Annotated in this window: 56 protein-coding genes and 3 tRNA genes (1 of these 59 cut by a window edge); 26 read left to right on the plus strand and 33 right to left on the minus strand. The window is 69.0% G+C overall.

Annotation, left to right across the window (positions count from 1 at the left end; all coding sequences use genetic code 11):
- Positions 1-224: 224 nt before the first annotated feature.
- Positions 225-1325 carry a VIT1/CCC1 transporter family protein gene (locus M3195_RS04285; RefSeq protein WP_251585335.1) on the minus strand — a complete coding sequence of 367 codons (1101 nt, stop codon included), beginning with the start codon at positions 1323-1325 and terminating at the stop codon, positions 225-227.
- A gap of 127 nt (positions 1326-1452) precedes the next feature.
- On the minus strand, positions 1453-3195 hold the full coding sequence (locus M3195_RS04290) for a DEAD/DEAH box helicase (protein WP_251585336.1): 1743 nt from the start codon (positions 3193-3195) through the stop codon (positions 1453-1455).
- A gap of 125 nt (positions 3196-3320) precedes the next feature.
- Between M3195_RS04290 and M3195_RS04295 the strand changes: the two genes are divergently transcribed.
- On the plus strand, positions 3321-4151 hold the full coding sequence (locus tag M3195_RS04295) for an SGNH/GDSL hydrolase family protein (protein WP_251585337.1): 831 nt from the start codon (positions 3321-3323) through the stop codon (positions 4149-4151).
- 38 nt (positions 4152-4189) lie between these two features.
- Here the strand turns inward: M3195_RS04295 and M3195_RS04300 are convergent, their stop codons facing one another.
- Positions 4190-4993: a TrmH family RNA methyltransferase gene (locus M3195_RS04300; RefSeq protein ID WP_251585338.1), complete on the minus strand. Its 804-nt coding sequence runs from the start codon at positions 4991-4993 to the stop codon at positions 4190-4192.
- Positions 4994-5058: 65 nt separating this feature from the next.
- Here M3195_RS04300 and M3195_RS04305 point away from each other — a divergent pair, with 65 nt between their 5' ends.
- Positions 5059-5898: a Sir2 family NAD-dependent protein deacetylase gene (locus M3195_RS04305; protein WP_251585339.1), complete on the plus strand. Its 840-nt coding sequence runs from the start codon at positions 5059-5061 to the stop codon at positions 5896-5898.
- Positions 5895-6482, plus strand: coding sequence for a histidine phosphatase family protein (locus tag M3195_RS04310; RefSeq protein WP_251585340.1), 588 nt, complete (start codon positions 5895-5897; stop codon positions 6480-6482). The genes M3195_RS04305 and M3195_RS04310 overlap by 4 nt, the downstream gene beginning before the upstream one ends.
- A gap of 34 nt (positions 6483-6516) precedes the next feature.
- On the opposite strand, the gene M3195_RS04315 is transcribed toward M3195_RS04310, so the two are convergent.
- Genes M3195_RS04315 through M3195_RS04335 form a run of 5 tightly spaced genes read right to left on the minus strand, consistent with a single transcriptional unit; the run spans position 6517 to position 12426 of the window.
- Positions 6517-7323, minus strand: coding sequence for an HpcH/HpaI aldolase/citrate lyase family protein (locus tag M3195_RS04315; RefSeq protein ID WP_251585341.1), 807 nt, complete (start codon positions 7321-7323; stop codon positions 6517-6519).
- Positions 7320-7808: a MaoC family dehydratase gene (locus M3195_RS04320; RefSeq protein WP_251585342.1), complete on the minus strand. Its 489-nt coding sequence runs from the start codon at positions 7806-7808 to the stop codon at positions 7320-7322. Before M3195_RS04320 ends, M3195_RS04315 begins: the two co-directional genes overlap by 4 nt.
- Before the next feature lie 9 nt (positions 7809-7817).
- Positions 7818-8966 carry an acyl-CoA dehydrogenase family protein gene (locus tag M3195_RS04325; protein ID WP_251586401.1) on the minus strand — a complete coding sequence of 383 codons (1149 nt, stop codon included), beginning with the start codon at positions 8964-8966 and terminating at the stop codon, positions 7818-7820.
- Complete coding sequence (locus tag M3195_RS04330) at positions 8966-10867, minus strand: acetyl/propionyl/methylcrotonyl-CoA carboxylase subunit alpha (RefSeq protein ID WP_251585343.1); 1902 nt, start codon at positions 10865-10867, stop codon at positions 8966-8968. Before M3195_RS04330 ends, M3195_RS04325 begins: the two co-directional genes overlap by 1 nt.
- A gap of 5 nt (positions 10868-10872) precedes the next feature.
- The gene (locus M3195_RS04335; RefSeq protein WP_251585344.1) at positions 10873-12426 is read right to left on the minus strand and encodes a carboxyl transferase domain-containing protein; all 1554 of its coding nucleotides are present in this window, start codon (positions 12424-12426) and stop codon (positions 10873-10875) included.
- A gap of 112 nt (positions 12427-12538) precedes the next feature.
- On the opposite strand from M3195_RS04335, the gene M3195_RS04340 reads away from it, so the two are divergent.
- Positions 12539-13132 carry a TetR/AcrR family transcriptional regulator gene (locus M3195_RS04340; RefSeq protein ID WP_251585345.1) on the plus strand — a complete coding sequence of 198 codons (594 nt, stop codon included), beginning with the start codon at positions 12539-12541 and terminating at the stop codon, positions 13130-13132.
- On the opposite strand, the gene M3195_RS04345 is transcribed toward M3195_RS04340, so the two are convergent.
- From M3195_RS04345 to pdhA, 3 genes are read right to left on the minus strand one after another with little or no spacing between them, the layout of a single operon-like run.
- The gene (locus M3195_RS04345) at positions 13125-14489 is read right to left on the minus strand and encodes a dihydrolipoamide acetyltransferase family protein (protein ID WP_251585346.1); all 1365 of its coding nucleotides are present in this window, start codon (positions 14487-14489) and stop codon (positions 13125-13127) included. The genes M3195_RS04340 and M3195_RS04345 overlap by 8 nt on opposite strands.
- Complete coding sequence (locus tag M3195_RS04350; protein WP_251585347.1) at positions 14486-15496, minus strand: alpha-ketoacid dehydrogenase subunit beta; 1011 nt, start codon at positions 15494-15496, stop codon at positions 14486-14488. The genes M3195_RS04345 and M3195_RS04350 overlap by 4 nt, the downstream gene beginning before the upstream one ends.
- 2 nt (positions 15497-15498) lie before the next feature.
- The gene (gene pdhA / locus M3195_RS04355; protein ID WP_251586403.1) at positions 15499-16614 is read right to left on the minus strand and encodes a pyruvate dehydrogenase (acetyl-transferring) E1 component subunit alpha; all 1116 of its coding nucleotides are present in this window, start codon (positions 16612-16614) and stop codon (positions 15499-15501) included.
- Positions 16615-16782: 168 nt separating this feature from the next.
- Between pdhA and M3195_RS04360 the strand changes: the two genes are divergently transcribed.
- Positions 16783-17256, plus strand: coding sequence for an Lrp/AsnC family transcriptional regulator (locus tag M3195_RS04360; RefSeq protein WP_251585348.1), 474 nt, complete (start codon positions 16783-16785; stop codon positions 17254-17256).
- Here M3195_RS04360 and M3195_RS04365 read toward each other — a convergent pair.
- On the minus strand, positions 17228-18127 hold the full coding sequence (locus tag M3195_RS04365; RefSeq protein ID WP_251585349.1) for an alpha/beta fold hydrolase: 900 nt from the start codon (positions 18125-18127) through the stop codon (positions 17228-17230). The genes M3195_RS04360 and M3195_RS04365 overlap by 29 nt on opposite strands.
- A gap of 78 nt (positions 18128-18205) precedes the next feature.
- Between M3195_RS04365 and M3195_RS04370 the strand changes: the two genes are divergently transcribed.
- From M3195_RS04370 to M3195_RS04380, 3 genes are all read left to right on the plus strand, one after another.
- Positions 18206-18961, plus strand: coding sequence for a 3'-5' exonuclease (locus tag M3195_RS04370; protein ID WP_251585350.1), 756 nt, complete (start codon positions 18206-18208; stop codon positions 18959-18961).
- On the plus strand, positions 18942-19871 hold the full coding sequence (locus tag M3195_RS04375) for a helix-turn-helix transcriptional regulator (protein WP_251585351.1): 930 nt from the start codon (positions 18942-18944) through the stop codon (positions 19869-19871). The genes M3195_RS04370 and M3195_RS04375 overlap by 20 nt, the downstream gene beginning before the upstream one ends.
- Positions 19872-19957: 86 nt before the next feature.
- On the plus strand, positions 19958-20308 hold the full coding sequence (locus M3195_RS04380; RefSeq protein WP_251585352.1) for a DUF7882 family protein: 351 nt from the start codon (positions 19958-19960) through the stop codon (positions 20306-20308).
- Positions 20309-20315: 7 nt separating this feature from the next.
- Here the strand turns inward: M3195_RS04380 and M3195_RS04385 are convergent, their stop codons facing one another.
- The 3 genes from M3195_RS04385 to M3195_RS04395 form a co-directional block, all read right to left on the minus strand.
- Complete coding sequence (locus M3195_RS04385; RefSeq protein WP_096716029.1) at positions 20316-20519, minus strand: DUF6458 family protein; 204 nt, start codon at positions 20517-20519, stop codon at positions 20316-20318.
- 122 nt (positions 20520-20641) lie between these two features.
- A tRNA-Ile gene (locus M3195_RS04390) sits at positions 20642-20715 on the minus strand.
- A gap of 28 nt (positions 20716-20743) precedes the next feature.
- On the minus strand, positions 20744-21280 hold the full coding sequence (locus M3195_RS04395) for a gamma carbonic anhydrase family protein (protein WP_251585353.1): 537 nt from the start codon (positions 21278-21280) through the stop codon (positions 20744-20746).
- A gap of 139 nt (positions 21281-21419) precedes the next feature.
- Here M3195_RS04395 and M3195_RS04400 point away from each other — a divergent pair, with 139 nt between their 5' ends.
- Positions 21420-21905, plus strand: a complete 486-nt coding sequence (locus M3195_RS04400) for a Dps family protein (RefSeq protein ID WP_096716027.1) — start codon at positions 21420-21422, stop codon at positions 21903-21905.
- A gap of 77 nt (positions 21906-21982) precedes the next feature.
- Here M3195_RS04400 and M3195_RS04405 read toward each other — a convergent pair whose 3' ends face one another.
- From M3195_RS04405 to M3195_RS04425, 5 genes are read right to left on the minus strand one after another with little or no spacing between them, the layout of a single operon-like run.
- Positions 21983-23479, minus strand: coding sequence for an amidohydrolase (locus M3195_RS04405; RefSeq protein WP_251585354.1), 1497 nt, complete (start codon positions 23477-23479; stop codon positions 21983-21985).
- A complete protein-coding gene (locus M3195_RS04410) occupies positions 23476-24117 on the minus strand; it encodes an FMN-binding negative transcriptional regulator (protein ID WP_251585355.1) in 642 nt (213 codons plus the stop codon). The genes M3195_RS04405 and M3195_RS04410 overlap by 4 nt, the downstream gene beginning before the upstream one ends.
- Positions 24118-24140: 23 nt before the next feature.
- Positions 24141-25151, minus strand: a complete 1011-nt coding sequence (locus M3195_RS04415) for an Fpg/Nei family DNA glycosylase (protein WP_251585356.1) — start codon at positions 25149-25151, stop codon at positions 24141-24143.
- A 1-nt stretch (position 25152) separates the two neighbouring features.
- The gene (locus M3195_RS04420) at positions 25153-25638 is read right to left on the minus strand and encodes a ribose-5-phosphate isomerase (RefSeq protein WP_251585357.1); all 486 of its coding nucleotides are present in this window, start codon (positions 25636-25638) and stop codon (positions 25153-25155) included.
- 36 nt (positions 25639-25674) lie between these two features.
- A complete protein-coding gene (locus M3195_RS04425; protein ID WP_251585358.1) occupies positions 25675-26859 on the minus strand; it encodes a ferrochelatase in 1185 nt (394 codons plus the stop codon).
- A gap of 124 nt (positions 26860-26983) precedes the next feature.
- Between M3195_RS04425 and pepN the strand changes: the two genes are divergently transcribed.
- The 4 genes from pepN to M3195_RS04445 all read left to right on the plus strand — a co-directional run bounded on the left by pepN (position 26984) and on the right by M3195_RS04445 (position 32790).
- Positions 26984-29536, plus strand: a complete 2553-nt coding sequence (gene pepN / locus M3195_RS04430; protein ID WP_251585359.1) for an aminopeptidase N — start codon at positions 26984-26986, stop codon at positions 29534-29536.
- Positions 29537-29609: 73 nt separating this feature from the next.
- The gene (locus M3195_RS04435; RefSeq protein ID WP_374209303.1) at positions 29610-30689 is read left to right on the plus strand and encodes a mechanosensitive ion channel family protein; all 1080 of its coding nucleotides are present in this window, start codon (positions 29610-29612) and stop codon (positions 30687-30689) included.
- The gene (locus tag M3195_RS04440) at positions 30686-31135 is read left to right on the plus strand and encodes a globin (protein ID WP_251585360.1); all 450 of its coding nucleotides are present in this window, start codon (positions 30686-30688) and stop codon (positions 31133-31135) included. The genes M3195_RS04435 and M3195_RS04440 overlap by 4 nt, the downstream gene beginning before the upstream one ends.
- Complete coding sequence (locus M3195_RS04445; protein WP_251585361.1) at positions 31132-32790, plus strand: FAD-binding dehydrogenase; 1659 nt, start codon at positions 31132-31134, stop codon at positions 32788-32790. Before M3195_RS04440 ends, M3195_RS04445 begins: the two co-directional genes overlap by 4 nt.
- 19 nt (positions 32791-32809) lie before the next feature.
- Here the strand turns inward: M3195_RS04445 and M3195_RS04450 are convergent, their stop codons facing one another.
- The gene (locus tag M3195_RS04450; protein WP_251585362.1) at positions 32810-33475 is read right to left on the minus strand and encodes a hypothetical protein; all 666 of its coding nucleotides are present in this window, start codon (positions 33473-33475) and stop codon (positions 32810-32812) included.
- Between the two features lie 53 nt (positions 33476-33528).
- Between M3195_RS04450 and M3195_RS04455 the strand changes: the two genes are divergently transcribed.
- Entirely contained in the window at positions 33529-34416 is an 888-nt protein-coding gene (locus tag M3195_RS04455) for an acyl-CoA thioesterase (RefSeq protein WP_251585363.1), read from the plus strand.
- Positions 34417-34449: 33 nt separating this feature from the next.
- On the opposite strand, the gene M3195_RS04460 is transcribed toward M3195_RS04455, so the two are convergent.
- From M3195_RS04460 to M3195_RS04475, 4 genes are all read right to left on the minus strand, one after another.
- Entirely contained in the window at positions 34450-34938 is a 489-nt protein-coding gene (locus M3195_RS04460; protein ID WP_251585364.1) for an acyl-CoA thioesterase, read from the minus strand.
- A gap of 4 nt (positions 34939-34942) precedes the next feature.
- Positions 34943-36622 (minus strand): energy-dependent translational throttle protein EttA, encoded by a 1680-nt coding sequence (gene ettA / locus M3195_RS04465; RefSeq protein WP_251585365.1) that lies wholly within the window; start codon positions 36620-36622, stop codon positions 34943-34945.
- Positions 36623-36751: 129 nt separating this feature from the next.
- Positions 36752-37243, minus strand: coding sequence for a DUF6993 domain-containing protein (locus tag M3195_RS04470; RefSeq protein WP_308211570.1), 492 nt, complete (start codon positions 37241-37243; stop codon positions 36752-36754).
- Positions 37244-37297: 54 nt separating this feature from the next.
- The gene (locus tag M3195_RS04475) at positions 37298-37849 is read right to left on the minus strand and encodes a single-stranded DNA-binding protein (protein WP_251585366.1); all 552 of its coding nucleotides are present in this window, start codon (positions 37847-37849) and stop codon (positions 37298-37300) included.
- A 218-nt stretch (positions 37850-38067) separates the two neighbouring features.
- Here M3195_RS04475 and M3195_RS04480 point away from each other — a divergent pair, with 218 nt between their 5' ends.
- The 9 genes from M3195_RS04480 to M3195_RS04520 all read left to right on the plus strand — a co-directional run bounded on the left by M3195_RS04480 (position 38068) and on the right by M3195_RS04520 (position 43619).
- Positions 38068-38337: a hypothetical protein gene (locus tag M3195_RS04480; protein WP_251585367.1), complete on the plus strand. Its 270-nt coding sequence runs from the start codon at positions 38068-38070 to the stop codon at positions 38335-38337.
- Between the two features lie 414 nt (positions 38338-38751).
- Positions 38752-38827 (plus strand) — tRNA-Arg (locus M3195_RS04485).
- A 36-nt stretch (positions 38828-38863) separates the two neighbouring features.
- On the plus strand, positions 38864-39490 hold the full coding sequence (orn, locus tag M3195_RS04490) for an oligoribonuclease (RefSeq protein WP_251585368.1): 627 nt from the start codon (positions 38864-38866) through the stop codon (positions 39488-39490).
- 36 nt (positions 39491-39526) lie between these two features.
- A tRNA-His gene (locus tag M3195_RS04495) sits at positions 39527-39602 on the plus strand.
- 100 nt (positions 39603-39702) lie between these two features.
- Positions 39703-41817, plus strand: coding sequence for a heavy metal translocating P-type ATPase (locus tag M3195_RS04500; RefSeq protein ID WP_374209304.1), 2115 nt, complete (start codon positions 39703-39705; stop codon positions 41815-41817).
- A 9-nt stretch (positions 41818-41826) separates the two neighbouring features.
- Complete coding sequence (locus M3195_RS04505) at positions 41827-42456, plus strand: LysE family transporter (RefSeq protein ID WP_251585369.1); 630 nt, start codon at positions 41827-41829, stop codon at positions 42454-42456.
- 34 nt (positions 42457-42490) lie between these two features.
- Positions 42491-42838, plus strand: a complete 348-nt coding sequence (locus M3195_RS04510) for a metallopeptidase family protein (protein WP_096716008.1) — start codon at positions 42491-42493, stop codon at positions 42836-42838.
- Entirely contained in the window at positions 42835-43128 is a 294-nt protein-coding gene (clpS, locus tag M3195_RS04515) for an ATP-dependent Clp protease adapter ClpS (RefSeq protein WP_251585370.1), read from the plus strand. Before M3195_RS04510 ends, clpS begins: the two co-directional genes overlap by 4 nt.
- The gene (locus M3195_RS04520; protein ID WP_445241968.1) at positions 43125-43619 is read left to right on the plus strand and encodes a DUF2017 family protein; all 495 of its coding nucleotides are present in this window, start codon (positions 43125-43127) and stop codon (positions 43617-43619) included. The genes clpS and M3195_RS04520 overlap by 4 nt, the downstream gene beginning before the upstream one ends.
- Positions 43620-43622: 3 nt before the next feature.
- Here M3195_RS04520 and M3195_RS04525 read toward each other — a convergent pair whose 3' ends face one another.
- The 6 genes from M3195_RS04525 to gatC all read right to left on the minus strand — a co-directional run bounded on the left by M3195_RS04525 (position 43623) and on the right by gatC (position 49200).
- Entirely contained in the window at positions 43623-44204 is a 582-nt protein-coding gene (locus tag M3195_RS04525) for a hypothetical protein (RefSeq protein ID WP_251585372.1), read from the minus strand.
- Complete coding sequence (locus M3195_RS04530; protein WP_251585373.1) at positions 44188-44505, minus strand: hypothetical protein; 318 nt, start codon at positions 44503-44505, stop codon at positions 44188-44190. The genes M3195_RS04525 and M3195_RS04530 overlap by 17 nt, the downstream gene beginning before the upstream one ends.
- 38 nt (positions 44506-44543) lie before the next feature.
- Positions 44544-45800, minus strand: coding sequence for a DNA polymerase IV (locus tag M3195_RS04535; protein WP_251585374.1), 1257 nt, complete (start codon positions 45798-45800; stop codon positions 44544-44546).
- Between the two features lie 72 nt (positions 45801-45872).
- Complete coding sequence (gatB, locus tag M3195_RS04540) at positions 45873-47387, minus strand: Asp-tRNA(Asn)/Glu-tRNA(Gln) amidotransferase subunit GatB (RefSeq protein WP_251585375.1); 1515 nt, start codon at positions 47385-47387, stop codon at positions 45873-45875.
- Complete coding sequence (gene gatA / locus M3195_RS04545; protein ID WP_251585376.1) at positions 47387-48904, minus strand: Asp-tRNA(Asn)/Glu-tRNA(Gln) amidotransferase subunit GatA; 1518 nt, start codon at positions 48902-48904, stop codon at positions 47387-47389. Before gatA ends, gatB begins: the two co-directional genes overlap by 1 nt.
- Positions 48901-49200, minus strand: a complete 300-nt coding sequence (gatC, locus tag M3195_RS04550; protein WP_096716001.1) for an Asp-tRNA(Asn)/Glu-tRNA(Gln) amidotransferase subunit GatC — start codon at positions 49198-49200, stop codon at positions 48901-48903. Before gatC ends, gatA begins: the two co-directional genes overlap by 4 nt.
- Positions 49201-49268: 68 nt before the next feature.
- On the opposite strand from gatC, the gene M3195_RS04555 reads away from it, so the two are divergent.
- From M3195_RS04555 to M3195_RS04565, 3 genes are read left to right on the plus strand one after another with little or no spacing between them, the layout of a single operon-like run.
- Positions 49269-50969: a long-chain-fatty-acid--CoA ligase gene (locus tag M3195_RS04555; protein WP_251585377.1), complete on the plus strand. Its 1701-nt coding sequence runs from the start codon at positions 49269-49271 to the stop codon at positions 50967-50969.
- A gap of 47 nt (positions 50970-51016) precedes the next feature.
- Positions 51017-52846: a DEAD/DEAH box helicase gene (locus M3195_RS04560; protein ID WP_251585378.1), complete on the plus strand. Its 1830-nt coding sequence runs from the start codon at positions 51017-51019 to the stop codon at positions 52844-52846.
- A 36-nt stretch (positions 52847-52882) separates the two neighbouring features.
- Complete coding sequence (locus tag M3195_RS04565) at positions 52883-53440, plus strand: GNAT family N-acetyltransferase (RefSeq protein WP_251585379.1); 558 nt, start codon at positions 52883-52885, stop codon at positions 53438-53440.
- Positions 53441-53455: 15 nt separating this feature from the next.
- Here M3195_RS04565 and ligA read toward each other — a convergent pair whose 3' ends face one another.
- A complete protein-coding gene (gene ligA / locus M3195_RS04570) occupies positions 53456-55771 on the minus strand; it encodes an NAD-dependent DNA ligase LigA (protein WP_251585380.1) in 2316 nt (771 codons plus the stop codon).
- A 39-nt stretch (positions 55772-55810) separates the two neighbouring features.
- A protein-coding gene (mnmA, locus tag M3195_RS04575) for a tRNA 2-thiouridine(34) synthase MnmA (protein ID WP_251585381.1) crosses the window boundary here: on the minus strand, positions 55811-56188 show its final stretch. It continues 720 nt past the right edge of the window; 378 of the gene's 1098 nt are visible here — the last part of the coding sequence; the start codon falls outside the window, past its right edge; the stop codon is at positions 55811-55813.

Here is a 56188-nt window from a genome sequence, read left to right on the forward strand (position 1 = left end):
TCACGGCTTTGATCAGGATCTCGTACTTGGCCACCGTTCACGATGTCCTGAGACATCCCCGCGACACCAGATGAACTGTTCACGATGTCCCGAGACACCCGTTCACGATGTCCTGAAACCAGACACCCCTCCGCGCACAGACAAGGCCCCGGAGATGATCGATCTCCGGGGCCTTCTTCGCACCCGGCGTCCGGCCGGTGCGAGGCATCGGCCGGACGCCGAGGTCACACCGCCCCGACGCCGAAGACGAGTCCGAGGACATACGTGACAGCAGCGGCTCCGAAGCCGATCGCCAGCTGGCGCAGCGCACGGCGCAGCGGCGGCCCGCCGGACAGGATGCCGACCATTGCGCCCGTCGACAGCAGCGCGACGCCGACGAGAACGAGCGCGACGACGACCGCCGTCGTGCCCTGAAGTCCGAAGATCCACGGGAGCACGGGGATGATGGCTCCGGAGGAGAACAGCAGGAACGACGAGAGGGCGGCCGTCCAGTCGCTGCCGACGATGTCGTGGTCGTCACCGCCGTGAACGTGCACCGGACCGGTGGTGGCGGTGCGCTCGACGCCGGCTCGGGCTGCGGCGACGATGCGGCCGGCCCGTTCGAGCGCTTCCTCCGGACCGACTCCCCTCGCGCGGTAGACGAGGGCCAGCTCGTTCTCATCGATGTCGAGGTCGGCGGCGGTGGCCGCTGCGTCGTCGTTCGCCTCGGTCGCCGCGAGCAACTCGCGCTGGGACCTCACCGAGACGAATTCCCCGGCGCCCATCGACAGCGCGCCCGCGAGGAGCCCGGCTATGCCGCTGAAGAGCACGAACCCCGAGCTGACGCCGGTCGCGCCGATGCCGAGCACGAGCGCGAGGTTGCTGACGAGACCGTCGTTCGCGCCGAACACCGCGGCTCGGAAGGAGCCGGACAGGCGGCGCCTCCCCCGTGCGGCGAGTCCGCGGACGACCTCGTAGTGCACCTTCTCGTCGGCGCGCATCGCCGGCGTCGCGTACTGCTCCTCGTCGTACGGCGATCGCGCCTCGGCGCTCTGCGCGAGGGCGAGTACGAAGATCGAGCCGAAGCGTCCGGCCATCCGTCCGAGCAGACGAGAACGGACACCCGCTCTGGGCAGGCGCGCCGGCTCGCCGCCGAGAAGGTCGAGCCAGTGCTGCTCGTGGCGTCGCTCGGCCTCGGCCAGTCCGAGCAGGATCTCGCGCTCCTCCCCCGAGCGGCGGTGAGCGAGCCGCTGGTAGACGAGACCCTCTGCCCGCTCCTCGACGAGGTAGCGGGCCCATCGACGTCGATCGGCGTCGGTCGCGGGGGCGGGCGCAGGGGTGGTCATGACGTCTCCTCGGTACTGCTGCGGGGGCGATTCCACGCTAATCGGCGCAGCACGGCGAGCACGCCGGAAACCCGTGATTGCCAGCTTTTCGGGGTGGCGAAGGAAGGAGTGCGGCGAGGGTCGTCGATCAAGAGCGGACGCGCTTGCGCAGCACGTCGATCCTCGCCTGCAGCTGGGTGACCGTGGCCTGGGCGACAGCCGGACCTCCGCAGATGCGCCGCAGCTCGGCGTGCACTGCTCCGTGCGGCTCGCCCTTCTGCCGGGCGTAGAGGCCGACCAGGCTGTTCAGCAGCTGTCGCTGCTCCTTGAGCGTGCGGTGGAGGGGCGCGGGGAGCGTGGTCGTCTCGGTGGGCCCGGCTGCGGCCTCTCGTGCTTCGCGAAGTCGGGACTGCCGCGCCTGACGCTGCATGAGGAGCTCGTGCACGTGCTCCGGTTCGAGCAGACCGGGGAACCCGATGAACTCCTCCTCCTCGGGGGTGCCCGGCTCGGCGAGCTGCCCGAACTCCTGCCCCTCGAACACGAGCCGGTCGAAGTGCGCGATCGACGACAGTGCCTGGTAGCTGAACTCCTGCGTCAGCGCGTCGGAGGCGTCGTCCTCGCGGTTCGCGCTGTCGAGGAGCGAGTCCTCGAGCCCGTCGTCGTCCTTCGACTGCCGGTCCAACGCGTGGTCGCGCTGCTTGTCCATCTCGTTCGCGAGCCCCATGAGCACGGGCACCTGAGGAAGGAACACGCTCGCCGCCTCGCCTCGGCGGCGGGCGCGCACGAAACGGCCGATGGCCTGGGCGAAGAAGAGCGGCGTCGACGACGAGGTGGCGTACACGCCGACCGCGAGCCGCGGTACATCGACGCCCTCCGACACCATGCGCACCGCGACCATCCAGCGGTCGTCGCTGGCGCTGAACTTCTCGATCCGCTCCGACGCCGTCGCATCGTCGGAGAGCACGATCGTCGGCTGCTGGCGCGTGATGCTGTGGAGGATCTTGGCGTAGGCCCGCGCCACCGTCTGGTCGGTCGCCAGGACGAGTCCGCCGGCGTCGGGGATGTGATGGCGGATCTCGGTGAGGCGCCGATCGGCGGCAGAGAGAACCGCCGGCATCCATTCGCCCTCCGGGTCGAGAGCCGTGCGCCAGGCCTGCGACGTGACGTCTTTCGTGTTGTCCTGGCCCAGATGCGTCTCGAGCTCATCGCCGGAACTCGTGCGCCACCGCATCTTGCCTGCGTACATGTGGAAGAGCACCGGCCGCACGACGCCGTCGGCGAGGGCTCGCCCGTACCCGTAGTTGTAGTCGGTCCGCGAGATCCGCGCGCCGGACTCGTCGGGGTGGTACTCCACGAACGGGATCGGCGCCGTGTCGCTGCGGAACGGCGTTCCGGAGAGGAGCAGACGCCTCTTGGCCGGGCTGTAGGCGTCGCGGATCGCGTCGCCCCAGCTCAGCGCGTCTCCGCCGTGGTGCACCTCGTCGAGGATCACGAGCGTGTTCGCGTCCTCCGTGAGGTGACGGTGCACCGAGGACTTCGCCGCCACCTGCGCGTAGGTCACGACAGCGCCGTGATAGTGCCGGGCCGGCGCCCAGTGGCTGTTCTTGAAGTGCGGGTCGAGTCGGATGTGCACGCGGGCGGCGGCATCGGCCCACTGCGTCTTGAGGTGCTCGGTCGGTGCGACGACGATGATCCGGTTCACCTCGCCGCTGCGCATGAGCTCGACGGCGAGGGTGAGGGCGAACGTGGTCTTGCCTGCCCCGGGTGTCGCGGCGACGAGGAAGTCGCGCTGATCCGCCTCGAAGTACTGCTCGAGAGCCTCCTGCTGCCAGGCACGCAGCTTGTTGGCGGTTCCCCACGGGGCACGCTGGGGAAAGGACGGAGAAAGCATCGAGACAACGATAATCGGTGCCGCCGACACCGGATCGCACCGGCACGGATGCCGACCGGCGGAGTAGGCTCGGTCACTGCGCCGCCGCCGTCGATGCGCGGCGCACGTTCGCGAAGGAGAGCTGGATGACCGACCAGGATTCGACTCGGACCCCGTACGTGGCCAACGACACGCCCCACCCGTGGCGCCGTTTCGTGGCCGTGGGCGACTCGTTCACCGAGGGGATCGGCGACCCCGATCCCGCGGCTCCCGGCGGTCATCGCGGCTGGGCGGATCGTGTCGCCGAGGTCCTGTCACAGCAGGTCGACGACTTCGCCTACGCGAACCTCGCGGTGCGGGGCAAGCTCATCGCGCAGATCGTCCAGGACCAGATCGAACCGGCCGTCGCGCTGCGCCCCGATCTCGTGTCGATCTGCGCCGGTGGCAACGACGTGATCCGCCCGGGCACCGATCCCGACGCGATCGCCGCACAGCTCGAGGATGCCGTCGCCCGCCTCTCCTCGACGGGTGCGGCCGTGCTGCTGTTCACCGGCATCGACACGGGATTCACGCCCGTGTTCCGCCCGTTCCGCGGCAAGGTCGCGATCTACAACGAGAACGTGCGAGCGATCGCCGATCGCCACGACTGCATCGTCGCCGATCAGTGGACGCTGAAGGTCGTGCAGGACATGCGGTTCTTCGACGACGACCGTCTGCACTACAACGCGCTCGGGCACCACGAGGTCGCGCGCATGGTGCTGCGGGCGCTCAACGTGCCCAACGACCTGGAGTCGATGCAACCGGAGTCCCTCCCCGTTCGCACCTGGCGGGAGGCGCGAGCCGAAGACCTCGGCTGGGCACGCGAGCACCTCGTCCCGTGGGTGCTGCGTCGGCTGCGCCATCAGTCCTCCGGCGACCATGTCGCGGCGAAGCGTCCCGAGGCGGCGCCGTTCCTGCGGCTGCCCGAGAACCGCTGACCTCGGCGCCCCGCCGGAGCGTCGGTTTCCGCGATGCGTCAGTGATCGGCGAGCGCCCACAGGGCGACGGCGGCTGCCGAGGCGACGTTGAGCGAGTCCACTCCCCCGCTCATCGGGATCGTCACGACGTGATCGGCCAGCATCAGCGCCTCGGCCGACAGCCCGTCGCCCTCGGATCCCATCATCAGCGCGACGCGCTCCGGGCGCTCGCGAACGAACTCGCGCAACGGCACAGCGCGTTCGTCGAGAGCGAGAGCCGCGGTCGCGATCTGCGCATCGCGGAGCGCATCGACGGTGCTGCTCCAGTCCGGCATGCGTGTCCACGGCACCTGGAACACGGTGCCCATGCTGACCCGCACGCTGCGCCGGTAGAGCGGGTCGGCGCAGCCGGGTGACACCAGCACCGCGTCCGCGCCGAGTCCCGCTGCCGCGCGGAACGCGGCGCCGATGTTCGCGTGGTCGCCGATGTCGGCGAGGATCAGGACGAGCCGTGCATCCGCCGCGACCGAGGCGACGCTCGGCAGCTCGGGGCGGTGCATGGAGGCGAGGGCGCCGCGGTGGACGGCGAACCCCGCGACCGCTTCGGCGACGGTATCGGGAACCACGTAGACAGGGACGTCGAGCGCCTGCATCGTCGAGCGGATGCCGTCGACCCACCGCCGCTGCACCATCACCGAGCGGGGCCGGTGCCCGGCAGCGACGGCGCGCTCGATCACCTTCGCCGACTCCGCGATGTACAGGCCGCCCTCCGGTTCCGCGACCCGGCGCAGCGCCGTGTCGGTGAGGCCGCGGTAGTCGTCGAGTCGGGAGTCGTCGGCATCCGTCAGTTCCAGCAGTTCCACCGGTCCACTCTCCCATCTGCGACCCGGTGTCGGCGTCACGCCGTAGACTCGCTGCAGGAGGTCCCGTGAGCGATTCGAGTCCGGCCGAGCTGTCGGCCGTCGTCGCTCGCACCGCCGAACTCCTCGCCGGACGCCGCGTCGCCCTCCTCACCGGTGCGGGCATCTCGACCGACTCCGGCATCCCCGCCTATCGCGGCGAGGGCGCGCGAACGCGCTCAGACCCCATGACCATCCAGCGCTACCTCGGCGACGAGGCGGCGCGGCGCCGGTACTGGGTCGGCGGTCACCTGGGCTGGCGTGCGTTCGCCCGCGCGGAACCCAATCCCGGACACGTCGCGCTCGCGGAGATGGAGAGTGCGGGTCGCGTCAGCGGCGTCATCACCCAGAACGTCGACGGTCTGCACCTGCGCGCCGGAAGCTCGCACGTGATCGAGGTCCACGGCACCATGCGCCGCGTGGTGTGCCTGCGCTGCGGACAGGTCTTCGACCGTCGCGACATCGCCACCCAGATCGAGGATCGCAATCCCTGGATCACGGTGCCCGAGAACGTGAAGCTCGCTCCCGACGGCGACGTGCTGCCGGAGAGCACCGAGGGATTCATCGTGCCGTCGTGCACGGTCTGCGACGGGATGCTGAAGCCGGACGTCGTGTTCTTCGGCGAGTACGTCCCGCTCGACCGTTTCAAGGCTGCCGAGTCGCTGCTGCGGTCGAGCGACGCGATGATCGTCGCCGGATCCTCCCTCGTCGTGAACTCCGGAGTCCGCCTCGTCGAGCGGGCGCGACGTCGGAGCATCCCGCTCGTCATCATCAACCGCGAACCGACGCGCGCGGACGCCTGGGCCGATGTCACCATCGCCGCCGGCACGAGCGACGTCCTGCCCGCCCTCCAGGAGCTTCTCGCATGACCCTCATCACCCTCGTGCGCCACGGCCAGACCGACTGGAACCTCGCCCGTCGCATCCAGGGGTCGACCGACATCCCCCTGAACGAGACGGGGCGAGCGGATGCTCGCACCGCGGCCGCGCTGCTCGCCGACACGATGCACCACGCGATCTACGCCAGCCCGCTCGTGCGCGCTCGGGAGACCGCCGAGATCATCGCGGCGGAGCTCGGACTCGACTCGCCCACCCTCGTACCGGACATGCGCGAACGCGAGTTCGGCGATGGCGAGGGCAAGCTCGTCTCCGAGTACCTCGAGCTGTACGGCGACTGGATCGCCCCGGTGCCGGGCGCGGAGACTCTGGAGGGCGTCGCCGACCGCGCGCTGCGCGCACTGCACGGCATCGCGCGCGACTCGCGGCGACGCTCGACCCCCGTGGCCGAATCGGTGATCGTCGTCACGCACGGCGGAGTGATCCGGTCACTGATCGATCACGTGTCCGGGGGCACGCTTCCCCGGGTGGGCGAGGTGCTCGCCAACGGGTCGGTGCACCGCTTCGAAGCGTCGCCGGGATCCCTGCGACTGCTCGAGCCGGCGATCCTGCTCTGACCGACCATCCGCTTCCAAGTCAGCCGACTTGCGCTCAGCGCGCCCGGGCGAGGATCGATCGCGCGTGGCGCAACACCGGCTCGTCGACCATTCGCCCGCGGAACCGGAAGACGCCCCGCTCCGACTCCGCCGCGCTCACCACGGCACCGGCCCATTCGACCGTCTCGGCGTCGGGCGCGTACGCGGCGCGGATGATCGCGACCTGACTCGGGTGGATGCACGCGGTCGCAGCGAAGCCCGACGCCGCGGCATCCCTGGCCTCGGACTCGAGCCCCGCGACGTCGTCGATGTCGATGTGCACGGCGTCGATCGCCACTTTGCCCTGAGCGCCGGCTTCGAGCAGCACTCGCGACCGCGCGTAGCGGGCGATGTCACGGTAGCCCCCGGCATCCGTCCGACTCGAGGTTCCGCCCAGCGAGGCGACGAGATCCTCCGCGCCCCACATCATCGCCGCGACACGGGGATGAGCGGCGATGCGATCCGCGGCCTGCACCCCGCGGGCCGTCTCGCACAGCGCGATCAGCTCGAAGCGCTCGTCGAAAGCCGACAGCGCCTCCGGGTCCTCGGTCTTCGCCACCATCACGCGGCGGAAGTCCGTCTGGTTCAGCGTCGCGAGATCCGAAACGAACTCCGCCGACTCGGGCGAGTTCACCCGCACGATCACGCGGTCGGGATCGATGTGCGCGTCGACGAGGTGTCCCCTGGCCGCGACCTTGGCGTCCGGCAGCACCGCGTCCTCGAGGTCGAGGATCACCGCATCCGCCTTCCGGAGCGCGCCCTCAAAACGCTCCGGGCGATCGGCGGGACAGAACAGCAGAGCGGGTCCGAGCTCGAACGTCATCGGCTCTCCTCCTCCGGACGGCAGCGCACGAGGACCGACCGTGTGGCGGTCGCGACGACGACGTCGTCCTGATTGCGACCCGTGTGAGCGATCGACACGATGCCCTGACCGGGACGCGAGCCGGACAGCCGCTTCTCGGAGACCACGCTCTCGGTGTAGAGAGTGTCCCCGGCGAAGAGCGGATGCGGGAACGTGATCTCACCGAACCCGAGCTGCGCCACGAGGGTTCCCTGCGTCAGCTGCGCGACGGACGACCCGACCATCGTCGACAGCGTCCACATCGAGTTCATGAGGCGCGCGTGGAAGGGGTCCCGCGCGTCGGCGAACGCCGCATCGAGATGCAGTGCCTGCGTGTTCATGGTGAGCGTGGTGAACAGCACGTTGTCGGCCTCGGTCGCGGTGCGCCCCGGGCGGTGCAGGTATCGGGCATCGACCTCGAACTCCTCGAAGTACAGCCCGCGCTGAACGATGTCGTGCGTGGTCATGCCGCCACGCTACCCGGCGAGCCCGAGGGCGCGCGCGATCACGAGCAGCTGCACCTCGGTCGTCCCCTCGCCGATCTCGAGGATCTTCGAGTCCCGGTAGTGCCTCGCGACCGGGAACTCGTTCATGAAGCCGTTCCCGCCGAAGATCTGCGTCGCGTCACGCGCGTTGTCCATCGCCGCCTCGCCGGCGACGAGCTTCGCGATAGCGGCCTGCTCGGCGAACGGACGCCCGGCGTCGCGCAGACGGGCAGCGTGGTGCCAGGCCAGGCGAGCGGTGTGCACGCGGGCGCGCATGCGGGCGAGCGTAAACTGCGCGTTCTGCCGGGTGCTGAGCGCGCTGCCGAAGATCGTGCGGCTCTTCGCGTAGTCGACGGCGGCCTCGAGGCATCCCTCCGCGGCGCCCGTCGACAGGGCGGCGATCGCGATCCGCCCCTCGTCGAGGATGCTGAGGAAGTTGCGGAAGCCGCTCCCCCGCTCGCCCACCAGATTCGCCGCCGGCACGCGGACGCCGTCGAAGGTGAGCGGATGGGTGTCCGACGCGTTCCAGCCGACCTTGTCGTAGGGGGCCTCGACCGTGAATCCGGGGGTGCCGTTGGGCACGATGATCGTCGAGATCTCCTTGCGCCCGTCGGCCTGACCGGTGACGGCGGTCACCGTGACGAAACGGGTGATCGGCGTCCCGGAATTCGTGATGAACTGCTTGGAGCCGTCGATCACCCACTCCTCGCCCTCGAGGCGGGCCATGGTGCGCGTGGCTCCGGCATCGCTGCCGGCCTCGGGCTCAGTGAGGCCGAAGCCGGCCAGGGCGCGTCCGGCCAGGAGGTCGGGAAGGAGCTCCTGCTTCTGCTCCTCGGTGCCGAAGCGGAAGATCGGCATGGCGCCGAGACTCACGCCGGCTTCCAGCGTGATGGCGATCGACTGGTCGACGCGGCCGAGCGCCTCGATGGCGATGCCGAGCGCCATATAGTCGCCACCCTGTCCGCCGTACTCCTCGGGGAACGGGAGTCCGAACAGGCCGAGATCGCCCATCGATGCGACGACATCCATCGACAGGGTGTGCGTGCGGTCCGCCTCATACGACTGGGGCGCGACGACGGTGTCGGCGAACTCCCGCACCATCGCGGCGAGCTCGTGCTCCTCCTCGGTCAGCTGATCCATCATTCGTTCTCCTCCGTCACTCGCGCCACCGGCTGATCGCGTCGAACCTGGTCCCCCACGGCGACGAGCACCTGCACGCTGCCGTCCTGCGGGGCGAGCACCGGGTGCTCCATCTTCATCGCCTCGATGGAGACGAGCGGGTCGCCCGCCTTCACCGTCGCTCCGTCGACGACGTGCACGGCCACGACGCTGCCCGGCATCGGCGCACGGCCCTCGGGCCCCGCGCCCGCGGCGCCCTCGTCGCGCGTCCGCAGACGCCTCATGGTCGTGGCCCGTCGGTCGAGCGGCGTGAGTCGGGCGGATCGCCCGGCCTCGCTCACCCACACCGTGCCATCGGCATCGATCGCGGTCGAGACCCCGGGGCCGTTCGCCCCCTCGACGCCGTCGATCACCTGGCCGTCGTCTGTGAGGAAGGCGAGAGCGCGCCGCCGCGGATCGGACAGAGCCGCCCACACGCCGCCGGCGCGCCCCGCGCGGTCGGCCTTCTCGTCGCGGGCCGCCAGCACGGCCTCCCGCGCTGCGGCGAGCATGGCCGGTGAGGGCGGCTCGGCCACGACGGGCAGGAGCGTCTCGATGATGCCGGTGTCGAGGTCTCCCTCGACGACTCGCGGATCGCGGCAGAGCTGGCGGAGGAACTCGATGTTCGTCTCCACGCCGAGCACCACGGTCGCGGCAAGCGCCTCGTCGAGCCGGCGCAGCGCGGTCTGCCTGTCGTCGGCCACGGCGATGATCTTCGCGATCATCGGATCGTAGAAGCCCGACACCTCGGAGTCGGACTCCACCGCGGCATCCACCCGCACACCGGCGGGCGGCCCGAACATCAGGATCCGTCCCGTCGACGGGAGGAACCCGCGGTGCGGAGACTCGGCGTAGACCCGCGCCTCGACCGCGTGACCGGTCAGCTTCGGAGCCGGATCCAGCCTGCCGCCCGCGGCGACGCGCAGCTGCAGCTCCACCAGGTCGAGGCCCGTGACCTCCTCCGTGACGGGGTGCTCCACCTGCAGCCGCGTGTTCATCTCGATGAAGAACACGTCGTCCGGTGCGTCGGCGTCGACGAGGAACTCCACGGTGCCGGCGCCCACGTACGAGACGCTCTCCCCGGCCTGCACGGCGGCTTCGAGAAGGGTCTGTCTCGTGGACTCCGGGATTCCCGCAGACGGCGCCTCCTCGATCACCTTCTGGTGTCGGCGCTGAAGAGTGCACTCGCGCTCGCCGAGCGCGATGACCGTTCCGTCTGCGTCCCCGACGACCTGCACCTCGATGTGCCGGGGCCTGCGGATCAGCCGCTCGAGAATGAGCGAATCTTCGCCGAATGCTGCCTTCGCGACACGCCGCGCCGAAGCGAGGGCGGGTGCGAGGCCGGCGGCATCAGCGACGACCTCCATGCCCTTGCCTCCGCCGCCCGCGCTGGGCTTGACGAGGAGAGGAAAGCCCACGGATCCCGCTTCGTCGGCGATCTCCTGGTCCGACAGGCCGCGCGCGTCGAAGCCCGGCACCACGGGAACGCCCGAGCGCATGACGTGGTCGCGCGCTCGTGCCTTGTCGCCCATGATCTGCAGAGCCTCGACACCGGGGCCGATGAAGACGATGCCGCTCTCCGCACAGGCCTCGGCGAGACCAACGCTCTCCGACAGGAAGCCATAACCGGGGTGTATGGCTTGGGCGTCGGTGGTCCGTGCGGCCGAGATCACGGCATCGATGTCGAGATAGGACTCAGCGGCTGGTGGGGGGCCGATCCGCACCGCGTCATCCGCTTCGCGCACGTGCGGCGCGTTCGCGTCGGCATCGCTGTACACGGCGATGCTGCGGATGCCGAGGGTCCGCAGAGTGCGGATGACGCGGCGGGCGATCTCGCCGCGGTTCGCGACGAGGACGGTCTGGAAGTACGGGGTCGTCGACATGGCGGTCACATCCTGAAGAGGCCGAAACGGGGCTCGGGCAGGGGCGTGCGGGCGACCACGTCCAGCGCGAGCCCGAGGAGGTCGCGGGTCTGCGCGGGATCGATGATGCCGTCGTCCCAGAGCCGTGCCGTCGCGTAGTACGGCTCGCCCTGCGTCTCGTACTGCTGGCGGATCGGCTGCTGAAAAGCGGAACGGTCATCGGCGCTCCACGACTCGCCTCGCGCGGCGAGCTGGTCCTCCTTCACCGTGGCGAGAACGGACGCCGCCTGGGCGCCGCCCATGACGGAGATCCGACTGGCCGGCCAGGTCCACAGGAACCGGGGCGAGTAGGCGCGTCCGCACATGGAGTAGTTGCCGGCGCCGAATGAGCCGCCGACGATCACGGTGAGCTTCGGCACCCTCGTGCTCGCGACGGCCGTCACCATCTTCGCGCCGTCTTTCGCGATACCCCCGGCCTCGGCATCCGATCCGACCATGAAGCCGGTGATGTTCTGCAGGAAGAGCAGGGGGATGCCGCGCTGGTCGCAGAGCTCGATGAAGTGGGCGCCCTTGAGCGCCGACTCGCTGAAGAGCACGCCGTTGTTGGCGACGATGCCCACCGGGTGGCCGTGCAGCCGGGCGAAACCGGTGACGAGCGTGGTGCCGTACTCGGCCTTGAACTCGCGGAAGCTGTCTCCGTCGACGAGGCGGTCGATGACCACGTGCACGTCGTACGCCTCGTTCACGTCGACCGGCACGACGTCGTACAGCGCGCCGAGTTCGGAAGGGAGCCTGCTCTCGTGCACCTCCCACGCCGGCGCGGCAGGAGCGGGGAGCGTGGCGACGATGTCGCGCAGGATCTCGAGTGCGTGCTCGTCGTCATCGGCGAGGTGGTCGACGACGCCGCTTCGTCGGGCGTGCAGTTCGCCGCCGCCGAGCTCCTCTGCTGTGACGACCTCCCCGATCGCGGCTTTCACGAGCGGGGGCCCGCCGAGGAAGATCGTCCCCTGGTTGCGAACGATGACGGTCTCGTCGCTCATCGCCGGCACGTATGCGCCGCCCGCGGTGCAGGAGCCGAGCACGGCGGCGAGCTGCGGGATCCGTTCCGCCGACATGCGCGCCTGGTTGTAGAAGATGCGGCCGAAGTGCTCGCGGTCCGGGAACACCTCGTCCTGCTTCGGAAGGAACGCACCACCGGAATCGACGAGATAGAGGCACGGCAGCCGGTTCTCGAGCGCGATCTCCTGCGCGCGCAGGTGCTTCTTCACGGTGAGGGGCAGATAGGTACCGCCCTTGACCGTGGCGTCGTTGCAGACGACCATGACGTGCCGCCCGTGCACGAGACCAATACCGGCGATGACTCCGGCTCCCGGCGCTTCACCGTCGTACAGTCCGTCGGCGGCGAGGGGTGCGATCTCCACGAAAGGACTGCCCTCGTCCAGCAACCGGGTCACCCGGTCGCGCGGGAGCAGCTTCCCGCGGGACAGGTGCCTCTGACGCGAGGCCTCCGATCCGCCGAGAGCGGCGGTCGCGAGGCGCTCGCGCAGCTCCGCGGCCAGGGTCTCCTGGGATACCGGCATCGTGTTGTCCTCCTCGACCCACATCGCGCCTCTGTAACGATCGGCGCGCTCGATGCGCTTTTCGGTTAGTGTTCACTAACCGATTGCATCAGGTTAGCGAGGATTAACTGAGATGACAACCCCTGTGACGGCTCGAGATCGCGCCAAGGCCGAGCGCTCCGACGCCATCCTCCGCGAGGCTGCGCGACTCTTCGCCGAGCGCGGTTACAACGGCGTCAGCCTGGAGGACATCGGCGCGGCGGTCGGGGTCTCGGGCCCCGCGGTGTACCGCCACTTCGCCGGCAAGCAGGCGCTGCTGGGCGCCGTGCTGGTGCAGGTCAGCGAGGACCTCGTCTCCGGCGGCACGGACGTCGCGGCGCAGGCCGCGGACGATGCGGAGAGGATGCGGGCGCTGATCGCGTTCCATGTGGAATTCGCGCTCGGTCACGCCGACGTGATCCGCGTGCACGATCGAGACGTCGTGCAGCTCGCCGCAAGCGACCACGCCGAGGTGCGGCGACTGCAGCGGGCATACGTCGAACTGTGGATCCGCACGCTGGCGCCCCTGGTCGAGGCGGACCCCGACGAACTGCGCCTGCGCGTGCAGGCCTGCTTCGGCCTCATCAATTCCACGCCGCACAGCACGCGTTCCGCGGCACGGCGCCGCTCCACCACCGCCGCGGTGCTCGGCGCGATGGCTGAGGCGGCGCTGCGCGCACCTAGCTGAACAGCATCGCCCGCCCCGGCTCCTCCAGCACGTCGGCGACGTCCCTGAGGAACCGCGCACCCTCGGCACCGTCGACCAGTCGATGGTCGAACGAGAGGCTCAACGTCATCAGCTGCCGCAGCGCGATCTCGCCGCGGTACTCCCACGGCTGTCGCCGGACAGCACCGACGGCGAGGATGCCCGATTGCCCGGGCGGCAGGATCGGCGTGCCGGCGTCGACACCGAACACGCCGATGTTCGAGATCGAGAAGGTGCCGCCGGCGAGCTCAGCCGGCGACGTCTTGCCCGACCGCGCGGTGCTCGCCAACCCGGCGATCGCGTCCGCCAACTGTGTGAGCGTGAGCGACTGAGCCTCCCTGATGTTCGGGACGATGAGACCTCGATCGGTCGCTGCGGCGATGCCGAGGTCGACGTACCCGTGCTCGACGATCTCGCCCGCCTGCTCGTCCCAGCGGGAGTTGAGGCCCGGCGTGCGCGGCAGCGCCATGCACACGGCCTTTGCGACCACGGCGAGCGGCCCGATCCGATGCTCGGCCAGAGGCCGATCCGCACGCAGAGTGGCGACCAGATCCATGGTCGCGGTCACGTCGACCGTGTGGAAGACCGTGACGTGTGGTGCCGTGAACGCGCTCTGCACCATGGCCGCCGCGGTGTGCTTGCGCACCCCTCGGATCGGGATGCGCGTCTCGCGGTTCCCGGACGCAAGGGCGGCCGGGCCGTCGGGCACCGTCGTGGTCGCTGTCGGCGCGGCTGTGATCGACGCCGCTCCGACGCGAGCCGCATAGGCGTCGACGTCGGCACGCGTGATGAGCCGGTTCCCGACCTCCGCTGCGATCAGCACCAGGTCGACACCCAGGCGTTTCGCGTGGGCGCGCACCGGCGGCGTGGAGCGCGGTCGCTCCACAACCGTCTCCGACGATGCAGATGGCGTGGCGTCGTGCGGTGCCGCCTCGAGTACGGCGGTATCGGCTTGCGGCACCGCTCCCCCACGTCGTGCCCGACGAGCCGGGCGACCCGAGGCCGTGGGCGCCGCGCCGTAGCCGACCAGGTTGGGCTGGGTCTTCTCCTCGGCGTCCGCGGTCGCGGGCTGTTCGGCGGCGGAGACCGCCGCATCCGCGCCTTCCACCTCGAACGCGATGAGAGGCGCGCCCACGGCCACGGTCTCGCCCGCCTCGGCGTGCAGAGTCGAGACGGTGCCCTCGTACGGCGAGGGCAGCTCCACGACGGCCTTCGCCGTCTCGACCTCCGCGAGAGTCTGATTCAGTGCGACGGGATCGCCGGGCGAGACGAGCCACTGCACGACCTCGGCCTCCGTGAGGCCTTCACCCAGGTCGGGAAGGCGGAATTCGGCGATCACAGGTCGACCCCCGTCAGGCTGTTCGGCCGATCCATCGCCCGGTCGACCGCGTCGAGCAGCCGGTCGAGGTCCGGGAGGTGGTGCTTCTCGAGCTTCGCCGGCGGATAGGGGATGTCGTGGCCCGTCACCCGCAGCGGCGCGGACTCGAGGTATTCGAAGCAGCGCTCGGTGATGCTCGCGATGACCTCGGCGGCCACACCCGCCTCGCGGGAGGCCTCGTGGGCCACCACCACACGGCCCGTCTTGCGCACCGACGCTGCCACGGAGTCGTAGTCGACGGGCGACAGCGACCGGAGGTCGATGACCTCGAGCGACACACCCTCGTCCTCCGCGGCGTCGGCCGCCTGCAGCGCGGTGGTGACCATCGCCCCATAGGTGATGAGAGTGGCATCCGAGCCGGACCGAACGACGCGCGCGAGGCCCATCGGGGCGGCATCCGCGAGGGGCGCGTCGAGGTCGACATCGCCCTTGTGGTGGTACAGGCGCTTGGGCTCGAAGAAGATCACCGGATCGTCGCTCGCGATCGCCTGCCGCAGGCTCCGATAGGCGTCCGCGGGATTCGACACCGCGATCACGCGCAGTCCGGCCGTGTGGACGAAGTACGCCTCCGGAGACTCCGAGTGATGCTCGGCGGCACCGATGCCGCCGGCCCACGGGATGCGGATCGTGATCGGCATCCTCACTCGCCCCTGGGTGCGATAGTGCAGCTTCGCCACCTGCGCGACGATCTGGTCGAACGCCGGGTACACGAAGCCGTCGAACTGTATCTCGACGACCGGACGGTAGCCGCGGAAGGCGAGTCCGACCGCCATCCCGACGATGCCGGACTCCGCCAGCGGGGTGTCGATCACGCGCGCGGATCCGAACTCGTCGAGGAGCCCATCGGTGATGCGGAAGACGCCGCCGAGCTTGCCGATGTCCTCGCCGAGCAGAACGACCCTGTCGTCGTCGCGCATCGCTTGACGCAGTCCGGCCCCGAGAGCCTTCCCGAGAGTGAGTTCCGTCATGATCAGACCTCGCTCTCGAACGTCGCGAGGTAGGCCGCGTACTCGTCGCGCTGGCGGTCGAGTCCCGCGTGCGGCTCGGCGTAGACACCGTCGAAGACCGCGAGGGGTTCACGGGTGACCATGCCGAGGCACTCCGCCCGCATCTCCTTCGCCACGGCATCAGCCGCCGCCTGCGTCTCGGCGAGATGCTCGTCATCGAGCTCGCCGATCCCCCGGAGGTAGGTCTCCAGACGAGCGATCGGGTCGCGGTCGCGCCAGGCCTCGAGCTCCTCGGCGGGGCGGTACCTCGTCGGGTCGTCGGCAGTCGTGTGCGGCCCCATCCGGTACGTGACGGCCTCGATGTAGGCGGGCCCCTTGCCGGAGCGTGCGTGATCGAGCGCCCAGCGCATCGCGGCCAGGCACGCCAGCACGTCGTTGCCGTCGACTCGCATGCTCGGGATGCCGAAGCCCGGCGCGCGACCCGCGATGGGGTACTGCGACTGCAGAGCCACCGGCTCGGAGATCGCCCAGTGATTGTTCTGGCACACGAACACGACGGGCGCCCGGTAGGACGCCGCGAAGATCATCGCCTCGTTCACGTCGCCCTGGCTCGTCGCGCCGTCGCCGAAGTAGGTGACGGCGACTTCGTGGGCGCCCTCGAGACGGATGCCGAGGGCGTAGCCGACCGCGTGCAGGGACTGCGCGCCGATGATGATCTGCAGGGGCGCCACACGAAGCGCGGCAGGGTCATGCCCCGCGCCCTCCTCACCTCGCCACATGCGGACGTAGTCGCCGGGCTGGGCGCCGCGGGCGTAGATGACACCGGTCTCCCGGTAGCTCGGGAACACGAAATCCTGAGGCGCCAGTGCGCGCGCCGTGCCGATCTGCGTGGCCTCCTGCCCCTGGCACGGCGCCCACAGGCCGAGCTGTCCTTGCCGTTGCAGGGCGACACCCTCCGTGTCGATACGCCGGAGCACGACCATGTCGCGGTGCAGCGCGCGCAGCTGAGCGGGATCGACGTCGCTGATCAGGCGATCGAGCTGGGGGTTCGGGATCCGCGCGCCGTCGGGGGTCAGGATGCGCTCTGCGAGCTCCAGATCCTGCGCGGTGTCGACGATCGGGGTGATCTGCGGTGACATCATCGTCCTCCTCGTTCGCGGCGTCCTCCTGGGACGACCGCGCGGCAACCGGCATCGTCACCGGCTAACCAGAGCGTACGTCTGCTCATCACCTCGCTCAAGCAATGGAAGACCGCTTGAGCATGTTGCTCAATTCAGTGGAATACCACCCTGCTACCCTTTGGCACTATGGCTGGCCTCGACCGCATCGATCTCGAACTCCTCGCCGCGCTCGCCGACGATCCTCGTGTCACGATCGTGGCACTCGCCGAGAATCTCGGCCTCTCGCGCAACACCATCCAGGCGCGCATGGCACGTCTCGAGCAGACCGGGGTGTTCCTCTCCTACGAGAGGTCGTTCTCGACCGACGTGCTCGGATTCCCCCTGCAGGCGTTCGTGAGCATCGGCGTCCGTCAGACCGAGCTGCCTCGCATCATCAACGAACTCGCGCGCATCCCCGAAGTCGTGCAGGCCCATGGTCTCAGCGGCTCCATCGATCTCCTGGCGCGGGTCGCGTGCCGTGACGCCCGTCATCTGTTCGACACCGATGCCCGCATCCTGTCGATCGAGGGAGTCGAGCGCACCGAGACCGCGCTCGCGATGGGCGAGGTCATCCCGTTCCGGGTCGCCGGGCTCATCGGCCTCGCGAAACGGGAATCCTGAGGAAGCGACGGATCGCGCCGGCGGCCTCGGCCGGTGTCTCGTAGTGGATCAGGTGCCCGACGTGGGCGATCTCGACGAGCTCCGCGTCGGGGAAGCGCCGCACGAGCTCCCGCTCGACCTCGATCGGGGTGATGTCGTCGCGCTGCGCCGCGATCAGCAGCGTCGGGACGTCGATGGACGATGCGAACTGGCTCACGTCGTGCGAGACGCTCGTGACGAAGGCGTCCCGCAGCACGTCGCGATCGGCGAAGCGCGAGAAGTACGTGTCGTGCTGGTCGTGGATGAACCGGCGCAATCCCGGGTCGGAGGTCTTCGCCATGGCGATGCTCATGATCCGCACGATCAGCCGGTTCCTCAGCAGTGCCGTGCCGAGCCGCGGGGGCAGCTTCGCGCCGAACGCGTAATAGAGCACGGCGAGACGCGTCATGACGCCCTTCGGACCCGCCAGCGCCGGCGCCCCGATCGGATTGATCAGGATCAGCTCCGGCGTCGAGAGCCCTGACGCGACGGCGGCGGAAGTGACGATCGACCCGAAGGAGTGGCCGAGGATGACGGCACCCGGAGCGACCTGCGCCGCGAAATCGCTCAACCACGCCGTGTACTCGTCGAGGTCGTACGTCCTCCCTGCGACGGGAGCGGACTCGCCGAAGCCCGGCAGGTCGGGGGCGACGACCCGCGCCTCGGGAAGGAAGGCGAGCACGGACTCGAGGCCGTGATGCTCTCCGCGGAATCCGTGCACCGCGATCAGGGTGACCTCGGCGTCCGCCGGGCCGTACACCCAGTAGGCGGTGTCCGCGCCGCGCACGTGCACGGCGTGCCTCTCCACCGGCAGTCGGCTCAGGCGGTCTGCGTACGGCGACGTGACGGTCATCCCTCGAGTCTACGGATCCGAAGGAGCGCTCCCGTGTTCTTCAGGCCCGATGTCGGTGCTCGCCTCTACCGTGATCCCATGCCCCGCGATGCCCCGATCCCCGAGTGGATCACGCGCGTCGGGGTGTTCGACCTGGAGACGACCGGAGTCGACGTCGAGCACGATCGCATCGTGACCGCGCACGTCGGCCTGCTCGACGATCGTGGTGTGGAGATCGCGGCCCGGAACTGGATGGCAGACCCCGGCATCCCGATCCCGGACGGCGCGACCGCCGTGCACGGGATCACGACCGCCCATGCGCAGACTCACGGTCGCCCTGCGCTCGAAGTGGTGACGCAGGTCTCCTCTGCTCTCGCATCGCTGCTCTCGCAGGGAGTGCCCATCGTCGCCTACAACGCCTCCTACGACTTCTCCCTGCTCGCGCATGAGGCGCGGCGGCACGGCATCCCGGTCCTCGAGAGCCCGTCCCCCGTGATCGATCCCCTTGTCATCGACAAGGCTTATGATCGATATCGGCCCGGTAAGCGCACGTTGCAAGTCGTCGCAGCGCATTACGCGGTGCCACTCGAGGACGCGCACGATGCTTCCGCCGATGCCGTCGCGGCCGGGCGCATCGCCCAGGCGCTGGCCCGACAGTTCGTGCTTCCCGTGACGCTCTCCGAGCTCCACGAAAGGCAGATCGGCTGGGCCCGCGCCCAGGCCGCGAGTCTCACCGACTATTTCATCCGCATCGGTCGCATCGATCCCGAAGACACCATCGACGGGTCATGGCCGGTGCGCCCCCGTAGAGCGCCCCTGAGAGAGGATCTCCCCCATGCGTTTCCACTCCCGTGACGTCGCCCGTGTCGAGGAGACCTGGCAGCAGTACGTCCCCTCGGCGATCCTGCACGACGTCGACCCCCGGCGCTTCCGCTTCGACTGGCACTCCGAGGTGCTTCCCGGCATGAGCATCGTCCGCTACGACCTCGCCGCTCGCGTCCACTCGACGGCTGAGCCGCAGGATCAGTTCCTCGCCTGTCGCGTCGACGGAGCCGGCGTCCGCCTGCATTCCGACGGGGCGGATCTCGACCCTGCACGTCCCTGGTTGACCGACGGCCCGCGGGTGCACGCGCACTGGGACGAGAGCGTCCGCGTCACCGCGCTGGTCTTCGACCGTGAGCCGCTCGAGCAGCTCGCGCGCCGCATCACCGGCGACGACACCATGGCGCTTCACGTCACCGACCTCTCCCCCTCGACCGCCGCTGCGGCATCGGCGTGGGACCGCATGTTCGACTACGTCGAACGCAGCATCCAGGAACTCGAGGCGGGAGACGCCCTGCTCCGTGCGGAACTCGCCCGGCACGCAGCGACCACGACGCTGTCGACGTTCTCGACGACCATCCTGAGCAGGCGCTCCCGCTCACCGCAGACCGCGCCCGCGCCGGCGACGGTGCGGAGAGCCCTCGCCTATATCGCCGAGAACGCGCACAGACCGATCACGATCGACGATGTGGCCGCCGCTGTGCACATCTCGACGCGCGGACTGCAGTATGCGTTCCGGCGTGCGCTCGATGTCACACCGGCCGAGTGCCTGAGACAGGCGCGCCTCGACGGAGCCCACCGCGAACTCCGCTCGGGGGTGCCGACGACGGTCGCGGCCATCGCCCGACGCTGGGGGTTCGCGCACCCGTCGCGCTTCGCAGCCGCCTATCGGGAGGCGTTCGGCGTACTGCCGTCGGTGACGGCCGGTAAGCACAGGAGATGACGCGAGGCGAACACCCTGTTCGCTTTTCTGGCGTGGCGCCTCGTCACGGCTCGGAACGGGTTTCACGACAGCCTAGATTTCGAGACATGGGTTTTCTGTACTACGGCGACTCCGAGCCGATCCAGATCGATGACCGCGCGCTCGCGCATCTGAAGGTCGTCGTCGCCACGAAGCTCCGCCGCAACGAGAGTTTCACGGTCTCCTGGCGTCACCCCGACGGTCAGCCGAACGGACGCTCGACCATCTGGCTGCACCCGTCCATCCCGCTGCGCTTCGTCTTCCAGGATCCGGAGACTCCCGAACTGAGCCGGCGATGGATCGAGGATCTTGCTCACTCCGCCAACTCGAGTGGGGGAATCACGCTCGTCGACGAGCACCTCGAAGCCCCGGAGCCGATCGAGACCGGCCCCGGGGCGCTCGAGTCCGCAGCGGACTGAGGCCGCGTCAGATCACGTCTCGCTCGACGACGGTGTCGCGGCGACCGCGCCGGGCGACCAGCAGGATCAGCCCGATGATGAAGACGAGTGCGCCCGCCGCCATCAGGATGTAACCGACCATGTCGAGGTTGACCCAGTCCACCTGGATGTTGAGGGCGAACACGAGGATCGCGCCGATCACGAAGAGCACGACGCCGGTGCCGATGGTCATGATGCCTCCTAGATTCCGGACGAACCGGGCAGGGTGAGCCGGTCGTTCCGCTTCTCAGAGTGTCAGCGCCTCGGTTCGCGCAACAAGGGCTTGACATGCTCGTCCGTGCGCGGATTCGACGGTAGGGCGGGCGGGACTTGAACCCGCGATCGTTGGGTTATGAGCCCACTGCCTTAACCAGCTTGGCCACCGCCCCGTAGCGACAAGCCTAGCGGTCGAGTCCGTCAGGCCGGAGTCGCGTCCTCGTGCGTGCGCAGATGACCGAGATAGATGTCGGCGTTCGCGATCAGCCCCTCCCGCTCGTCCTCGGTGAGTGACCTGCGCACCTTCGCCGGGACGCCGGCGACGAGCGAACCGTCCGGCACCTCGGTGCCGCTCAGCACTACGGCCCCGCCCGCGATCAGACATCCCGCCCCGATCACGGCGCCGCTCAACACCACCGCGCCCATGCCGACCAGTGAACCGTCGCCGATCGTGCACCCGTGGACGACGGCGTTGTGCCCGATCGACACCTTCGCGCCGATTCGAACGGGATGACCGGCATCCACGTGGACCGAGACGTTGTCCTGCACGTTGCTCCCTGCACCGACGGAGATCTGCGCCGAGTCCGCGCGCAGCACGGCGTTGTACCAGACGCTCGCCCCCGGCTCGATCCGCACGTCCCCGACTACACGGGCACCATCGGCGACGAAGGTCGCCTGGGCGATCGAAGGGACCTTGTCGCCGAGGGCGAGGACGGATGCGCCGGCTGCGATGCTCATGAGGCGAGACTACCCTCACACGCCCGATTTTCCGCGTGATTACGGGGCGGTAAGCCGAGCCTTCGCTTGCTTGCGGAATGATTCCAGACGAGTAGCGTTGTCTTCACCAGGCAGAAGAATCCACTCCGGAGGAGTCACGATGAGCAAGGCACAGACCGTTCCCACCACCGCCAGCGACCCGACCGTCGCGGCCGCAGCCGCCCAGTTCCTCTCCCCCGTCGTCCTCGGCCTCCAGGCACTCACGATCAACGGCAAGCAGGCGCACTGGCACGTGCGCGGCGCCAACTTCGTCGGCGTGCACGAGCTGCTCGACACGATCGTCGCCCACGCCGGCGACTTCGCCGACACCGCCGCAGAGCGTATCGTCGCCCTCGGACTGCCGATCGACGCACGCGTCAACACCGTCGCGGGCAAGGCGGGCGACACGTCCGTGCCGGCCGGCTTCACGCAGTCCGACGAGCTGGTGCGCGCGGTCATCACCGACATCGACGCGATCCTCGTCGACCTGAAGGCCGCGATCGACGGACTCGACGAGGTCGACCTGACGAGCCAGGACGTCGCGATCGAGATCATGCGCGGACTCGAGAAGGACCGCTGGTTCCTCGTCTCGCACATCGCCGCGTAATCGCACTGAGACGAGGAAGGGCACCGGGAGCGATCCCGGTGCCCTTCCTGGTTCTCGCAGGCAAGCCGCGACGACCCTCACCCGCGGTGCGTGAGACGTCCGCCGAGGAGCGTCGCGACGACCGGCATCCCGCGCAGCGTCTGCCCCTCGACGGAGCGAGGGTCGACGCCGCACAGCACGAGGTCAGCGACCTCGCCCGGTCGCGTTGACGACCGCACGCTCGCACCGAGCGCTTCCTCGAATCGCAGTGCCTCCTCGGGATGCCACGGCGCTCGCTCGTCGTCCGTCCGCGCAACGGCCGCCGATATGGCCTGCCACGGATCCAGGGGCGCGACCGGTGCGTCCGAGCCGAACCGCAGCTCCACCCCTGCGTCCTGCAGAGCCCTCAGCGGATAGCCGATCGAGGTCTGCGACGACCAGTGCGTACCGACGATGTCGCGGTCGTCGAGCGCATGCTGCGGCTGCACGCTGGCGACGACCCCGAGCCGACCGAAGCGAGCGAGATCGGCGTGACGCACCAGCTGCGCGTGCTCGATCGTCCCGACCGCGCCGGTCGTGGTGAACGCGTCGAGCGCGGCGGTCACCGCTCGGTCGCCGATGGCGTGCACAGCGACCGCTAGCCCCGCGCCCGTCGCGGTCGTCAGAAGCTCGGTGAGCTCCGCCGGAGGAACGGTGAGCACTCCGTAGTTGTCCGGATCGTCGGGGTAGGCGTGCGAGCAGGCGGCCGTGCGGGTGCCGAGGGACCCGTCGCTGATGATCTTCAGCGGGCCGACATGGATGAGACCGCGCGCCGCCTCAGGCGCGTCGACGAGCTCATGGGCCTCTCCCGTGCGCAGGCCCGTCGCGATCGCGCGGGCGAGGTCGAAGGGATACACGGCGAACTCGACCCGGTGCGCGGCGAAACCCGCCTGCACGCGGCGCGACCACGCATCGGCGTTCCAGGCCATGTCGAAGTCGACCAGGCCCGTGACTCCCCGCGACGCGGCCCGCGCGCCGGCCTGTGCGACGGCGTGATCGCTCTGCGCCGGATCGGCGGCGTTCAGGCGACGCGAGATCTCGAAAGCATCGGCCTCTCGCAGCACGCCGTCGACGGCATCGAACCCCTCCCGGCGCAGGGCGGCCGAGTTCAGCCAGGTGCTGTGGACGTCCGCATTGATGAGGTACGTGGGCGCGCTGCCCGTCGCTGCGTCGAGCAGCGCGAGGCTCGGCTCATCGGGCCAGAGGGCGTCCCGGAACCCGCTGCCGACGCGGCGTCCGTCCTGCAGCGGCACCGCACGCGACATGATGCGAGCTGCCTCTGCTGCGGAGGCGGCGTCGCCGAGCGGCGTGCGCTGCGACTCCAATGCCCACTGCACGGTGTGCACGTGATTGTCCCAGAGTCCGGGCACGACCCATGCGCCGTCACCATCGAGCACCTCCCCGCGCGCGGCCACCGCGCCGGCCGGGGCGATGTCGACGATCCGCCCGTCGTCGAGGAACACGTCGACGGGTTCGTCGTCGATGAGGAACTCGCGACCGGGGCCCGCGATCCGCACCGAGGTGACGGTGCCGATGCCCTCGCCGTTCGCGCTCACCGGACGGCGCCCGTGCGAGCGTCACGCGCTCTGCGCATCTCGGCGGCGAGCTCGGGGTGCGCGTACGGCCCGTCGGACTCCAGCGCTTCGATGACGGCATCCACCGTCTCTGCCGGCTTGTTCTGGCTGAGCTTGCGCTTCGCGACGACGCGGCTCGGCGTGAGCCGGAACCCCACGGTGCCCGAGGCGAGACGGGTGACGAACGCCGGATCGTTGGGGCGCTCCCACATGCGGCGGGGGTCAGGCATCCGTCCTTCGAATCGGTCGACGAGCCGGTCGAGCACGACGAGGTTCTCCTCGTCGGAGAGGATCTCCGGGATGCCGGCGAGGTGCACGGCCGTGTAGTTCCAGGTCGGCACCGCCTGCACGTCGCCGTACCACCCCGGGGAGATGTATCCGTGCGGCCCCTGGAACACCACCAGCAGCTCGCGCTCCCCCATACCGTGGATCAGGTCGTCGGGACGACCGACGTGACCGACGATCGTCAGGTCTTCGCGGTCCTGGTCCAGCAGGACCACGTAGTGCGACGAGACGAGTCCGTCGGGGCCGTTGCTGACGATCGTGGCCCACGGATTCGCGTCGACGATACGACGGATCTCATCGACGTCCGCGAGGGTGAAGCTGGGATTCTGACGCATCCCCCCAGCCTATGACCGCCGCGTCACGCCTGGCAGCGAGGACACCAGTAGAGCTTGCGCGCGCCGATCTCCTCGAGAGCGATCTCGGTGCCGCAGACCCGGCAGGGCAGGCCGGCGCGGTGATAGACCCAATGGCGGTCGTCGCGACTCGCCATGGCTGCGCGGTAGGCCTCGGGCGACAGGTCGTCCATCGTCATCATCTGGCCGGTCTCGACGCCGATCGCCAGCAGACGCACCCAGTCGCGCCACAGTGCGCGCACGACATCCTCCGGCACCTGCTTGCCGGGCGTGTGCGGATTCAGGCGCTGCCGGAAGAGCATCTCGGCTCGGTAGACGTTGCCGATGCCGCTGACGACCGACTGGTCCATGAGCAGGAGGGCGATGACGGTCTGCGTCTTGCGCACGGCACGCACGAAGCGCTCCTCGTTCTCGACCGGGTCGCCGACGAGCGGGTCGGGGCCGAGCTTCGCGATGGTCGCCAGCATCTCGTCGGGCGTCTGCAACACGCAGGCGGTCGGTCCGCGCAGGTCTGCGGCCGTGATGTCGGTCATGAGGCGCAGACGCACCTGCCCGACGACCGGGGGCGGCCACTCGACGCGATCCCCGTCCGACTCGTCACCGAGCCCTTTGGTCTGCTCCGACATGCGCACGTGCACGCGCGTGCGACGCGGAGCGCCGATCGACGACAGGGAATTTTCGCCCGCATCGTCGAGGATGGGATCGTCGAGCACGGTGCCGCGCTGATTGGTCTGTCCCATCCGGCCGTTGGCGGACGCGATGGTCGGGTCGACGACGATCTCGCCGGCGAAGTCCCACGCGCCGTAGAGCCCGAGATGCACGCGCAGCCAGACGTCGCCCTCGGCCTCGAGGAACATCTGCTTCCCGACCGCCTGGACGCTCACGGCCTCGCGACCATCGAGGATCGCGGCGCCCTCGGCGAACCGGCCCTGGGGGCTCGACGCCGACATGGGCTTGCCGACGAAGTTGCGATCGAACTGTCTCGCGATCCGGTGGACGGAGTGACCCTCGGGCATCTCAGGCCCGAGGATCCGGCAGCAGCGACCCGTCGCGCTCGAAGTCGGCGATCTGAGCGATGCGACGCACGTGGCGCTCCTCGTCCGAGAACGGCGTGGCGATGAACGTGTCGATGAACGACGTCACCTCGTCGAAGGTGTGCTGACGCGCACCGATCGAGATCACGTTGGCGTCGTTGTGCTGACGCGCGAGCTCTGCCGTCGAGGTGTTCCAGACGAGCGCGGCGCGCACCCCCTCGACCTTGTTCGCGGCGATCTGCTCGCCGTTGCCCGACCCGCCGAACACCACTCCGAGCGTCTCGACGCCGGCTGCCTGGTCGGCGACCACCGCCTGAGCTGCGCGGATGCAGAAGGCCGGGTAGTCGTCGAGCGCGTCGTACTCGACCGGACCGTGATCGACGACCTCGTGCCCCGCGGCGCGCAGATGGTCCTGCAACTGCGTCGAGAAATCGAGACCGGCGTGATCGGTGGCGATGTGGATGCGCATGGCTCCCATCCTAGGATCGAGCGCCGACACGCGGCATCACGGTGCGACGCCGGCCGCGGCCGGCTTGAATCCCGCGCGGATGTTCTCGCAGCATCCGGGACGGCAGACGTCGAACCCGCCGGGGAGCGACGTGACATGGGGACGCTGCTCGTTGGGGCGCCCTTCGAGGCGTTCTTCGATCAGGTCGACGATGCCGGCCACGAACGACGGAGCCACGCCGGGCGTCGGAGTCCGGGTGAACGCCAGCCCCGCTTCCTCCGCAGCTTCGGCGGCTTCGGTGTCGAGGTCCCACAGCACCTCCATGTGATCGCTCATGAAGCCGACGGGGACGACGGCGACCGCCCGGCGCCCCCGCGAGGACAGCTCGCCGATCACGTCGCACACGTCGGGCTCGAGCCACGGCTGCGAGGCAGGACCGGAGCGCGACTGGTACACGAGCTCCCACGAGACCTCGGCAGCTGCGGGGACGGAGGCGCGCACCCGGTCCATCACCCAGGCGGCGACCGCGAGGTGCTGCGCCGCGTACGCGCCTCCGTCGCCCCAGTCGATGTCGCGGGCGCCGGAGCGCTGAGCATCCTCCGTCGGGATGCTGTGGGTCGAGAAGAGGATCTGGATGTCGGATGCCGCGATGCCCTGACCGAGGAACGACTCGACGGCTTCGCGCACGCCCGTCTCGAAAGACTCCACGAAACCGGGGTGGTCGTAGAAGGGGCGGATCTTGTCGATCGTGACGGTCTCGCCGAGTCCCGTCTTCTGCAGCACTCTGGCGAAGTCCTCGCGGTACTGTCGGCAGCTGGAGAAGGAGCTGTATGCGCTCGTCGCGAAGGCGAGGAGGGTGGTGTGGCCGGCGTCCGCAGCCTCGGTCACCACCTCTTCCAGGTACGGGCTCCAGTTCCGGTTGCCCCAGTACACGGGCAGATCGATGCCCCGCCGCTTCAGCTCACCCTCCAGCGCCTCCTTCAGGATGCGGTTCTGGCCGTTGATAGGGCTCACGCCGCCGAAGTGACGGTAGTGGTGCGCGACCTCCTCGAGGCGCTCGTCGGGGATGCCACGACCGCGCGTGACGTTGCGCAGGAACGGGATGACGTCGTCCTGTCCCTCGGGACCCCCGAAGCCCGCGAGCAGGATGCCGTCATACGCGACCGGGGTGGTCACGAAGGGTGCTCCGCTCGCGGCGGCGGCTGAGGCAAAGGGGACGGTGTTCGGCTCGATCGCAGTCACCCCTCCATCCTTTCACCTCTCCGACGTGAGACAGGCCGGGATGCTGGCGTAGGCTGTCATGGTTGCCGTGGGCGCCAACTGCGCCGGGTTGCGGTGACATCCCCTCACCCCTGGGAGTACAGCTGTGCCTGGAGAGAACCTCACCCGCATCGAAGCGCAGGAGCGCCGCGACGTCATCGATACCCAGTCGTACGAGGTGTCGCTCGACCTCACCAAGGGCGCCGAGGTCTTCGGTTCCCGCAGCGTGGTGCGCTTCACCGCGACGCCGGAGAGCTTCACCTTCATCGACCTGATCGCGCGCGAGGTGCGCGAGATCTCGCTCAACGGCGAGCAGCTCGACCCCGAGGAGGTCTTCGCCGACTCGCGCATCGCCCTGTCCGGTCTGCAGGCCGAGAACGTGCTCGTCGTCGACGCCGACTGCCTCTACACGAACACCGGTGAAGGGCTGCACCGCTTCGTCGATCCGGTCGACGGCGAGGTCTACCTGTACTCGCAGTTCGAGGTCCCCGACTCCCGCCGCGTCTTCGCCGTGTTCGAGCAGCCCGACCTCAAGGCGACGTTCCAGTTCACGGTCACCGCACCCGCCGCGTGGAAGGTCGTCTCGAACTCCCCCACGCCCGAGCCGATCCTGCACGACGACAGCACGATCGCCACCTGGGGCTTCGAGCCCACCCCTCGTATCTCCTCGTACATCACGGCACTGATCGCCGGCCCCTACGAGTCGACGTTCTCGGAGCTCACGAGCGCCTCCGGCCGGGTGATCCCGCTCGGCGTCTACGGGCGCAAGAGTCTGTGGCAGCACCTCGACGCCGATTACATCTTCGACAAGACCCGCCAGGGCTTCGCCTACTTCGAGTCGAAGTTCGGAGTCCCCTACCCGTTCGCGAAGTACGACCAGCTCTTCGTCCCCGAGTTCAACGCCGGTGCCATGGAGAACGCGGGCGCCGTCACCTTCACCGAGACCTACGTGTTCCGCAGCAAGGTGACGGATGCTGTCAAGGAGCGCCGCGTCGTCACGATCCTGCACGAGCTCGCCCACATGTGGTTCGGCGACCTCGTCACGATGAAGTGGTGGAACGATCTCTGGCTCAACGAGTCGTTCGCCGAGTGGGCGTCGACCATCGCGACCGCCGAGGCCACCGAGTGGACCGAGGCGTGGACGACGTTCAACGCGATGGAGAAGACCTGGGCGTACCGTCAGGACCAGCTGCCGTCCACGCACCCGATCGTCGCCGAGATCAACGACCTCGAGGACGTGCAGGTCAATTTCGACGGCATCACCTACGCGAAGGGCGGATCCGTCCTCAAGCAGCTCGCGGCCTGGGTCGGCATCGAGCAGTTCTTCGCCGGTGTCTCGCAGTACTTCCAGAAGCACTCATGGGGCAACACCGAGCTGAGCGATCTGCTCACCGAGCTCGAGGCCACCAGCGGTCGTGAGCTGAGCAGCTGGTCGAAGAAGTGGCTGGAGACGGCCGGCGTCAATACGCTCGAGCCGTTCATCGTCGAGGACTCCGACGGCACCATCTCGCGCTTCGCCGTGACGCAGACGGCGCCGGCCGACTATCCCACGATCCGCCCGCACCGCCTGGGCATCGGGTTCTACTCGCTGCAGGACGGCGCGCTGGTCAGGGTGCACTACGTCGAGGTCGACGTCGACGGCGACCGCACCGAGGTGCCGGAGCTGCAGGGCCTCACGCGCCCCGACCTCGTGCTCCTGAACGACAACGATCTCGCCTACGCGAAGATCCGCCTCGACGAGCGCTCGCTGGCGACCGCGATCGCCCACCTCGCCGACATCAGCGAGCCGCTTCCGCGCTCGCTCGTGTGGGGTGCGGCCTGGGACCAGACGAGGGATGCCGAGACGGCGGCGTCGGACTACATCGACCTCGTGCTCGGCAACATCGGTCGCGAGACCGAGTCGACGACCGTTCGCACCACGCTCGCCCAGCTCCGCACCGCGGCGACGCTGTACGTGGCGCCCGAGCAGCGCGAGGCCGCCCGCCAGAAGGTGGCCGACGGCCTGTGGGCCCTCGCCGAAGGGGCAGAGTCCGGCAGCGACAGCCAGCTGCAGTTCGTGACCGCGTTCGCCGGCTCGCTCGTCACCCCCGAGCACGCGGGCATCGTCGGCCGGCTCCGCTCCGGCGAGGAGACCCTGCCCGGCCTCGAGATCGATGCCGACCTCAACTGGCAGCTGCTGGTCGGACTGGCCACCGTCGGTGCGACGGATGCCGCGGCGATCGACGCGGCTCTGGCCGCCGACAACACGGCCAAGGGCGCGGAGTTCGCCGCACAGGCTCGAGCCGCGCTTCCCGACCTCGATTCGAAGCGTGCGGCGTGGTCGTCGCTGATCGAGCGCGATGACGCACCGAACACGATCGTCCGCTCCGCCGCGCTCGGGTTCGTGCACCCGGCCGGCGTCGACTCGCTCCGCGAGTTCGTCCAGCCGTACTTCGACATGCTGGTGCCGATCTGGGACTCGCGGACGTATCAGATCGCGCAGTACCTCGTGGTTGGTCTGTTCCCGACCGCGATCGCCGACGTGGCCCTCCGAGACGCCACACGCGCCTGGCTGTCCGAGCATCAGGACGCGGCACCCGCTCTGCGTCGCCTCGTGATGGAGAACCTCGCCGACGTCGAGCGCGCACTCGCCGCGCAGTCGCGCGACGCCGACGACTGACACCCGGCCTGAGCGAAGGCCTCAGCGCGGCGCGTCCAGCCCGCGCTGAGGCCTTCTCGCTACCCTGGAGGGGATGACTCCCCTGCCCTCGCAAGTCACTGCCCCGCCCGAAGAACCGGCTCTCTCCCCGGAGTGGACCGAGTTCCTGCGCGTCCTCGGCGACGTCGGTATGAAAGCGCTCCACGTCGCGATCATCATCATCGCGTGCGTCCTCATAGCCCTCGTGCTCCGCGTGGTCATCCGCCGTGTCGTGCACCGCATCGTCGACACCGCGAAGAACAAGGCCTCGGTCGACGACACCCAGGCCCTGGAACGCTCGCCGCTGGCCGACATGCGACTCGTGCAGCGCACCCGCACCCTCGGCACGATCCTCCAGAACATCGTCAACGTCATGCTGGTCGTGATCGCCGTCGTCCTGGTGGTCAACGCCCTCGACTCCAGCCTGCTGGGATCCCTGACCCTGCTCACGGCGGCGGTCGGCGCCGGTCTCGGCTTCGGTGCCCAGAACATCGTCAAGGACGTCCTGAACGGCATGTTCCTCGTCGCCGAGGACCAGATCGGCATCGGAGACGTCGTCGACCTCGGCCTCGCGTCCGGCGTGGTCGAGTATGTGAGCGTCCGTATCACGCAGGTGCGCGACGTCAACGGCACGCTCTGGTACGTCCGCAACGGCGAGGTGACCAGGATCGGCAACATGTCACAGGGCTGGGCTCGCGCGATCATCGACATCGGAGTGCCCCTGGACGCGGACCTCGATCAGGTCGAGCAGGTCATGCTGGAGACCGCCCAGGGCCTCGCGAAGGATCCGAAGTGGCGGACGCGCATCATCGAGAAGCCGGAGCTGTGGGGCCTCGAGTCGATCGGCGGCGAGGCGCTCGTCGTGCGGATCGTCATCAAGGCGCGCGCCAACGCGAAGGACGACGTGGCTCAGGAGCTGCGCAAGCGCCTCCGCGCGGCGCTGCTCGAGAAGGAGATCGCCCTGCCGAGCATGGCGACCGTCGTCCCGACCGGTCTCGACGGTGCGAGGCGGGTACGCGGCGCCAACCCGCCGAAGACGCGACCGAATGCGGTCACCGGTGTTCCGGTCATCCCCGATCGCGGGATCTGGCGACGCAAGAAGCATCAGAACGACGACGGGAGCACCCAGAAGTGACCTTCTACGACGAGGTCGGCGGACGAGAGACCTTCGCGAAGATCGTGTCGGTGTTCTACCGGGAGGTCGCACTGGACCCCGTGCTCAAGGCGATGTACCCGGAGGAAGACCTGGGTCCGGCCGAGGAGCGGCTGCTGCTGTTCCTTGAGCAGTACTGGGGCGGTCCGACCACCTACGGCGAGACGCGGGGCCACCCTCGACTGCGGATGCGGCACATGCCCTTCCACGTCGACCCCGACGCGCGCGATCGTTGGCTCCGGCATATGCGCACGGCCGTGGACGAGGCGCAGTTGTCGCCCCTGCACGAATCGACGCTCTGGGACTACCTGGAGCGCGCCGCATATGCCATGGTGAACACATTCGAGCCCTCCGGCATCGGCACGTCTGCCGACGGCCGCCCCAGGCTCGAGACCCGATCGCGTCAGGAATCAACGGAGAGCACATGACGACGAAGACCCTGTCCGCAGACGTCCTGGTGATCGGATGGGGTCTCGCCGGCCTCGTCGCAGCCGGTGAAGCGCTGGATGCCGGCAAGCGGGTCATCGTCGTCGACCAGGAGCCGCGCACGAACCTCGGCGGGCAGGCGTGGTGGTCGTTCGGGGGTCTCTTCTTCGTCGACTCCCCCGAGCAGCGGCGGATGGGTATCCGCGACTCTCTCGACCTGGCCACGCAGGACTGGTTCGGCACCGCCGGCTTCGACCGGCCGGAGGACGAGTGGCCGCGCCGCTGGGCGGAGGCGTACCTGCAGTTCGCCGCCGGCGAGAAGCGCGCCTGGCTGCGTGAGCGCAGCGTCGGCTTCTTCCCGGTCGTGGGGTGGGCGGAGCGAGGCGGATACGGCGCGCTCGGCCCCGGCAACTCCGTTCCGAGGTTTCACATCACGTGGGGCACAGGGCCGGGCATCGTCGCCCCGTTCGCCGCGGCCGTCGAGCAGGGCGAGCGCGACGGTCGCCTCACCGTCCTCCCCCGTCATCGGGTGGCCGAGCTCACCGTGACAGGTGGCGCCGTCATGGGAGCACGCGGCAGCATCCTCGTTTCGAGCGCGTCCGAGCGGGGGGTCGAATCCTCACGCGAGGTGATCGGCGACTTCGAGATCACGGCTGGCGCCACGATCGTCAGCTCCGGGGGCATCGGTGGAAACCACGACCTCGTGCGCGCCTCCTGGCCGTCTCGACTCGGAACTCCGCCCGAGCACATGCTCACGGGCGTTCCCGCGTACGTGGACGGATCGATGCAGTCCGTGACCGCGGCCGCCGGCGCTCGACTGATCAACGGCGATCGCATGTGGCACTACGTCGAGGGGATCACCAACTGGGATCCGGTGTGGCCGTCGCACGGCATCCGGATCCTGCCGGGTCCCTCCTCGCTGTGGCTCGACGCGACCGGTTCGCGATTGCCCGTTCCCCTCTTCCCCGGGTTCGACACGCTCGGCACGCTCGCGCACCTGCGTCGCACCGGGCACGATCACTCCTGGTTCATCACCTCACGGCAGATCGTGGAGAAGGAGTTCGCGCTCTCCGGCAGCGAGCAGAACCCCGACCTGACCGGGAAGGACGTCGGTCTGCTCCTGCGATCGCGCCTCGCGAAGGGACCGACGGGCCCCGTGCAGGCGTTTCTCGACGAGGGTGAGGACTTCATCGTCGAGAACGACCTGGAGTCGCTGCTCGAGCAGATGCAGCAGCATCCCGGCGGCGAACTCCTCGATCTCGATCGAGTCCGTCGCGAGATCGTCGCGCGGGACCGCGAGATCGAGAACGACTTCACGAAGGATGCGCAGATCGGGATGCTGCGCTCGATGCGCGGCTATCGCGGCGATCGTCTCATCCGCACAGCGGCGCCCCATCGTCTCGAGGATCCTGCGGCGGGGCCGATGATCGCGGTGAAGCTGCACGTGCTCACACGCAAGTCGCTGGGCGGGATCACCACCGATCTCGACGGTCGGGCCCTCGACGCGGACGGCTCTCCGATCCCGGGCCTGTTCGCGGCGGGAGAGGCGAGCGGCTTCGGAGGCGGCGGCGTGCACGGATACCGGGCACTCGAGGGCACGTTCCTCGGCGGCTGCCTCTTCTCGGGGCGCCAGGCGGGCAGAGCGGCGTCGCGCTGACGTCAGCGCAGCCAACGTCTCAGTCGGCGGTGCCCGTGCCGCGCACCGCTGTGAGCCCGATCGCGGCGGGTCCGCGCGTCAGCACGTGCCCTCGGCGGAACGCGAGCCGCGTCCAGCGTCCGGAGCGCATCACGGCGACGTCCTCCTCGCCGGAGATGAATCCGAACGCGTCGGCGGCGAAGGCGACTCCTCTCGGGAGACCGAGCAGGTCGCCTTCCAGCTCGCCCCAGATGGCGGCGCGGAGCGCTCGCACGGCCTCCTCGCCCGCGCCCTCGGTCATGCCATGGGCGACGGCGCTGATGCCCCACTGTGCTCGCTGCGCGACGACGGATGCCGCGATGCTCCCGATCCGCTCCCATTCGCCGCGCGGTGGAGCGATACCGGCCCAGGCGGGCGAGAGTCCGGTCTCCGGAAGATCGAGCACCCGCTCGTCATCGGTCGCGGTGAGCGAGGCGACGACGATGTCGCAGACGAGCTCCGGATCGGCGTGGACCACGCGCATGCCGAGCACGGTCGGGGTCTGATCGAAGAGGCCCTGCGGTGCGAGCGCGGCCGCGGAGAGCGCGAGGACTCCTCCGGTGGCCTGCAGACGGACGCCTTCGTCGGAGATTCGGCCGGCCCGCCCGACGAACGTCAGGACGTCCTTGGTGGTCGGGGCATCGGCGAGGACGAGCTGCGAGGACACAACCTCTAAACTATCAAGGCCAGCGGACGCCCCAGCCGCTGGGGAGGGATGCCATGACCGCCGATTCGCACGCGATCCGCACCGTCGAGCAGTTGCTGGAGGTGCTCGACCTGGACGACACCCGGGCTCGCACCACGGAGGACATCTTCACGGGTCGCTCGCACCCCATGCCGTCCGGCCGGATCTACGGCGGCCAGGTGCTCGCGCAGAGTCTTCTCGCCGCGGAGCGCACTCTGCCGGAGGACCGGGCAGCGCATTCGATGCACGGCTACTTCCTGCGCCCGGGGGACGCGAGTCAGGGTCTCACGATCGCCGTGGACCGCATCCATGACGGGCGATCGTTCTCGACGCGACGCTCGCAGGCGTATCAGAACGGCGTGCCGATCTTCTCGATGATCGCGTCGTTTCAGGACGAGGGACCCGGCGTGGAGCATTCGACGCCGATGCCGTCCGGAGTCCCGGACCCCGAGACCCTCGTGCCCGACGAGGAGCGCGTCGACGGGCTGCCCCCGGGCACCTCACGGATGCTGAGCGACCGTGCGGCCGACGTGCGTCACGTCGAGGGCCCGCTGTTCCTTCCCGGTGATGACGCGCAGGTGCCCGAGCAGGGCGTGTGGATGAAGATGCGGGCACCTCTGCCTGACGATCCCCGCATCCACCGTGCGGCGCTCGCCTATCTGAGCGACATGACGATCCAGGAGTCGATCCTGCGGGCGCACGGCGTCTATTGGGCGCTCCCCGGCCTCAAGGTCGCCAGCCTCGACCACGCGATGTGGTGGCATCGACCGGCGCGGGTCGACGAGTGGCTGTTGTATCTGCAGGAGTCGCCCAACGCCCGCGGCGGCCGCGGCCTCGCGCAGGGACGGATCTTCACCCGCGACGGCGAGCTGGTGGCGTCGGTCGCTCAGGAGATCATGGTGCGGGTGCCGGATCGATTGTGACGCCCCGGCGCACCGCCAGCAGTGCCGGCTCGGTCAGCGGTGGGCGTATTCGATCGACGGTCCGACGAACGGCTCCCACGCGTCGCGCATCTCCTGGGTGAGCCGGGTCGGCCGCCCGGAGCCCGCGTCGACGAGCACGATGACGGCGGTTGACCGCGCGTAGATCGTGCGCGGCTCCGCCGTCGGGTCGTTGTGGACTTCGTAGCAGACCTCGACGCTTGACCCGCCGAGCTTGCCGAACCACATCTGGACCTCGAGCGGACGTCGCTGGTACGGCACCGGCGCGAGGTACTCGATCTCCTGCCGTGCGATCAGCGTGAGCACGCCCTCATCGATCCCCGAGTCGAGCACCGCCGTCGAGGGCGCCTGCTCCCCGGGGCCCGCCCGCCAGAAGGCCCGAACACGTGCTTCCTCGAGCAGCTTGAGCATCGAGGTATTGTTGACGTGGTTGAACGCATCCAGGTCCCCCCAGCGGAGGTGGATCGGGATGTGCAGGCGGGACCCAGGTTCGTGCTCGGTCATCGCGTCAGTCGCGCGTGAGCTTGCGGTGGGTGGAGCGGTGCGGCTTTGCGGCATCCGGTCCAAGGCGCTCGATCTTGTTCTCCTCGTACGCCTCGAAGTTGCCCTCGAACCAGTACCACTGGTCGGGCTTCTCGTCGGTGCCCTCGTAGGCGAGGATGTGCGTGGCGATCCGGTCGAGGAACCACCGGTCATGGGTGATGACCACCGCACAGCCGGGGAATTCGAGCAGTGCGTTCTCGAGAGAGCTGAGGGTCTCGACGTCGAGGTCGTTGGTGGGCTCGTCGAGGAGCAGCAGGTTGCCGCCCTCCTTGAGCGTGAGCGCGAGGTTCAGTCGGTTGCGCTCACCACCCGAGAGGACTCCCGCCTTCTTCTGCTGGTCGGGTCCCTTGAAGCCGAACTTCGACACGTACGCGCGAGACGGGATCTCGGTCTTGCCGACGGTGATGAAGTCGAGTCCGTCCGACACGACCTCCCAGAGCGTCTTGTCGGGGTCGATGTTCGCGCGCGACTGGTCGACGTAGCTGATCTTGACCGTCTCGCCGATCTTCAGGTCGCCGCCGTCGAGGGGCTCGAGGCCGACGATCGTCTTGAAGAGCGTCGTCTTTCCGACGCCGTTCGGCCCGATCACTCCGACGATGCCGTTCGGCGGAAGGCTGAAGCTCAGGCCGTCGATGAGCGAGCGCCCGTCGAAACCCTTCTGCAGCTTCTTCGCCTCGATGACGACGTTGCCGAGGCGCGGACCGGCCGGGATCTGGATCTCTTCGAAGTCGAGCTTCCTGGTCCGCTCGGCCTCCGCTGCCATCTCCTCGTAGCGAGCCAGACGCGCCTTCGACTTGGTCTGGCGCCCCTTCGCACTGGAGCGGACCCACTCGAGCTCCTCTTTGAGGCGCTTGGCGAGCTTCGCGTCCTTCTTGCCCTGGATCTCGAGGCGCTCGCCCTTCTTCTCCAGGTACGTCGAGTAGTTGCCCTCGTAGCCGATCAGCCGGCCGCGGTCGACCTCGGCGATCCACTCGGCGACGTGGTCGAGGAAGTACCGGTCGTGGGTGATCGCGATGACCGCGCCCTTGTACGACTGGAGGTGCTGCTCGAGCCACAGCACGCTCTCGGCGTCGAGGTGGTTCGTGGGCTCGTCGAGCAGCAGCAGGTCGGGCTTCTGCAGGAGCAGCTTGGCGAGGGCGACGCGTCGCTTCTCACCACCGGAGAGCGGCGCGATCGCGGCGTCTCCCGGCGGGGTGCGGAGAGCGTCCATGGCCTGCTCGAGCTGGGAGTCGAGGTCCCAGCCGTCGGCGGCGTCGATCTCCTCCTGGAGCGTCCCCATCTCGGCGAGCAGCGAGTCGAAGTCGGCGTCCGGGTCGGCCATGAGGGCCGAGATCTCGTTGAACCGGTCGAGCTTCGCCTTGATCGCGATGCCGTCCTGGATGTTCTCCAGGACGGTCTTGGACTCGTCAAGCTCCGGCTCCTGCATCAGAATGCCGACCGAGAAGCCGGGCGTGAGCTTCGCTTCTCCGTTCGACGGCGTGTCGAGACCCGCCATGATCTTGAGGATCGTGGACTTACCGGCGCCGTTCGGGCCGACCATGCCGATCTTCGCACCGGGCAGGAACGACATCGTGACGTCGTCGAGGATGAGCTTCTCACCCACCGCCTTGCGTGCACGGACCATCGAGTAGATGTACTCAGCCACCGAAAACCGCTCCTTCTGTTGGCGTCGAAGTTCGACACTCCAGCCTACCGGCCCCTCTCCCGTCGGGCCGACGAGCGCGGCGCTCGGCGACGAATCGGCTTCCGGGGGACCCGTACTGCGCCCGCGCGATCACCAGTCGATCGGTCGAGTGCTGCCGATCAGGCAACGCCCCTCGGCGAGCTGCGGCAGCACTGCTGTGACGGGTTCCCCGGTCGAGGGCCCGACCTGTCCGACGAGGCACTCGGTCTCGCCCCACCTGACCGAGAACTGCAAGCTCTCCGCGGGGTTCCCCACCGTCGAGACGTCTTCGGTCACTTGCATGGCCTCTCGGTCGAAGCCGGCCGCGATCAGAGCATCGATGTAGGCGCGACCGGCGACGCGCTGATCGGACGCCCAGACCTGCGCGGTGACCGCCGAGAACAGCGGCAGGTTCTCCTCAGCGGTGCCCTCAGGCACGAGCACGGGGCCGCTCGGCGTCGGCTCGGCGCTCGTCTCCGTCGCGCTCGGCGAAGGGGTGGGCTCGCTCTGCGGCCCGCACGCGGACAACATGAGCGTCGCACCGAACGCGACGGAAAGGAGAGCAGCAGCGCGTGCCGTTCTGAAAGCCTGTCGTCGAAGCACGCCCCGAGTCTACGGGGGCGGCGATGAACGCCCTGCGCCACGCGCTGCGAGCCCTCAGGACGATGCACTCCAGGCATCGACCGCCGATGCGGAGGCGACCAGCTCACCGCTCGCTGGGTCCACAGAGGGCAGCGCGGGGTCGGCCCAGGGTGTGTCGATGTCGCGTGTGCTCGCGGACGCATCGGCCAAGATGTGCGCTGAGGAGTCCGCGTCGGCGGACTGCCGACCCTGGTCGGCAGAATCCGATCGAGTAGTCGACTTTCGATACGCCGTGGTGCCCCAACGAAGGTCGTGCCCCACCGCGTCTGCGTCGATGTCGACGCTCGTCCCCTGTTTGCCGTTGTTCTCCCAGGCCCGGATCTTCATGCGCCCCGTGACGATCACACTGTCGCCCGCGCGCAATGACGCCTTCACGTTCTCGGCGAGATGGCGGAACGCCGCGACCGAGTACCAGTTCGTGCCGACGTCGATCCACGTCTGCGTGGCCTCGTCGAAGCGCCGATGCGTGCTGGCGAGGCGGAAGTTGGTCACGGGCACTCCCCCGGCCGTGCGGCCCTGTGTCGGGTCGGTGGCGACGTTGCCGATGATCGTGACGGTGTCCTGCATGTCTGTCTCCTTCGCGAGCCGGGTCGGACGCCCGGATGCTCCAAGCATCACCGCGGAGGAATCGCCGCGTTCCGCGCTGGCGCGCCCAACGCCGGTGATTGTGGACAGGTCGAGTAGGCACTCGCTCCGTGCGGAAGAGATCGGAGGCCCCCGCTGGCGACCCTCGCGGAGGGAATGTCGGTGGTCGATCATATGTTCGAACCAGAGAGGAGTTACCGATGTCCGACACACAGCTCTTGACCGCACCCGAGGTTCCGTACGCAGCGCCCCGCCTGTCCTCGCCACACGAGCACCTCGTACGCGCCTCCGCGCATCTCTGGCGTGTGCTGGACGACCGCGGACGTGTGCTCGGACACCTCCGGATCCTCGCCGATCCCCTAGGACTGCGATACCGCGCAGAGCGACTGCATCTGCCCACGGGTACGTTCCGACTGGTCGGCGACTTCTGGCGTGCCGACGACGCCGTCGCCGCTCTGCGCAACGGCTGAAAGACGCGCAGGTGCCGAGCACGGGAGCCAAGCTGCGTGAGATGCAGGCGCGGCACTGGCAGCGAAACTTCATGCGCATGATCGAGTACCTCCGCGGTCATCCGTGCCGAGACTGCGGCGAATCCGATCCCGTGGTCCTGGATTTCGACCACCTCCCAGGATTTGCGAAGCGATTCGAGATCGCGCGCGCAGTCGGGGCCTCGACGCGCTCTTGGGCGTCGATCCTTGCGGAGGTCGACAAGTGCGAGGTGGTGTGCGCGAACTGTCACCGTCGGCGAACGGCCCGGCGAGCCGGACATCGGGAACACCTCCTGTCACGAGGAGAGCGCACCGGTCCGGGTACGGCCGTCGATGACAGCCGTACCGACCCCGGCGGCACGAAACCCTCGCGGGAATCGGTATCCTGAACGTCTACCCCCAGTAGCTCAGTGGATAGAGCATCGATCTTCTAAGTCGCCGGTCGCACGTTCGAATCGTGCCTGGGGGGCCAAAGCCCCGATGTCGGAGCCGTCGATAGGATGTCGGCATGGTATCTGCGTCTGAGAACGACCGGCTCGTCTGGATCGACTGCGAGATGACGGGCCTCGATCTCGCCGTAGACGAACTGGTGGAGATCGCGGTGGTGGTCACCGACTTCGAGCTCCGACCGGTCGATCCCGGGTTCCAGGTCGTGATCCGTCCGAGCGATGAAGCGCTCGCGCACATGAACGATTTCGTCACGAAGATGCACGAGACCTCCGGCTTGAGCGAGGAGATCCCGCACGGGGTCACGCTGACGGAGGCCGAAGCTCAGACCCTCGCATACATCAAGCGATTCGCTCCCGTCGAGAAGAAGGCTCCACTCGCGGGCAACACGATCGGCACCGACCGCATGTTCCTCGCGAAGTACATGCCGCAGGTCGACCAGTGGCTGCACTACCGGAACGTCGACGTGTCGAGCATCAAAGAACTCTCTCGGCGTTGGTACCCGCGGGTGTTCTTCCAGGCGCCTTCGAAAGACGGTGGTCATCGCGCACTCGCCGACATCCTGGAGTCGATCCGCGAACTCCGCTACTACCGGGAAGCGGTCTTCGTCGACGAACCAGGGCCGTCCAGCGACGATGCACGCGACATCGCGAGTCGTACCGTGTCGGAGTTCACTCCAAACATGTAATAGACTCGTCTGGTTGCCGATTCCGGTCGGCACATGGTGGGTATAGCTCAGCTGGTAGAGCGCTGGCTTGTGGTGCCGGATGTCGCGGGTTCGAGTCCCGTTACTCACCCCACGAAGGCCCGGGTCGTTGACCCGGGCCTTTTTCTTTATCGGTGGAATACCCCCTGGGGGTATTCTGTTGTGGTCGGTGCAAAGAACGGAGACTCCTGATGATGCACGATCACACCCCGGGTGGCGTCCGCGCGGATCACCCCGACGCTGATCTTCACGATCACGACCAGGGCCACGGCGACACCCGGCATACCGATCACCACGATCACGCCGGGCACCACGACCACGCCGGACATACAGAGCGCTTCCGCCGTCTGTTCTGGCTGATGCTCGTGATCGCGGTCCCCGTCGTCGCGACCTCGCCGATGTTCGCGATGATCCTCGGCTACGACGTCCCATCCTGGGCTCGCTGGGTATCCCCCGTGCTGGGATCGGCGATGTACGTCTGGGGCGGCGCTCCCTTCCTCACCGGCGCCGTCGCAGAACTGCGTTCGCGGCGACCGGGAATGATGCTCCTGATCGGCCTCGCGATCACCGTCGCGTTCGCCGCGTCATGGGGCGCCAGCCTCGGTGTCCTCCACCACGAGCTCGAGTTCTGGTGGGAGCTCGCCCTCCTGATCGTCATCATGCTGCTCGGGCACTGGATCGAGATGCGGTCCCTCGCGCAGACCACATCGGCCCTCGACTCGCTCGCGGCGTTGCTGCCCGACGAGGCCGAGCGCGTCGACGGTGAGACCATCGTCGTCGTGTCGCCCAGCGAACTGCGGGCGGGCGATGTCGTCGTGGTCCGCCCCGGCGGACGCATACCGGCTGACGGGCGCGTCACCCAGGGCTCTGCGAGCGTCGACGAATCGATGATCACCGGGGAATCGAAGACGGTCGATCGCGGTACGGGTGACGCCGTCGTGGCGGGCACCGTCGCCACGGACTCCGGCATCCGGGTCGAGGTCACCGCCGTCGGCGCGGACACGACACTGGCCGGCATCCAGAAGCTGGTGTCCGACGCCCAGGCATCATCGTCGAGAGCGCAGCGCATCGCAGACAGAGCGGCCGCCTGGCTGTTCTGGTTCGCGCTGGGCGCCGCCGTCATCACCGCCGCGGCCTGGTCGATCGTGGGCTTTCCCGACGAGGCTGTGGTGCGCACGATCACAGTTCTCGTGATCGCCTGCCCGCACGCTCTGGGACTCGCGATCCCCCTCGTGGTCTCGATCGCGACCGAGCGTGCGGCGAGGGCCGGGGTCCTCGTGAAGGACCGGCTCGCTCTCGAGACGATGCGCACCGTCGACACCGTGCTGTTCGACAAGACCGGCACGCTCACCGCGGGAGAGCCCGAGGTCACCGCTGTCAGCGCCGCGACCGGCTTCGTCGAAGACGAGGTGCTCGCCGCTGCCGCCGCCGCGGAGATCGACTCCGAGCACCCGCTGGCCACCGCCATCGTCGCCGCCGCGGAGGCGCGTGGACTCTCCATTCCGTCCGCGTCCGGCTTCCACTCATCCCCTGCCCTCGGCGTGACCGCCACCGTCGACGGCCAACACGTAGCCGTGGGCGGACCGCGTCTGCTCGCTGGCGAAGGACTGTCCGAGCTCCCGGCCGCGGATGCATGGCGCTCCGAGGGCGCGATCATCCTGCATGTCGTGATCGACCACCGTGTGGCCGGTGCGCTGCGGCTCGCCGACGCTGTCCGCCCGGACTCGACCGTCGCCGTCTCAGCGCTCCAGGAGCGCGGCATCGACGTCGTGATGATCACGGGCGACGCCGAGTCCGTTGCGCAGCACGTGGCCGCCGATCTCGGCATCCGACGGGTGTTCGCGGGCGTGCGTCCGGAGGACAAGGCCTCCACGGTCCGCGAACTGCAGTCGGAAGGGCGTCGTGTCGCCATGGTCGGGGACGGCGTCAATGACGCGCCGGCACTCGCTCAAGCCGACGTCGGCCTTGCGATCGGAGCGGGTACGGACGTGGCGGTCGCGTCGGCCGGCGTCATCCTGGCGTCGGACGACCCGCGCACCGTCATCTCGGTGATCGAGCTCTCCCGAGCCGGGTACCGGAAGATGACCCAGAACCTCTGGTGGGCCGCGGGGTACAACCTCGTGTCCGTGCCGCTGGCCGCAGGAATCCTCGCACCGATCGGGTTCGTGCTCCCGATGTCCGTCGGCGCGATCCTGATGTCGCTGTCGACCGTCCTGGTCGCCCTCAACGCCCAACTGCTGCGGCGACTCGATCTGTCGCCCGACGCGGTGGTCGCGCACAGGCCGGAGGGTGCGGGTCGGCGGCCCTAGACTTGCGGGGTGTCGCCGGCAGTCTGGTTCTCGCTCCTCCTCGCCTGCGTGGTGATCAGCTTCACTCCGGGGGCGGGCGCCATCAACACGATGTCGAACGCCCTGAACCAGGGGTGGATGCGTTCGATCTGGGGCATCGTCGGCCAACAGCTCGCCCTCGTCGTGCACGTCGTGATCGTCGCTGCCGGGGTGGGGCTCCTGGTCTCGCGGTCCGAGACCCTGTTCACAGTGATCCGCTACGCCGGCGCGGCCTACCTGGTCTATCTGGGCGTTCGGCTGATCCTGACGCGTCCCTCGGCCGCCGCAGACATCGATGCGCAGGGCGCGGCTTCCCGCGAGGGGCACTGGTCGATGATCCGCCGGGGTTTCTGGGTGAACCTCCTCAACCCCAAGGCGATCGTCTTCTTCCTGGCGTTCATCCCGCAGTTCATCCGCCTCGACGAGCCGCAGCTGCCGCAGTACCTCGTTCTCGTCTCGACGGTGATCGTGGTCGACATCCTCGTCATGTGGGGCTTCTTCGCAGCCGCCGCTCGACCGTTCCGTCGCTTCACCCGCTCGCCCCGCGGGCAGCGCACGCTGAACACGGTTTTCGGGCTGCTCTTCATCGGAGTCGCCGCCCTGCTCGCGTTCCTGCACTGACCGTCGGCGGCAGCGCAGCAATAGGCTGGTGAGGATGGACATGACTGCCGACGCCTTCGAGGAACTCGTCGTCGACGAACTCGACCGCCTCCCCGACGACATGGTCGAGGGACTCGACAACGTCGTCTTCGTCGTGGAGGACCGCCCGGAAGACGGCAGCCTCGATCTGCTCGGGCTCTACGACGGGCTCGCACTGACCGAACGCACGCAGTACGGCATGGGCGAGCTGCCCGACCGCATCGTCGTGTACCGCGAGCCGCATCTCGCCGCGTGCGATGACGAAGACGAGCTGCGCGACGAGATCCACACCACTCTCGTGCACGAGATCGCGCACTTCTACGGAATCGATGACGAGCAGCTGCACGAGCTGGGGTGGGCATGAGTCCGCTTGCCGCCCCCGAGCTCGACGAGCAGGCCGAGTTGCGCGCGGCCCCCATGGAGCCGTGGGAGGTCGTGGTGTGGAACGACCCCGTGAACCTCATGAGCTACGTGGTCCGAGTCTTCCGCACGTACTTCGGGTACTCGACCGAGCGGGCCACCCAGCTGATGCTCGCTGTGCACCACGAGGGGCACGCGATCGTCGCGACGGGACCGCGCGAGACGATGGAGGTGCACGCGCAGGCCATGCACGATTACGGTCTCTGGGCCACAGTGCGGAAGGTCGCCTCGTGAGTGCCGAACGTCGAGCGACTCTGCAGATGGCTGCGATCGAGGGCGCCCAGCTCGTTCAGCTGCTCGACGACCTGGTCGAGCTCCTCGGCGGAGACCGCGATCCGTCCGACACCGCGATCGATCGCCTGACGCCGAGCGCCTACCCCGATGACGACGAGGCCGCCCTCGCCTACCGCTCGGCCACCGCCGACGACCTCCTCGCTCGCCGTCGCACTGACGCCGTCACCGTGCGGACGACGATCGCCTCGGCGCTCCCGAGCGTGGAGGCCGCCTCGGAGGAGGACGCGTTCGCTCCGATCGACGTGATGGCGACGTCAGCCGATCTGGACGCCTGGATGCGGACGCTCACCGCCCTCCGATTGGTCATCGCCGACCGCCTCGGGATCGACTCCGACGACGAGCACGATCCCGACGACCCGCGATACGGGGTCTACGACTGGCTCGGCTATCGGCTCGAGGTCGTGGTGCAGGCGGCCGATCGCCTGGACTGACGATCAGGGGACCGTCACGACGCGCGTCGCCAGCGCTCGGGGATCGTCTCTCCGCACGTGCTCGTCCTCCTGGGCGGCCCACCGGTCCCAGTGCGGGCGGTACGTGTCGCCGTCGCGCGCCAACGCCCGCGCCTTCCGTCCTTGCTCCGCCGACTCGACCCACACCGTCACATCCGCGATCTTCGCCGTCGCAGGGGTGAGGATGCCGCTGCCCTCGACGAGCAGGCTGAGAGCGGGATCCACGGCGTGGCTCTCGGCATCCGCCTCGCTCTTCCAATCCCACCGCCGCCAACTCCCGAGCAGGCCGCGGCCATGGGGCCTGAGGATGCCGTCGAGAGCGCGCTCCGCGCCCGCGTCGAGACCGTCCCACCCGGGATAGATCGAGTCGAGGGCTATCGACTGCACGCGACCCTGCACGGGCCAGCGCCCGACGAGCATCCGCGCAAGCGTCGTCTTGCCCGCCCCGCTTCGGCCGTCGATCAGGACGACCGGGTTCGACACCGCCAGATCGCGGATGTCGCCGACGAGGACCGTCGCGGCATGCTCCAGGGCACTCGCGACGGCATCGTCACTTCTTGAGGGCACGGATGATGCGGGAGAGCGTCCGTCCGGCGACCCACACGAAGGGCACGGCCACGACGAGCAGGGTCACGATGTTCGGTTCGAACCGAAGGCCCTCCTCACGGCGCACATACACGCCGACCGGTACCGAGACTCCGCCGCCACCGCCGCCCTCCGCGCCGTCGCCGCTTCCTCCGCCGAAGCCGGAGTACGTGAAGGCGACCGGCGTGATGCTCACGCCGTCGACGTCCTGCGGCTCACCGTAGGCGGTCTTCACCCCGAACGACGCGGCCTGCTTTCCGAGTTCCAGTGCAATGTTGGGCATGGGTCCACGCTAGCCCAGGCGCCGTCGCCGCGCAGGGGTCAATCGACGCCGTGGGCCTTCGGATGCTGCGCCGCGCCGCGCCCGTCTCCGCGTCCGAGGTGCCTGGCGCGCGTGATGCTCGCGGACCCGAACCGTGCGACGGCGTCGTCCATGGCACCTTCGACGCGCCGCCAATCCTCATCCTCGTCCCAGAGCCCGAAGCCGCCTGCGCCCGCGGGGCGGAGCTTCTCGGCGCGCACGCCGACGAGCCGCACCGGGTCGCGTCGGTCGATCTGTGCGAACAGCGCCTGCGCGGCCTCTCCTATGCGCTGGCCGACGGCCGTGGGCTCGGCGAGCGTCTGCGATCGGGTGAGGGTGCGGAAGTCGTCGAAGCGGATCTTGATCGACACCGTGGCGGACTCCCACTGCGCCTTGCGGAGTCGCGCTGCGACGCGATCCGCCAGCCGGAGAAGCTCCGCCTTCAAGAACTCGCGGTCGGTGATGTCGGCCTCGAATGTCTCTTCGTGGCCGATGCTCTTCTCGATGCGCTCCGTCTCGACCGCCCTGGCGTCTTCTCCGCGTGAGAGCTGCGACAGGCGCGTGCCGAGAGCCGGTCCGACGGCGCGGTCCAGCATGTCGCGCGACGACTCGCGGATGTCCCGGATCGTGCGGATGCCGCGTCCCTCCAACGCTTCTGCGGCTTTCGGACCGACCCCCCACAGCGCGCGCACCGGCCGCGGGTCGAGGAACGCCTGCGTGTCGGCCTCGGCGACGACGAGCATCCCGTCGGGCTTCGCAATCGTCGACGCCATCTTCGCCACGTGCTTGGTCGACGCCACCCCCACGCTGCAGGTGATGCCGACCTCGTCGAGCACACGTCGGCGCACGAGCTCCGCCACCTTCACGGGGCTCCCCCACAGGCGGCGCACCCCGCGCACGTCGAGGAAGGCCTCGTCCACCGAGAGCGGTTCGACGAGCGGGGTGATCGACTCGAAGATCGACATCACCTGGCCGGAGACGGCCTGGTAGCGGTGAAAATGCGGCGGCACGATGCGAGCCGCCGGGCACAGCCGCAGGGCCTGCGACACCGGCATCGCCGATCGGACGCCATAGCGACGCGCCTCGTACGACGCGCTCGACACCACGGAACGCCCGTCGGGCGACCCGATGATCAGCGGGACGCCGCGAAGGCTCGGATCGTCGAGGACCTCGACGGCGGCGTAGAAGGCATCCATGTCGACGTGCAGGATGCCGGTTCCCGTGTCGTCGGCGTCCGCCGTCGACACGAGGCGCCCTCTGCCGTCACCGTGACCCATCGGTCCATTCTTCCTCGGGCCGCGGACATGCGGGGCGGGCTCGGCCGCCGTCGAGCGGCCGAGCCCTCGATGTCACTGCGCGGCGCGCTCCAGCACCAGCTCGCGCACGCGCGCGGCGTCGGCCTGGCCCTTCATCGCCTTCATGACGGCGCCGATGACGGCGCCGGCCGCCTGCACCTTGCCGTCCTTGATCTTCGCGAGGATGTCGGGCTGCGCGGCAAGGGCCTCGTCGATCGCTGCGATCAGCGCACCGTCGTCGGATACGACGGCGAGACCTCGCGCATCTACGACCTCCTGGGGCGTGCCCTCACCGGCGATGACGCCCTCGAGCACCTGGCGAGCGAGCTTGTCGGTGAGCGTTCCCGCGTCGACGAGCTTCTGCAGAGCGGCGACGTTCTCGGGCGAGACGAGCTCGGTCGCGTCCCTCTCCTGGGCGTTCGCGAGGCGCGTGATCTCACCGGTCCACCACTTGCGGGCGGTCGCGGGGGTGGCGCCCGCCGCGACGGTGGCCTCGACGACCTCGACGAGACCGCCGTTGCGCACATCCTGGAACTCCAGGTCGGTGAAGCCCCACTCCGCCATCAGCCGGCGACGGCGAGCGACCGGCTGCTCGGGCAGCGCCGCACGCAGTTCCTCGATGAGCTCTGCCGCAGGCTCGACCGGCAGCAGGTCGGGCTCGGGGAAGTATCGGTAGTCGTCGGCATCCGACTTCGGACGCCCCGGCGAGGTGGTGCCGGTGTCCTCGTGCCAGTGGCGAGTCTCCTGCGTGATCGTGCCGCCGTCCGCGAGGATCTGCGCCTGACGCTGGATCTCGTAGCGCACTGCGCGCTCGACGGACCGCATCGAGTTGACGTTCTTCGTCTCGGTGCGCGTGCCCAGCTTCTCGGCGCCGCGGGGACGCAGCGACACGTTCGCGTCGCACCGGAGGTTGCCGCGTTCGAGACGCGCCTCGGAGATGCCGAGTCCGCGCACGATGTCGCGGATCGCGGCGACGTACGCCTTCGCGACCTCGGGGGCGCGGTGCTCGGTGCCGAAGATGGTCTTCGTCACGATCTCGACGAGCGGGACGCCCGCCCGGTTGTAGTCGACGAGCGAGTACTCGGCGCCTTGGATGCGACCGGTGGAGCCGCCCATGTGGGTGAGCTTCCCGGCATCCTCCTCCATGTGCGCGCGCTCGATCGGCACCTGAACGATCGTGCCGTCCTCGAGCTCGACCTCGACCGATCCCTCGAACGCGATCGGCTCGTCGTACTGGGAGATCTGGTAGTTCTTGCCGAGGTCCGGATAGAAGTAGTTCTTCCGCGCGAAGCGGCTCGACTCCGCGATAGAGCAGCCGAGCGCGAGACCGAGGCTGATCGACGAGCGGATGGCGGTCTCGTTCACGACCGGCAGCGACCCGGGCAGGCCGAGATCGACGGGCGCGATGAGCGTGTTCGGCTCGGCCGCGTGATAGAGCTCGTTGGCCGGGTTCGGCGCGTCGGAGAACATCTTCGTGTTCGTGTTCAGCTCGACGTGCACCTCGAACCCGAGCACGGGCTCGAACAGCTCGAGCGCCTTGTCGAAGTCCATGAGCTTGGCGGCGGCCATCAGCGGTTCCCTCCTGCGAGCTGGGGTGCACGGGTGAGGAGCGGCGCCCCCCAGGAGTCGAGCAGCGCGGTCTCGACCGCGGCCCCGACCTTGTACAGGCGGGCGTCCTCCCGCGCAGGGGCGATGAACTGGATGCCGACGGGGAGGCCGTCGTCCGACGCGAGTCCGCTGGGAATCGAGATGCCGGGGACACCGGCGAGGTTAACCGGGATCGTCGTGATGTCGTTGAGGTACATCTGCAGCGGGTCGTCGACCTTCTCCCCCAGCTTGAACGCGGTCGTGGGCGCCGACGGCGTCGCGATGACGTCGACCTCGGCGAAGGCGTTCGCGAAGTCCTGCTGGATAAGAGTGCGCACCTTCTGGGCGCTGCCGTAGTAGGCGTCGTAGTACCCGGCGGAGAGCGCGTACGTGCCGAGGATGATGCGACGCTTCACCTCGTCGCCGAATCCGGCGTCGCGGGTGGCCGACATGACGTCCTCGACCGTCGGGCTGCCGTCGGGAGTGACGCGCAGTCCGAAGCGCACCGAGTCGAACTTCGCGAGGTTGCTAGACGCCTCCGCGGGGAGGATCAGGTAGTACGCGGCCACGCCGTACTCGAAGTGCGGTGCGCCGATCTCGACGATCTCCGCGCCCTGGGCCTCCATGAGGGCGAGGGCACTGCGGAAGGACTCCGCGACGCCAGGCTGGAAGCCGCTGTCGGGGAGCTCGCGGATGACACCGACCTTGAGCCCCTTGAGCACGTCGCCCCGCGCGCCCTCGCGAGCTGCGTCGGCGAACGACGGCCAGACATCCGTGAGCGAGGTCGAGTCCTTCGGGTCGTGGCCGCCGATCGCGTCGTGCAGCAGACCCGCGTCGAGCACCGTACGCGTGACGGGACCGACCTGGTCGAGGCTCGATGCCAGCGCGATGGCGCCGTAGCGGCTCACACCGCCGTACGTGGGCTTCACGCCGACCGTTCCCGTGACGTGCGCGGGCTGCCGGATCGATCCTCCGGTGTCGGAGCCCAGCGCGAGAGGCGCCTCGAACGCTGCCACGGCGGCCGCAGAGCCACCCCCGGAGCCCCCGGGGATCCGGTCGAGGTCCCAGGGGTTGCGCGTCGGACCGTACGCGGAGTGCTCGGTCGACGACCCCATGGCGAACTCGTCCATGTTCGTCTTTCCCAGCGGAACGAGTCCCGCAGCCCGTGAACGCGCGACGACCGTGGCGTCGTACGGGGAGCGGTACCCCTCGAGGATGCGGGAGCCGCTGGTCGTGGGCTGATCGGTCGTCACGAGGACGTCCTTGATCGCGAGCGGGACGCCGGCGATCGGGCCGAGCTGCTCCCCCGCCGCGCGGCGGGCGTCGATGTCGGAGGCCGCGGCGATCGCGCCCTCGTTCACGTGCAGGAAGGCGTGCACGTCGCCGTCGACGGCGGCGATCCGGTCGAGGTGCGCCTGAGTGGCCTCGACGCTCGATATCTCGCGCGACGCGAGCTTGTCGGCGAGCTCGGCGGCGGTCATACGGATGATGTCGCTCACTGCTCTTCTCCCAGGATCGCGGTGACGCGGAACCGGCCGTCGGCCTGGTCCGGCGCGTTCTGGAGCACCTGCTCGTGCGTGAGCGTCTGGCCGACCTCGTCGGGACGGAAGACGTTGCTCAGAGGGATCGGGTGGCTCGTCGCGGCGACGTCGGCCGTCGCGACCTCCGACACCTTCGCGATGTTGTCGACGATGGCGTCGAGCTGGCCGGTGAGCCGCGTCACCTCGTCGTCGTTCAGCTGGATGCGCGCGAGCACGCCGAGATGGCGCACAAGATCAGGGGTGATTTCAGACACCCCTCCAGTCTAGTTCGCGCGCGAGCCCTCTCCCGCAGAGCGCGTGGCCCCCGCCCTATGCTGGGCTCGTGAGCACGTATGAGCCTCCTCGCCCGTGGATCGCCAGCTACGCCGACGGCGTCCCCGACGACCTCGCGCCGGTGTCCGGATCTCTGATCGACATCGTCGCCGCGTCCGCCCGCGACTACCCCGATGCACCCGCGCTGCAGTTCTTCGGCAGGGAGACCACCTACGCCGAGCTGCAGGAAGCGATCGACCGCGCCGCATCCGGACTGCGTGATCTCGGCGTCCGCGCGGGCGACCCCGTCGCGATCGTGCTGCCGAACTGTCCCCAGCACATCGTGGCGTTCTACGCGGTGCTCCGACTCGGCGCCGTCGTCGTCGAGCACAACCCGCTCTACACGCCTCGCGAGCTGCGCAAGCAATTCGAGGACCACGGGGCGAAGCACGCGATCGTGTGGAACAAGGTGGTCTCGACGGTGCAGGACTTCCCCGCCGATCTCGCCGTCGCGAACCTCGTCTCCGTCGACGTCACCCGCGCCATGCCGTTCCTCACCCGCGCAGCCCTGCGTCTGCCGATCGCGAAGGCCCGCGAGTCCCGCGCGGTGCTGACCGAGCGCGTTCGCGGAACCGTGCCCTGGGAGAGGCTGGTGGGTTCCGAGCCGCTGCCCGGCTCGCACCCTCGCCCGTCGACCGACGATCTCGCGATCATCCAGTACACGTCCGGCACGACGGGAACTCCCAAGGGCGCTGCGCTCACGCATCGGAACCTGCTCGCGAACGCCGCTCAGGCCCAGGCATGGGTCCCGTCGATCCAACGCGGCAAGGGATGCGTCGTCTACGCCGTTCTCCCGATGTTCCACGCCTACGGACTGACCCTCTGCCTCACGTTCGCGATGTCGATGGGGGCGCGCCTGGTGCTGTTCCCGAAGTTCGACCCCGGGCTCGTGCTCGACGTCATGAAGAAGCACCCCGCGACCTTCCTCCCGCTCGTGCCCCCGATCGCCGATCGACTGCTGAGCGCCGCGACCGACCAGGGCGTCTCGCTGAAGGGCATCGAAGTCGCGATCTCGGGCGCGATGGCTCTCCCGCACGACCTCGTGGTGCCGTTCGAGGCGGCGACGGGCGGCTTCCTCGTCGAGGGCTACGGGCTCAGCGAGTGCTCACCGGTGCTCATGGCCAACCCGGTCGCGGACAACCGCGTGCCTGGCACGGTCGGACTCCCGCTGCCCGGCACCGAGTGCCGCGTGGTCGACCCGGAGAACCCCACGGTCGATGTGCCGGCGGGCTCCGCCGGCGAGCTGCTGGTGCGAGGCCCGCAGGTGTTCTCGGGCTACTACGGCAAGCCCGAGGAGACCGAGGCGGTCTTCGTCGACGGGTGGTTCCGCACCGGTGACATCGTGACGATCGACGACGCCGGCTTCGTCCGCATCGCGGACCGCATCAAGGAACTCATCATCACCGGCGGGTTCAACGTGGCGCCGACCGAGGTCGAGAACGCCCTGCGTCAGCATCCGCAGGTGATCGATGCTGCGGTCATCGGCCTTCCCAGCGAGCACTCGGGCGAGGAGGTCGTCGCGGCGATCGTCGTCGACCCGGCGTCCGATGTGGATGTCGAGGCGATCCGCGCGTTCGCACGCGGCATCCTGACCCCCTACAAGGTGCCCCGTCGGATCTTCGTCGTCGATGAGCTGCCGAAGTCGCTGATCGGCAAGGTGCTGCGTCGTCAGGTCAAGGAGAAGCTCCAGGCGCTCACCCGCGGCTCCTGATCGAAGGCTCGCAGGTGGTGGCGGCGACGAGACGCTACCCTTGATCAGTGACTCCTGAAGACGCTGCGCCTACCGACGCCCCCTCGACACCCGGATTCGAGGAGCTCGGAATCACCGGGTCGGTCCTCAAGGCCATCAAGGACCTCGGCTACGAGACCCCCTCCCCGATCCAGGCCGCGACCATCCCGACGCTTCTTTCGGGACGCGATGTCGTCGGCATGGCGCAGACCGGAACGGGAAAGACCGCCGCGTTCGCCCTGCCCGTGCTCGAGCGGCTCGACGTCGGCCAGAAGACGCCGCAGGCTCTCGTGCTCGCTCCGACCCGCGAGCTCGCCCTCCAGGTCTGCGAAGCGTTCGAATCGTACGCGTCGAAGATGAAGGGCGTGCACGTCCTCCCCGTCTACGGCGGGCAGGGCTACGGCGTGCAACTGTCGGCACTCCGTCGCGGCGTGCACGTCGTGGTCGGCACCCCCGGCCGCATCATGGACCACCTCGCCAAGGGCACCCTCGACCTCTCCGAGCTGCAGTACCTCGTGCTCGACGAGGCCGACGAGATGCTGAAGATGGGGTTCGCCGAAGACGTCGAGCAGATCCTCGCGCAGACCCCCGTCGAGAAGCAGGTCGCACTGTTCTCGGCGACCATGCCCGCGCAGATCCGCCGACTGGCGCAGCAGTACCTCCGTGATCCCGAAGAGATCACGATCAAGTCCAAGACGGCGACGAATACGAACATCACCCAGCGCTACCTCGTCGTGTCGTATGCGCAGAAGGTCGATGCCCTCACTCGCATCCTCGAGGTCGAGAACTTCGACGGCATGATCGTCTTCGTCCGCACGAAGAACGAGACCGAGACCCTCGCCGAGAAGCTCCGAGCCCGCGGCTACTCGGCCGCCGCGATCAACGGCGACGTGCCGCAGGTGCAGCGCGAGCGCAGCGTCAACCAGCTCAAGGACGGCAAGCTCGACATCCTCGTCGCCACCGACGTCGCGGCGCGTGGTCTCGACGTCGAGCGCATCAGCCACGTCGTGAACTTCGACATCCCGACGGACACGGAGTCGTACGTGCACCGCATCGGTCGCACGGGCCGGGCTGGGCGCACGGGGGACGCGATCAGTTTCATCACTCCGCGCGAGCGCTACCTGCTCAAGCACATCGAGAAGGCGACGCGCCAGCAGCCGACGCAGATGCAGCTGCCGACGACCGAGGACGTCAACACGACCCGCCTCGCCCGGTTCGACGATGCGATCACGGCGGCGCTCGGCGAGAGCTCCCGCATCGAGAAGTTCCGCGACATCATCGCCCACTACGTGCGCAACCACGATGTGCCGGAGGCCGACGTCGCCGCCGCGCTCGCGGTCGTCGCGCAGGGAGACCAGCCACTGCTGCTGGACCCTGAGGACGACGCTCTCGCCCGCGCCGTGGAGTTCGACAACCGTCCCCCGCGGGAGCGTACGACGCGTGAACCGCGGGAGAACCGCGAGCCGCGCGAGCGCCGCGGTCGCGGCGACTACGCGGCCTACCGCATCGAGGTGGGGCGGCGCCACCGCGTGGAGCCCCGTCAGATCGTTGGAGCGCTCGCGAACGAGGGCGGACTGGGGCGCGACGACTTCGGCGCGATCAACATCCGTCCCGACTTCTCGATCGTCGAGCTTCCCGCCAACCTCGACGCGTCGGTGCTGGAGAAGCTGCGCGACACGCGCATCTCCGGTCGGCTGATCGAGATCAAGCCCGACCGCGGGCCCGGCGCCCGGCGCGCACCCCGCGAGGGCGGACGCGACCGCTTCGAACGACGTGACGACCGTCCCCGGTTCGACCGTCGCGACGACCGTACCGCACGCGATGACCGCCCGGCGCGCAAGCCGCGTCACAAGAACTGACGACCGTTCGGCGCGCCAGTGGGCGGGAGTGACCGGATGCTGATGATCAGGGACGCCACCGTCGCGGACGCGCGCGGCGTCGCCGTCGTCCACGTCGATTCCTGGCGCGCGGCCTACGTCGGACTCATCGACCAAGCGGTGCTCGATCGACAGAGCGTAGACGCACGCGAGGCGATGTGGTCGACCTGGATCGAGCGTTCACTCGCCGGAGAATCGACAGACGCGTACGGACCGGTCCCGCACCGTCTCGTCGTCGCCGAACTCGACGATCGCATCGTCGGCTGGGCGACCTTCGGCGGTGGACGCGACGTCGACACGAGCGACCGCGGAGAGATCGCCGGTCTGTACGCGCATCCCGATGTCTGGTCGCAGGGCGTGGGTCGCGCGCTCATCCGCCACGCCGAGGACGGGTTGCGCACGAGCGGCTGGTCTTCCGCGTACCTCTGGGTGCTGAAGGGCAACGAGCGGGCGATCGGTTTCTACCGTGCGCACGGCTGGACGGCCGATGGCGGTGAGAAGTTCGGCGAGGGCGGCAGCGTGCAGGGCTTGCACGAGCTGCGCCTCATCAAGGACCTCGTCGATCCCGCCGAGTGATCGTCCGCCGCCGTCTCAGCTGAGCGCGTCAGGCCCCTCGGTCACCAGGGTGCGGAACTGCGCGGCATCGAGGATGCGGATGCCGAGCTCTTCGGCTTTCGCGAGCTTCGACCCGGCACCGGGGCCGGCAGCGACGAAGTCGGTCTTCTTCGAGACGCTCGAGGCGGCTTTGCCACCCGCCTGGATGATGGCCTCCTGGGCACCGTCGCGCGTATAGCCGTCGAGAGAACCGGTGGCCACGACCGTGAGGCCCTCCAGCACGCCTCCCTCGGCAACGGCTCCCCCGGGGCCGGGGTGGCCGGGGGTCGCCCACTGCACGCCGGCTTCCGTCCACTGGCGCACGATGTCCTGGTGCCAGTCGACCTCGAACCAGGCGAGGAGCGAGTCGGCGATGATGCCGCCCACACCCTCGACAGCCGCGAGCTCGTCGCGGGACGCCGCCCGGATCGCGTCGAGCGAACCGAACCATTGCGCGAGCGCACGGGCAGCCGAGGGACCCACGTGACGGATGTTGAGAGAGACGAGCAGACGCCAGAGGTCCTTGGTCTTCGCCTTCTCCAGCTCCGCCAGGAGCGTCACAGCCTGCGACGACGGCTGCGGCCCCTCGATGCCCGACTTCTTCTCGGACGCCGTGGGATTGCGCCGGAACGGCGCCCGCGTCTTGACGAGGCCGTCCTCGTCCTCCTTGGGCAGTCCGGTCTCGGCGTCCTTGACGACGAGCTCTATCGGGACGATCTGCTCGAGAGTGAGCCCGAACAATCCCGCCTCGGTCTCGAGAGGCGGAGTCGACGGCGACGTCGGCTGCGTGAGAGCGGCCGCCGTGACCTCGCCGAGCGCCTCGATGTCGAGACCGCCACGCGAGCCGATGTGCTCGACCCGGCCGCGCACCTGGGCGGGACACGAACGGGCGTTCGGGCACCGGAGGTCGATGTCGCCCTCTTTCATCGGCCGCAGCGGGGTGCCGCACTCAGGGCAGTCGGCGGGCATGACGAACTCGCGCTCGGTGCCGTCGCGCTTCTCGACCACCGGACCGAGCACCTCGGGGATCACGTCGCCCGCTTTGCGGAGCACGACGGTATCGCCGATGAGGACGCCCTTCGCCTTCACGACATCCCTGTTGTGCAGCGTGGCCTGACGGACGACGGACCCGGCGACGTGCGCGGGCGCCATCACCGCGAACGGCGTCGCACGACCGGTGCGGCCGACCGACACGACGATGTCGAGCAGCTTCGTCTGCACCTCCTCGGGCGGGTACTTGTACGCGATGGCCCATCGCGGCGCACGGCTCGTCGCACCCAGCTCGTCGTGCAGTGCGAGCTCATCGACCTTGACGACGATGCCGTCCAGCTCATGCTCGATGTCGTGACGGTGTTCACCGAAGTACTCGACGAACTCGACGACATCATCGATCGTCGTGCACACCCTCGTGTGCGGACTCGTCGGCAGGCCCCACTCTGCGAGGAGCTCGTAGACCTGGCTCTGTGCGGCGACGGGCGGGTCCTCCCACGCGCCGATGCCGTGCACGTAGAGGTCGAGCGAATCGATGCGGAGCATGCCCGCCTCGAGTTCCATGCCGTTCTTCTTCTCGATCTGCTGCCGCAACCCGCCGCTCGCGGCGTTGCGGGGATTCGCGAACGCGGGGAACCGTCGAGCGGCTGCGGTACGGGCCTTCTCCTCGTCGAACGGCTTCTTCGCGCCCGGCCGTGCTTCCCAGCGCTCGAGTGCTTCGGCATAGGCCCGCTCGCGGAACTCCGCCTGCGCGGCGTTCAAGCGCTCGAACGCCGCCACCGGGATGAAGACCTCGCCGCGGACCTCCACGATGGACGGGTGACCGGTACCGCTCAGCCGCGCCGGGATCATGGGCAGTCGCAGGGCGTTCTCGGTGACGATCTCGCCGACGCGCCCGTCTCCGCGCGTCGCGGCGGACGTCAGGCGTCCGTTCTCGTACCGGAGGTTGATCGCCAGTCCGTCGATCTTGAGTTCGGTGAGCCAGTCGACGTCGCGCCCCGCGGATGCGCGTGTCTTGGCGGCCCAGTCGCGGAGCTCGTCGATCGAAAAGACGTTGTCAAGGCTCAGCATCCGCTCGGCGTGCTCGATCGTCGCGAGGCCGGTGGTCTCCGCCGCTCCCACCATCTGGGTCGGTGAATCCTGCCCCTGCAGCTCCGGGTGCAGCCTTTCGAGTTCTTCGAGTCGGTGCATCCAGCCGTCGTACGTGGAGTCGTCGACGATCGAGGTGTCGCGCCCGTAATAGGCGTCTTTGGCCTCGAGGATGCGGGTCGTCAGCTCCTCGGCCTCGGTACGGGCGTCTTCCAACGAGATGTTCTCCGGCACCCCGTCAGTCTACGAGCGGGTACCGACAAACGAAGCGGGCTACGCGCCGACCGGCACCGCTGATATCGTGCGGTCGATCGTGAACTGGCCGAGCACCCGCGTGCCGACGTAGAGCACGGCGGTCTGGCCCGGCGCGACGCCGTCGAGCGGCTCGTCAGGAACCACGCGAACGCCGTCGGACTCGACGAAGGCGTGCGCTGCGACGGGCTCGGCATGCGCCCGGATCTGCACGTCGCACCGGAACTCGCTCTCGACGGGCGCCGCGCCTGCCCAGCTGAATCTCGCGCCGGCGATCTCCCGGGTCGCCAGCGCCTCCTTCGGCCCCACGACCACGGTGTTGGACACCGGGCGCACCTCGAGCACGAACCTCGGCTTGCCGTCGGGAGCGGGAACGCCGAGCTTCAGACCTCGACGCTG

Origin of the sequence: Microbacterium hydrocarbonoxydans, assembly GCF_023715885.1 — a bacterium.
Classification (GTDB): Bacteria; Actinomycetota; Actinomycetes; order Actinomycetales; family Microbacteriaceae; genus Microbacterium; species Microbacterium hydrocarbonoxydans_C.

Coding starts and splice junctions, on each gene's coding strand:
- M3195_RS04385 (WP_096716029.1), bottom strand. CDS start 20,519: ATGACCATCGGCACCGGCGTCGTGCTCTTCGTGATCGGCGCGATCCTC.
- M3195_RS04400 (WP_096716027.1), top strand. CDS start 21,420: ATGAGCAAGGCACAGACCGTTCCCACCACCGCCAGCGACCCGACCGTC.
- M3195_RS04370 (WP_251585350.1), top strand. CDS start 18,206: ATGCCCCGCGATGCCCCGATCCCCGAGTGGATCACGCGCGTCGGGGTG.
- pdhA (WP_251586403.1), bottom strand. CDS start 16,614: ATGTCACCGCAGATCACCCCGATCGTCGACACCGCGCAGGATCTGGAG.
- M3195_RS04475 (WP_251585366.1), bottom strand. CDS start 37,849: ATGCAGGACACCGTCACGATCATCGGCAACGTCGCCACCGACCCGACA.
- M3195_RS04285 (WP_251585335.1), bottom strand. CDS start 1,325: ATGACCACCCCTGCGCCCGCCCCCGCGACCGACGCCGATCGACGTCGA.
- M3195_RS04535 (WP_251585374.1), bottom strand. CDS start 45,800: ATGGGTCACGGTGACGGCAGAGGGCGCCTCGTGTCGACGGCGGACGCC.
- M3195_RS04320 (WP_251585342.1), bottom strand. CDS start 7,808: ATGACCACGCACGACATCGTTCAGCGCGGGCTGTACTTCGAGGAGTTC.
- M3195_RS04500 (WP_374209304.1), top strand. CDS start 39,703: ATGCACGATCACACCCCGGGTGGCGTCCGCGCGGATCACCCCGACGCT.
- clpS (WP_251585370.1), top strand. CDS start 42,835: ATGAGTCCGCTTGCCGCCCCCGAGCTCGACGAGCAGGCCGAGTTGCGC.
- M3195_RS04290 (WP_251585336.1), bottom strand. CDS start 3,195: ATGCTTTCTCCGTCCTTTCCCCAGCGTGCCCCGTGGGGAACCGCCAAC.
- M3195_RS04350 (WP_251585347.1), bottom strand. CDS start 15,496: ATGACGGAACTCACTCTCGGGAAGGCTCTCGGGGCCGGACTGCGTCAA.
- M3195_RS04455 (WP_251585363.1), top strand. CDS start 33,529: ATGACCGCCGATTCGCACGCGATCCGCACCGTCGAGCAGTTGCTGGAG.
- gatB (WP_251585375.1), bottom strand. CDS start 47,387: ATGGCCGCCGCCAAGCTCATGGACTTCGACAAGGCGCTCGAGCTGTTC.
- M3195_RS04480 (WP_251585367.1), top strand. CDS start 38,068: ATGTCCGACACACAGCTCTTGACCGCACCCGAGGTTCCGTACGCAGCG.
- M3195_RS04395 (WP_251585353.1), bottom strand. CDS start 21,280: ATGAGCATCGCAGCCGGCGCATCCGTCCTCGCCCTCGGCGACAAGGTC.
- M3195_RS04310 (WP_251585340.1), top strand. CDS start 5,895: ATGACCCTCATCACCCTCGTGCGCCACGGCCAGACCGACTGGAACCTC.
- M3195_RS04295 (WP_251585337.1), top strand. CDS start 3,321: ATGACCGACCAGGATTCGACTCGGACCCCGTACGTGGCCAACGACACG.
- M3195_RS04375 (WP_251585351.1), top strand. CDS start 18,942: ATGCGTTTCCACTCCCGTGACGTCGCCCGTGTCGAGGAGACCTGGCAG.
- M3195_RS04380 (WP_251585352.1), top strand. CDS start 19,958: ATGGGTTTTCTGTACTACGGCGACTCCGAGCCGATCCAGATCGATGAC.
- M3195_RS04360 (WP_251585348.1), top strand. CDS start 16,783: ATGGCTGGCCTCGACCGCATCGATCTCGAACTCCTCGCCGCGCTCGCC.
- M3195_RS04365 (WP_251585349.1), bottom strand. CDS start 18,127: ATGACCGTCACGTCGCCGTACGCAGACCGCCTGAGCCGACTGCCGGTG.
- M3195_RS04415 (WP_251585356.1), bottom strand. CDS start 25,151: ATGCCCGAGGGTCACTCCGTCCACCGGATCGCGAGACAGTTCGATCGC.
- M3195_RS04460 (WP_251585364.1), bottom strand. CDS start 34,938: ATGACCGAGCACGAACCTGGGTCCCGCCTGCACATCCCGATCCACCTC.
- M3195_RS04330 (WP_251585343.1), bottom strand. CDS start 10,867: ATGTCGACGACCCCGTACTTCCAGACCGTCCTCGTCGCGAACCGCGGC.
- M3195_RS04445 (WP_251585361.1), top strand. CDS start 31,132: ATGACGACGAAGACCCTGTCCGCAGACGTCCTGGTGATCGGATGGGGT.
- M3195_RS04510 (WP_096716008.1), top strand. CDS start 42,491: ATGGACATGACTGCCGACGCCTTCGAGGAACTCGTCGTCGACGAACTC.
- M3195_RS04325 (WP_251586401.1), bottom strand. CDS start 8,966: ATGGATCAGCTGACCGAGGAGGAGCACGAGCTCGCCGCGATGGTGCGG.
- orn (WP_251585368.1), top strand. CDS start 38,864: ATGGTATCTGCGTCTGAGAACGACCGGCTCGTCTGGATCGACTGCGAG.
- M3195_RS04315 (WP_251585341.1), bottom strand. CDS start 7,323: ATGACGTTCGAGCTCGGACCCGCTCTGCTGTTCTGTCCCGCCGATCGC.
- M3195_RS04335 (WP_251585344.1), bottom strand. CDS start 12,426: ATGCCGGTATCCCAGGAGACCCTGGCCGCGGAGCTGCGCGAGCGCCTC.
- M3195_RS04410 (WP_251585355.1), bottom strand. CDS start 24,117: ATGCGTCAGAATCCCAGCTTCACCCTCGCGGACGTCGATGAGATCCGT.
- M3195_RS04435 (WP_374209303.1), top strand. CDS start 29,610: ATGACTCCCCTGCCCTCGCAAGTCACTGCCCCGCCCGAAGAACCGGCT.
- M3195_RS04340 (WP_251585345.1), top strand. CDS start 12,539: ATGACAACCCCTGTGACGGCTCGAGATCGCGCCAAGGCCGAGCGCTCC.
- M3195_RS04565 (WP_251585379.1), top strand. CDS start 52,883: ATGCTGATGATCAGGGACGCCACCGTCGCGGACGCGCGCGGCGTCGCC.
- M3195_RS04530 (WP_251585373.1), bottom strand. CDS start 44,505: ATGCCCAACATTGCACTGGAACTCGGAAAGCAGGCCGCGTCGTTCGGG.
- M3195_RS04420 (WP_251585357.1), bottom strand. CDS start 25,638: ATGCGCATCCACATCGCCACCGATCACGCCGGTCTCGATTTCTCGACG.